This window comes from Brevundimonas sp. (assembly GCF_050729455.1).
GTDB lineage: Bacteria > Pseudomonadota > Alphaproteobacteria > Caulobacterales > Caulobacteraceae > Brevundimonas.
Map to the genome: position 1 here is coordinate 1 of NZ_JBOHLI010000020.1, position 46,612 is coordinate 46,612.

The following is a 46,612-nucleotide window of genomic DNA, read 5'->3' on the forward strand; positions in this document are numbered from 1 at the left end:
GGCCAACACCCTGGCCTCGCTGACGCTGCCGGCCGGCGACATCATCGTCACCCGCAACAACACCAACGCCGGGTCGATCATCGCCCTCCTGACGGAGATCGAGGAGATCGTGATCGCCGGCGGCGGCGGCGGCGACACCTTCGTCACCCACGGGGACTTCTCCCCCACCTCCCTGTCGACCAGCACGATCACCCTGGACGGCACGGCGGGCAATGACGTGGTCGACATCTCGGCCCTGCAGTCCTCGCACCGGATCGTCTTCCGCTCCAACGGCGGCAATGACACGATCATCGGCACCTTGCGTCCGCAGGACGTCCTGGAACTGCCCGAGGGCATGACGCTGCAGGACTGCGTGAGGGTCCGCAATCCGAACGGCAGCACCACCCTGTCGACCGAGGGTCAGAGCGTCACCTATTTCGGCACGCCCAGCCTGGGCGACGCCGAAGACGACCTGCCCGTGTCCACCGGCCCCTTCGACCTGCCGCTGGACGGCGAGGACATCCGCGATCTGCTGCAGATGGTGCGCGACGGCCTGTTCCGGGACGCTTCGGGCCTGGGCAACAATATCGCCAATCCGACCCTGGCCAACGCCGGCCAGCCCTTCATCCGCCTGACCGACCCCTATTATACGGACGGCGCGTCGGGCATCCGCCAGACCACCCTGACGCCGCGCCAGATTTCCGACCTGGTCTCCAACCAGGACAACAACGGCGACGGCATTGAGGAAAGCACCCCCAACGCCTTCGGCGGCACGGCCCTGCTGACCGCCTTCGGCCAGTATTTCGACCACGGCCTGGACTTCGTCAGCAAGGGCGCGCCGGGCAATGTGTCGATCGGGTCGTCGACCTTCCCGATCTCGGCCCCGCGCGCCAACATTGTTCCTGGCACAGGCGTGAATCCCGACGGCATTCCCAACAACGGCGACGAGATTCCCGCCCGGTACATCAACGACACCTCGCCCTTCGTCGATCAGAACCAGGCCTACGGCTCGCACAACGCCATCACCAACCTGTTGCGCGAGTGGGTGGTCGGCCCCGACGGTCAACCCCGGCAGACCGGCTACCTGCTGGAGGGGGCGCTGGACAGCACCGGCCGCGCCAACCTGCCGACGCTGAACGATATCCGCGCCAACTATCGGATCATGACCGGCGGCCAGGAGCTGACGGCGGCGGACATCTCCAACTACGACGGCACCGGCCAGCCCCTGCTGATCGACTTCATTCCGGTCTTCAAGCCGGACCCGGTCACGGGTCAGCCGGTCCTCGATCTGGACGCCATCGGCCACAACTATGTGGTCGGCGACGGACGCGGGAATGAAAATGTGATGCTGACCTCGATCCACACGATCTGGGCGCGCAATCACAATCACTGGGTCGACCGCCTGAAGGAATCGACCAACGGCGCCTGGACCGAGACCGAGTATTTCGAAGCCGCGCGGATCATGAACATCGCCGAGTATCAGCGCGTGGTGTTCACCGAGTTCGCCCGGGCGATGGGCGGCGGACTGGACGACGGCGAAGAGGACGAGTCCAACGAACACGGCTTCGAACAGTATGATCCCAACGTCGATGCCTCGATCTCGCTGGAGTTCTCGCAGGCGGCCTTCCGCTTCGGCCACTCCATGCTCAATGAGACCGTGAGCTATGTGGACGCCGACGGCGTGCTGCGGAGCATCTCGCTGGTGGAAGCCTTCCTGAGCCCGCAAACCCTGGCCAGCCTGGGCGTCGATTCCCTCCTGCTCGGCGCGGCCAGGACGCCGCACCAGGCCATCGACGTCGACGTGGTCAACGCCCTGCGCAATCAACTGGTCGGCCGGCCCCTGGATCTGGCGGCGCTCAACATCTTCCGCGGCCGCGACGTGGGCATCGCCCCGTTCAACACCGTGCGCGCCGAACTGTTCGAGAAGACCGGCCTCGCCAGCCTTCGCCCCTATACGGGCTGGGCCGACTTCCAGGCGCGCAACGACCTGTCCGCCGCGGCGCTGCTCCAGCTCCAGACCGCCTATCCCGACGGGTTCGAGACCATGGACCTGTGGGTCGGCGGCCTTTCCGAGAAGCCCCGGCACGGACAGCTCGGCTCAACCATGGGCTACATCTTCCTTGAGCAGCTTGATCGTCTGCAGCACGGCGACCGGCTCTACTATCTGGAGATCTTCGACGACTCGATCTTCCAGTTCAACGCCCTCACCTTCTCCGAGATCATCATGCGGAACACAGGGCTGACGGATCTGCCCGAGTTCATCTTCCAGCCGAACCCGCCGCCGCCGAACGATGATGACGACGACGACGACGATGATGATGATGATAACGGCGTCCCCCCGGATGACGACGACGATGATGACCCGGGTGATGACGACGATGACGACGACGACGATGATGACGACGATGACGACTCCGACTCCGACGACGACGATGTCGGCACGCCTCCCATCGGAACGCCGCCGGCGCCTTCGGCCGACCAGGTTCTGGCCGGCGGGTCGTCCGACGACACCCTCACCGGCGGCGGCGGCGACGACACGCTCAACGGCGGTTCCGGCGACGACACGCTGAACGGCGGCGCCGGCGACGACGCCCTGAACGGCGGTTCGGGCGACGACACGCTGAACGGCGGCGCCGGCGATGACGCCCTCAAGGGCGGTTCGGGCGACGACAGGCTGAACGGCGGCGCCGGCGACGACATCCTCAGCGGAGGCTCCGGCGACGACGTCTTCGTCTTCGGCGGCGACGACCAGATCACGGACTTCGTGGTCGGCGCGGACAAGATCGACCTTCGCGCCCTCGGCGTCACCGCCGCGAACTTCGCCTCGACGGTCGCGCTGTCTTCCACGGCCGCGGGCGCGTCGGTCACGGTCGGCGGCCAGACCATGCATCTGTCCGACATCTCCGGCGGCGGGCTGAGCGCCTCGTCCTTTATCTTCGCCGGATCCGCCGGAGCGGTGGTCAGCCTGCCCGGCGGCGAAACGGCCGTGAGCGTCCCGCTCATCGCCGCCGCTGACGACGACGCCTTCGTCGTGCCGTCAGGCATCCGGAGCGGCGGCGGCTTTGATCCCGGCGACAGCCTGGGTCTGACCGACCCTGGATTCGGGTTCGGCTTCGGCCCCGGTCGCGCCTTCGGCCCCTGGAGTTCGTTCGATCCCTACCGGACCTTCTTCTGGGAAGAGGACTCCACCAAGGCCGACGACGACCACAACGACGACTACTTCCTCAGCTGACAGCAGATAGGTCGGGCCGTCCGCCCGACGCGGCGCGCCCCCTGAGGGGGGCGCGCGATCAGGGAGCACAAGCCGTGAAAGTTCCACTGGGTGGATTGCCGAAACCGTTCGAGAACGCCCTGTCGGCGTGCCGCCAGTATTTTGGATTGGCCGCCTTCTTCAGCGCTCTGGTGAACATCCTCTACCTGGCGCCGACCATCTACATGATGCAGGTCTATGACCGTGTCGTGCCGACCAGCGGCGTCCTGACCCTCGTCTGGCTGACCGTCATCGTCGCCGTCGCCCTGGCGGCGCTGGCGGCGCTGGACGCCATGCGCAACCGGATCATGGTGCGGGCCTCGCTGCGGTTGAACCGTCTGCTTGCGGGCCCCATCCTGGAGCGGCTGATGATGCGCCGCCGGGTCGCGCCGAGCGAGCCGTCCACCGCCCAGGCGATGCGAGAGTTCGACGGCCTGCGCACCGCCCTGGCCGGTCCGGCCGCCATCGCCCTGATGGATATTCCCTGGACCCCGATCTATCTGATCGTCGCCTTCATGATTCACCCCTTGCTGGGTGGACTGATCGTGGCCGGCGGCGTGGTTCTGCTGCTGCTGGCCCTGGCCAATGAGCGCAACACGCGCAAGAGCGCGGCCGAAAGCCAGCGCGCCAACGCCAGCGCCTACGCCGCCCATGACGCCACCCTGACCATGTCGGACGTCGTCAGGGCTCTGGGGATGCGACGCGCCATGGTCGCTCGCCAACTGGAGGACCGGCACGCAGGCCTGGCGGGCGGCGCCCGTTCCCAGTTGAGCGGCAGCCGCTATACGGCCCTGGTCAAGTTCACGCGCATGGCGCTGCAATCGCTCTCGCTCGGCGTCGCCGCCTTCCTGGCCGTGCGCGGAGAGATTTCGGTCGGCGCCATCATCGCCGGCTCGGTCCTGCTCAGCCGCGCCCTGCAACCCATCGAACAGGTGGTCGGCGTCTGGCCCACCATTGGCCAGGCGCGCCAGGCCGTCGGCACGCTGAAGACCCTGTTCGCCGGCACCGACCCTCTGATCCGCGCCCCCATGGCCCTGCCTGCGCCGGACGGCCACATCGAGCTGAACGGCGTCGTGGTGCGCAATCCCGAGGGCAGCGCCTACCTGCTGCGCTCCGTGTCGCTGACGCTCGCCCCCGGCGAGATCCTCGGTCTGGTCGGGCCGTCCGGCGCGGGCAAGTCCACCCTGGCCAAGATCATCGCCGGCGCTCAGTCGCCGGACGCGGGCGACATCCGCATCGACGGGGCCAGCTATCTGGACTGGGACCCGGAGGAACTGGCTCGGCATATCGGCTACCTGCCCCAGGACAGCGCCCTGTTCGCCGGCACCATCGGCGAGAACATCTCCCGCTTCGCCGCCCATCGCGGCGCGCCGCAGGACGAGATCGAACGCGGCGTCGTCCATGCCGCGACCCAGGCCGGGGTTCACCAGATGATCCTGCACCTGCCGGGCGGCTACAACGCCCGCATCGGCGAGGGTGGCCGCGGTCTGTCCGGCGGCCAGGCCCAGCGGATCGCCCTGGCGCGCGCCCTCTACGGCGACCCCAAGGTTCTGATCCTGGACGAGCCCAGCTCGGCCCTCGACGCCGAGGGCGAACAGGCCCTGCAAAAGGCGATGAACACGGCCAAGGCGCGCGGCGCCGCCGTCATGATCGTGGCCCATCGCACGGCCATCCTGCGCAACGTCGATCGTCTGGCCGTGCTGGTGCAGGGCGTGATCGAGCAGCAAGGCCCTCAGGCCGAGGTGCGCGACGCCCTGGAAGCGGCCCGCGCCAACGCCAATGTCGTCACCATGAAGCAGAGGTAGGGACATGACCGGAACCTCCACCGATAATCCGCAGACCCAGCACGCGCCGGACGACGGCCTCGACGCGCCGCACTGGGAATCGCGGATCGGGATGATCGTGGCTGGCGCCTTCTTCGTCGGTCTTCTCGGCTGGGCCGCCTTCACCCCCCTCGACGCCGGCGCCATGGCCCAGGGCATGGTCGCCGTGTCGGGAAACCGTCAGGTCGTGCAGCACCGCGACGGCGGCGTCATCACCGACATCTACGTCCGCGAGGGCCAGACCGTGCGGATCGGCCAGCCGCTGCTGCGGATCGCCACGCCCGAACTGGTCGCCTCCGAACGGGGTCTGACCAGCGAGATGATCGCCCTTCTGGCGCGTCGCGCCCGCCTGATCGCCGAGCGTGACGGCCTGTCCACCCTGGCCGAGCCGGTCGAGTTCGCCGCCTATTCCGAGGCGGATCAGGTGCTGGCGCGCGAAGCCCTGCAAGGCCAGCAGCGCCTCCTGCAGGCCCGCCGCAACTCCATTCAGACGGAGCGCGCCGTCCTGACCCAGAGGATGCGGCAGCACGCCGAACAGATCGGCGGACTGGACCGCCAGATGACCTCGAACATCGAACAGCAGCGACTGTTGGGCGAAGAATTGGACGGCCTGCGCCAGCTCCTGCCCGACGGATTCGTGGCCCGGAACCGCATCCGCGCCATGGAACGGACCGCCGCCGAACTGGACGGCCAGCACGGCGCGCTGAGCGCCGATTCCGCCCGCGTCGCCGAAGCCATCGGCGAGACCCGGCTGCAGGTCGTTTCGCTGGACAAGGCCAAGCTGGAGGAGGTCGCGACCCACCTCAGCGAAGTCGAGGCCCGTCTGGACGAATTGAAGCCCAAGCTCGCCGCGACGCGCGAACAGGTGGCCCGGTCCATGGTGCGCGCACCCGCCAGCGGCAAGGTCGTCGGCCTCACCGCCTTCACCGTCGGCGGCGTCGCCGCCGCCGGCGCCACCATCATGGAGATCGTGCCGCAGGACCGGGCCCTGGTGGTCGAAGCCAAGGCCGCCCCCACGGACGCCGACGACCTCGAGATCGGCATGAAGACCCAGGTTCGCTTCACCGCCCTTCAGGACCGCAACCTGCCCATTCTTCAAGGCGCCATCTCGCGCGTCTCGGCCGACAGTTTCGAGGATCAGCGAACCGGCGCCCACTATTTCGAGATCGAAGTGACGGTTCCTCCCTCCGAACTGGCCAAGATCAGCCAGGCGCGCGGCGACCCGGGACTTCGCGCCGGCCTGCCCGCCGAGGTCATGGTACCGCTGCGCAAGCGCAGCGCCCTGACCTATCTGGTCGAACCCCTGACGCAGACCCTGTGGCGCGCCGGAAGGGAGCATTGATCAGGCGCGAACAGACGACTACCTAACAAAAGATCATCTCGAGAAACATTCGTTTCCATGGAACTGCAACCACAAAAGCACATCAACTATCGATTTCAACCACCACAACCGCAGACGGAAAGCTTAGCTGTCCTCAAATATTCAAATATGTCTGTTTTTGGCCTTCCCAAAATGCAAAGACCCGTCCATCGTTAACAGTTGGTGAAACACGCAAGGAGTGACGGGGGGCATCCTTCTGCTGGGATAGGCCGATAGATGGATACGATCATGGTGGCGGACGGCCACCCTTTATACCGTGCAGGGCTTGCGGCGACGCTGCAGAGCCAGCTGGCCGTCAGTGATATTTGTGAAGCGTCAGACTACTGCGGCGTGCTCAACGGCCTGTCCCGATCCGCCGGCATAGGGCTTCTGGCCGTGGATCTGGGCCTGCCCGGAATGAACCAGCTGGAGGGCTTGCGTCAGTTGCGAGTGCATACCCCGGCGGTGAAGGTGATCGTCATCGGCTGGCCCGAGGATCGCCGCTCGATCCTCGACGCCCTGGCCGCCGGCGCACACGGCTATCTTCCCAAACAGGTTTCCGCCACCGAGATCGCGGACGGATTCCGCACCGTCATCGACGGCCATATCTATGTGCCGCCCGCGGTCGCCGACCTGCGGCTGGGCGCGCGACGAGAGCTTCCCGACGACGATGATCGCCGATCGCTTCTGACCCGTCGCCAGCGCGAGGTCCTGACCCTGCTGACGACGGGAAAATCGAACAAGGAGATCGCGCGCGCCCTGGCGATCACGGAAAGCACGGTGAAGGTTCATGTCACCGCCGCGTTCCGCCTGCTCGGCGTCCATAGCCGCATGGCCGCCGCCGAGGCGCTGAGACAGCGCCCCGCACCTGACGCCCAACCTTTCCTGCCGGGCTGTCCGCCCTCGCCGACCTCATTCTCCGCCCATCCGACCTGATGGCTGGAGGCCGACCCGGCAAGGCCCGGCGGCTGAGCATTTCACCCGACTGGGCGCGACGCGCACGCCACGGCTTACCCGACCGATGAACGGCGGGCGTCGAACCGGACCGGGACGGTCAGGTCGAGATGCCGAGCGGCGAAGGCCAGACGGTCGGCCGCAGACTTGGCCGTCTTTGACCGGCTGTTTCCGGCGCCGTGCCCGGAATCCTTGTCGATCGTCAGCAGGACCGGCCGGGCCGGGTCCTGCGGGTCGCCGTACTCGCCGATCCACAACCGGCCATTGGTGGACTGAGGGAAACGCAGCATATCCAGCACGCCTACGGTCGGCATGGCGACGGCGTAGAGGTCAGGCCGCCGCGCCACGGCGCCGCCGACCAGCAAACCGCCGTTGCTGTAGCCGAAGGCGGCGAGGCGGTCCGGCCGGGTGAAGCCCGCGTCGATCAAGTACTGTGCGCAGTCATTGAAGGCGTCAGCCGCTCTCGCGGTCCAGCACGCGCCAGACCCGCCAGTCCGAGCCTGACGCCTGCTGCGCATAGGCGCCGCCTAGCGCCGCTGAACGATGACCAGGCATAGACGACACCGTTGCGCGCGCGGCTTGCGCCCTAGAGCGACGAGGACGCCTTCGCGGCCCCGCCGCCTTCTTGAGGCGCACGGCCCTCCTCCGCGATGAAGGCGACGATGCGCTCTTCCAGGGTCGGCAGGGGCACGGAGCCGAGGTCGAGGATGGCGTCGTGGAACCGGCGCAGATCGAACTTCGGACCCAGCGCGGCCTCGGCCTCGCCGCGCAGGCGCCGGATCGTCAACTCGCCCAGCTTGTAGGACAGGGCCTGGCCCGGCCAGCTGATGTAGCGGTCGACCTCCGTCTCGACCTCGCGCCGGGACAGGGCGGTGTGGTCGGCCAGATAGGCCTGGGCCTGCTCGCGGCTCCATCCCTTCTGGTGGATGCCGGCATCGATCACCAGGCGCGCGGCGCGCCACATCTCGTAGGAAAGGCGCCCGAAATTCTCGTAGGGCGTCCGGTAGATGCCCATCTCCACGCCCAGCCATTCCGTATAGAGGCCCCAGCCCTCGCCATAGCCGGAGAAGTAGGTGTGACGCCGGAAGTCGGGCACGCCTTCCCGCTCCTCGGCCAGGGCCGCCTGCAGGCTGTGGCCGGGCGCGCATTCATGCAGGGTCAGCGCCGGAATATTGTAGAGCGGGCGGCTGGGCAGGTCATAGGTGTTCATCTGACACGCCTGCAGCCCGCCGCGCCCCGCCGTATAGAAGGGCGCCAGCGCGTCCGGCACGGGGATGATGGCGAAACGCCGGCGCGGCAGCCGACCGAGAACTTCGCCCAGCTTGCCGTCCACCCGCTTGGCCGTCCAGGCCGACACCATCAGCAGTTCATCGGGCGTCCTGGCGTAGAACTGCGGGTCCGTGCGCAGGAAGTTCACGAACTCCGGCAAGGTCCCCTTGAACCCGGTTTCGCGCATGACGCCCTGCATCTCGGCCTCGATGCGCGCCACCTCCGACAGGCCGATCTCGTGGATCTGGTCCGCCGTCAGGTTCAGCGTCGTGTACTTGCGGATCTGGTCGGCGTAGAAGGCTTGGCCGTTCGGCAAGTCGCTGGCCGCCAGGCTGACGCGGGCGCGCGGCAGATAGTCCTGGGTGTAGAAGGCCAGCAGGCGGCGGTAGGCGGGCACGACCGCGTTCAGCACCACGTCGCGCGCCTCGGCGCGAAGACGCGCCTGCTCCTCGACCGGCATGGTCGCGGGCATCTGCACGAAGGCGCGGTAGAAGGCGTTGCTCTCGGCGTCGTCGGTGATGAAGGCCGAGATGGAGCTTTCACGGCCCTCGACCGTCACGCGCGGCGGCGTGAAGCCGCGATCCAGCCCGGCGCGCATATTGACGATCTGCTCGTCGAAGAAGCGCGGCATATCGCGCATCCGGCCCAGGTAGGCGCGATAGTCGTCGGCGCTCAGCAGACCGCCTGAACGATCCAGATAGGTCCAGAAATTGCTGTCGCTGTTGAAGGGCGCCTCCCACTCCCGGGCGCGACCGTCGATCAGAACGCTCTCGAGGTTGGTCTTCAGCACCGCGGCGTTGACCCTGTCCTCGTCCGACAGGCGCGCCAGGGGCAGAGCCTCCAGCGCGGCGAGCGTCTTCACGGCGTGCTCGACGCGGGCTTGCTGGCTGGCGGCGTCGACCCGGGGCAGACGAGACGCCTCGCGCCATCCCCCCTCGCCGTCCGGGTCGCTGCCGTCCTCGCCCCTCAGAAAGGCCCAGTCCGCTTCATAGAGGGCCTTGAACCTGGCCGCGACTTCTGCGGCGTCCGCATCGGCTGCGACCTCCGGCGCCGTCGCGCCTGACGACGGCGAAGCCGCCATGGCCGGAACGCCCGAGGCCGTGAGGGCGACGAGCGAGACCGAAGACAGCGTCAGAAGCAGGCGGCGAATCGTCATGCGGAATCTCATCCATGGATAGGCGGCGCACGAATGTGAGGGAGGCGACATCGGCTATCGCCGACGCCGCCCCAAGGACGTCACGCGTGAGGGGCCCCACGATGACGATCCTTTATCTGAAGTCGGATCAGCGGGTCAGCCGGATTCCGACATAGAAGGTCCGGCCCAGAACATCATAGGTGCCGGCCTGATAGCCGTATTCGAAGTTGGCGCCGCCGGCTTCTGCGCCCGGCAGACGCGGCGGAGCCTTGTCAAAAGCGTTGCGCAGGCCGCCGAACACCGAGACGCGGTCGTTGAGCTGATAGCCGGCGTACAGGTCGCTGTAGAAGACGTGATCCGTCTCCGAGACGTCATAGAGGTCCGACGTCACGTGCGAGCCCGGGCGCATCGGCGAGATGTGACGCAGGGTCCAGCTGGCGGTCCAGGGGCCGCTGTTCCACGATGTGCGGATCGCGCCCTTCCATTCCGGCGAACCGAACAGGCCGACCGTCTCATCAATGGTGTTGGGATCCGTCGGATCGAGGATGAAGGTCCGCTCCAGCAGCTTGGTGTAGACCGCGTTCACCGCGACCGTGCCTGCGACTGCCCCCGTGCCGATGTCGTGCACGTCGAAACGGTAGTCCATCTCGAAGTCGAGGCCGCGGGTGGTGAACTGAGCCAGGTTCAGCTGCGTCACTTCGACCGAGACCAGGTTCTTGGTCACCGGATCGCGGTTCACATAGTCGCAGAAGATATTGTTCAGCGTCGGCGCATCGACGCACTTCTCCATGATCAGTTGGGCGCCGAAGGAATCGATGGCGTCTTCCAGATCGATGTCGAAATAGTCGACCGTCAGCGACAGGTTCGGGACGAAGCGCGGACGCAGCACCACGCCGGCGGTGAAGGTGTTGGCCGTCTCGACCTTCAGGTCCTCGTTCCCGGTATTGAGAACGTCCAGCCACTGCCAATAGGTGTTGACGTTCTGCGGCGCGAGCGTCTGGCAGTTGGCCTTGGTGTACTGGCTTCGGCTGATGCGGTTGTCGACGTCGTAGTAGTTGCACGGGTCCGCCAGCCATGCGCCGCCGACGCGCGTCGTGGTGAACAGTTCGCTGATGTTGGGGGCGCGAACGGCCTGACCATAGGTGGTGCGGAAACGAATGTCGCGGATCGGCGCCCAGTCCAGAGCCAGCTTGTAGGCCGTGGTTTCACCGGCGGTGCTGTAGTCCGAATAGCGCACGGCGCCCTCGAACGTCAGCTCTTCGGCGCCCGGCAGATTGGCCAGCAAGGGAAGGCGCAGTTCGCCGAACACCTCGGCCACATCATACTCGCCGACCAGCGAGGTCTCGGTCACGCCCAGGGTCGGATCGAACTTGTCGCTCGCCTCGTCGTATTCCGGCGCGGCGCCGATATCGTTGCTTTCCTTCCGATACTCCGCGCCGAGCACAGCCTTGACCGCCCCGGCCGGCAGGTCGAACAGCTCGCCGGTAGCGTAGGCCGAAAAGACCTGCTGCTTCAGCGTCTGGACCGCATCGCTGGTGTCGTACTGCAGATAGTCGATGACGCCCTGCGTCAGCGTGAAGGCGTTCATGTCATGGAAGCGCGCCACCGGATCCTCGATCGTCCAGAAGGCGTGGCCGACCAGGCTGGCCAGTAAGGTGAAGACGCCGAGCGCCCCCGCCCCCAGCCAGGCGAAGCGGTCGAGAATGACCGCCAACGCCTCGCCGATCTGGATCAGGATGACCAGGACGGCGAAAGGCGCCGCCGGCTCAAGACCAAAATGCGCCGCCTCGCCGACCGCCGAGGAAAAGTCGGCGAGCTTCAGCAGACCGCTGATCCAGAAGGGCGAGGTCAGGGCGATCCGCCCCATAAGCGCAACGCCCGGAACCGTCAGCACCCCCGTGATCGCCCGTGGCGAATTATGACTGTTCATGTTCTCACACCGCCCAGCAGGCGCATCCGAGCGCGCCCCAGAAGGACCCGGCGTCGGACGTCGGGGCCTGCAGCCGGGCTGTAGCGGCATGATCGTGACCATGGACGCCGCAGGCCGTCGAGCAACCGCAGGAGGCGGCGATCTTGGCGAAGAAGCCCGTGCGCTCCTGAGCCTTGGTCGTGTAATAGCCGCCGAAGGTCCGGACAGGAGACCAGTCGGGCGCGGGGGGCGGGATGGGCGGCGCCTCGCGGCTGAAGTCGCCCGCGCCCCAGACCACCTTGCCGCCAAGCAGAGTCAGATCGCTTTCAATATGAACGATCTCATCCTCGGCGACCGAGAAGTAGTCACGATCCAGGGCGACCAGATCGGCCAGCTGACCGACAGCGATCTGGCCCTTCTTGCCTTGCTCGTTCGAAAACCAGGTGTTGGCCTCCGTCCAAAAGCGTAGCGCCGTTTCGCGATCCTGGCGCTGGGCGGCCGGATACATGCGCAAACCGCCCAGGCTCTTGCCGGTGACGAGCCAGCTCAACGACACCCAGGGATTGTAGGAGGCCACGCGGGTCGCATCGGTGCCGGCGCCGACCGGCACGCCGGCGGCCAGCATGCGTGAAACCGGCGGCGTGTTCGCCATGGCCTCGACGCCGTAGCGCTCGGCGAAGTCCTCGGCCTGATACATCATGCGGTGTTGGACCGCGATGCCGCCGCCAAGCGCGGCGATCCGGTCAATGTTGCGCTCACTGATCGTCTCTGCGTGGTCGAAGAACCAGTGCAGCCCATCGAACGGTTGGTCCTGGTTCACCTTCTCGAAGACATCCAGCGCCCGGTCGATCGTCTCATTATAGGTGGCGTGCAGACGCCAGGGCCAGCGCTGCTCCACCAACTGACGGACCACCGGCTCCAGGTCGCCTTCCATATTGGCGGGCATTTCAGGACGCGGCTGGCGGAAGTCCTCGAAGTCGGCGGCGGAGTAGACCAGCATCTCGCCCGCGCCGTTATGGCGATAATAGTCGTCGCCCTGGCCCGGCCGGACCTGGCTTCCCCAGGTCTTGAAGTCAGCCAGTTCTTCTTTGGGCTTCTGAGTGAAGAGATTGTAGGCGAGACGAACGGTCAGTTGACCGTCCTCGTGCAGCTTCTCGATGATCTGATAGTCGTCCGGGTAGTTCTGGAAGCCGCCGCCGGCGTCGATGACGCTGGTCACGCCCAGCCGGTTCAAATCACGCATGAAGTGACGCGTTGAGTTGAGCTGGTATTCCTCCGGTAGTTTCGGCCCCTTGGCGAGCGTGGAATAGAGGATGAGTGCGTTCGGCTGGGCGATCAGCATGCCGGTCGGCTCGCCTGACGCGTCGCGCTGAATCTCGCCGCCGGGCGGATTGGGCGTATCCTTGGTATAGCCGACGGCGCGCAGGGCGGCGCGGTTCAAAAGGGCCCGATCGTAGAGGTGCAGGATAAAGACCGGCGTCTCAGGCGCTGCGGCGTTGATCTCGTCCAGGGTCGGCAGGCGCTTCTCGGCGAACTGATGACGAGTAAAGCCGCCCACGACACGCACCCACTGGGGCGGCGGGGTGTTCTCCGCCTGGGTTTTCAACATGGCCATGGCGTCGGCCAAGCTCGGCACGCCGTCCCAACGCAATTCCATGTTGTAGTTCAGCCCGCCGCGGATGACGTGGGTGTGGCTGTCGATCAGACCGGGCACGACGCGACGGCCGGCCAGGTCTATGATCTTCGTCCGCGAACCCGAGGTGGGGATGATCTCGCGGGCCGAGCCCACGGCGGTGAAGACGCCGTTCTTGACCGCCACAGCGTCAGCGTTCGGATTGGACCGGTCCAGGGTCGTGAACCGACCACCGTGCAGGATCAGGTCGGGAGCGTCATCGGTCACAGCATTTCTCCAGGATGAGGCTGCAGCGGAGGGAGCGATTCCGAGCGCTCCAAGAGCAGCTACGGCGGCGCGACGGGAAGGGTTCATGACTACTGATCCTTCTCTGTGCTCACGACCGCCTGACTTGTGGCGGGGCCCAGGCGATGCTTGACGACCTGGACGGCCTGTTCGCCCAGCAGCATGCCAAGAAGACCGAGCAAGGCGATATAGGGCGGGGCTGGAGAGCGGACGTTCAGCAGGCCATAGATGACGCCGACAAGGGCGCCCGCCGCCAGTGAAATCAAATAGGTCTTCATTTTAGAGCCTCTCGAAACCAATCGAGGGGGCGGCCTCTCGACCGCCCCCTCGAGGGATCAGCCTTCGCGGGCGTGTTCGCCCAGCATGGCCTTGGCGTACTGCAGACCGATGCCGTAGGAACCGGCGTTGGCCGCAGCGATGCCGGTGGTCAGATCATAGGTTTCACCGCGCGCCCAATCACGCTGCAGTTCGAGCAGGTACTGGACGGAGGTCAGCGGACGGGCGCCGGCCTGGATCGCTTCGGTCGAGACGTCACCCGAAGCGTCGGTGATGACATAGACTTCAAAGCCCTGTTCGAGCGCCGAAAGAGCCGGGCCGACGACGCAGACCGAGGTCCACAGGCCGGCGATGACGACGCGCCCATGGCCGGCGGCGTTGACGGCGTCGGTGACGTTCTTGTCTTCCCAGGCATTCATCGTGGTCCGGTCGATAGCGGCCTGGCCGGGGAAGGCGTCCTGGATCTCCTTGAACAGGGGCCCGGAGAAGCTCTTCTCGGCGACGGTGGTGAGGACGGTCGGGACATTGAAGCCCTTGGCGGCCTTGGAGATCAGAGCCGTGTTGCTGCGCAACGTCACGCCGTCGATCGACTGGGTGGCGAAGGCCATCTGCGACTGGTGATCGACCAGGATCAGGGTGTGGTCGGCGGGCGTGAGAAGCGACTTGGCGGGAACAGGGGAGGCAGTGACAGTCATGGGATTTCTCCGAGGGGGCGGTTCAACAACCGCTGACGGACACAATCTGCATTATGCCCGTGACGCCAAAAACAGAAACGATTGAAACTCAGAATTTCCATTTCTAGCCCTACACAAACACGCGAGCGTGCCCCCCTGGATCCAGAGGGCTGCGACGCTGCTGAAAAGAGTGAACCTCAAGGACCGCGATCTCGAGCAGCGGCAGCGCCGACCGCCGGCCTATCGACAGCGGCGTTTTTCGTGCGGATCGGAGGGAGGTCTTCGAAGACCGGAAGCGCCGCACACATAGGCCCGCGGGCGATGCGGAGAGAGCGCAAGCCGCACGGCTCACAGAGCGTTCGCCGTGGGTGACCGCCGGGAGATCGCCGCGAGGCTCACGACCTTGAGCCTCGCAGCCGCAGCCCAGCCGCCAGTGTCCGCTCTCGGCCTCCGGCGACGATCAGACCTCGCTTGCCGCACAGGGACTGAAAGACGCCGCCAGTCGCCGTTCGGCGCCGACAGTCATGCTGACCAAACTCAGACCGGTTCAGAAGCGGAAGGTCAGGAAGGTCCCGAGATAGGACTGGTCCTTAGCCGTCCCGGTTTCTTTCAGGAAGTCGCCGGCCTTGGTGTAGTTGGCCACGCCCATCAGCGAGATATGAGGCGTCAGAGCGTAGCGGGCGAAGACGCCGGTGCGCCAGCCGACGTAGGAGGACTGCCCCTCGTTGGCGCCGCGCAGCACCATGCTGGACAGAGCGTAGAGGCCGTCGTCCTTGCTCTGGCGCCACAGGCCGGCGGTGTTGGCGCCCAGCGTCAGCTTGGGCGCCGTCGCCCCCTGCCCCAGCGTCTTGGCCGCCGTGGCGCCGTACAGGCGATAGTCGAAATCCGTTGCATCGTCCCAGGAGGCCTTGCCTTCGCGCAGGGCGTAACCGGCGAAGGCGTCGCCACTCCAGCCAGTCGGACTATCGTAAAGGACCCGGACCAGATCGAGAGCGCGGCGCGCATTGGCCCCTTCGCGAACATCGACCAGGCGATAGGGCGCGATGCCCATTTCCTGGCGTCCGGCCCGCACGCGCAAGCGACCTCCGGCCAATTCGGTCCTGGCTTCAATAAAGGCCTGGTGTAGGTCCGTGCGGCTTTCTTCGCTTGCCGGCTCGCCGCTATCCAGGCCCGAGGTGCGGGCGTCCTGCACGTCGACGAAGGCCCGCAGGGACGTCCCCAGGTTCAACTCCGCCCACAGGCGGACGCGCGTCTGGAAGTCGCCGCCGTGGTCCTGCAGCCCGCGCCCGAACCGTTCATTGTCCTTGCGCTCGGCCCGAAGCCTCAGTTCGCCTCCAAAGCTGGCCCAAACGGGGCCGTCCTCGCCGCCGACGGGCGCATACTTCAACTTCGACCAGGTCGAGGTCCGCGCGACCGGGTCGGCCAGGTAGGCGTAGCTCTCGTCGTGGTTGATAGGCTGGAAAGAGGGCGCCGCCACAACCGACGGCGGCGAACAGGGTTCCGCGGCCCCCGCCGCCTGAGCCTGACCTAAGGCCGGTGCTCCTCCCATGAGAATCAGCGCGGAGACCAACCCACTCATGACGCCATCCATCTGCTCCTCAAACACCCCAAAGGGCTAGGCTGCGTCCACCAGGACGATTTCCGCGTCCGACAGCGCCTTGATCTGGAGTTTTTCCTCTTGGGCGATCGCCGCCCCGTCTCGAGCGCTGACAAGGATCCCGTTCACTTCGATCTCGCCTTTCGCCGGCACCAGATAGGCGCGACGCGAGGCCCCCAGCGGATACTCAACCACTTCGCCGGTCTTGATCGTGGCGCCCACAACCCTCGCATCCGTACGGATCGGGAGCGCCTCCTCGTCCTCCTTGAAGCCGGACGCGAGCACGACAAACTGGCCCGCACGTTCGCCCTTCGGGAAGGGTTTCGCTCCCCAACTGGCTTTCTCGCCGTGCCGGGTCGGCTCGATCCAGATCTGGAAAATCCGAGTGGTTTCTTCCTCTAGATTGTACTCGGAATGGCGCACGCCCGTCCCGGCGCTCATCACCTGAACGTCGCCGGCTTCCGTTCGCCCGCGATTGCCGAGATTGTCTTCATGGGAGATGGCGCCGTCTCGGACGTAGGTGATGATCTCCATGTCCGAATGGGGGTGCGGCGGGAAGCCCGTACCGGGCGCGATCTCGTCGTCGTTCCAAACACGCAAGGACCCCCACCCCATGCGCTTGGGATCATAGTAGTTGGCGAAGGAAAAGTGGTGCTTGGCGTTCAGCCAGCCGTGATCCTCTCCACCCAGGTCGCCGAAAGGCCGCCGCTCGATCATTCCACCGTCCTCAAAATCGGGTTCCGCTCCGGCGCGACCAGAGCTTGCACGGCGACAAGATAGAGCCCAATCTCGCATTGAATATGGAAACTATAGAAACTCATCGTTTCGAATTTTAAATGTCCAAACTGCCTGATCTCGAAGCTCTCGCCATTTTCGCCAAGGTTGCGGAGGTTCAGTCATTCTCCGGGGCGGCGGAAGCGCTCATGCTGTCCAAGGCGACCGTTTCCAAGGCGGTTTCGCGCCTGGAGCAAAGGCTCGGCGCCACCCTGTTGCACCGGACGTCCCGGCGTTTTTCCCTCACCGACGCCGGCCGTGCGCTCGCGGCCCGCGGCGCCCAGATGGTCATGGAAGCGGAGATTGCCGAAGGCGAAGCCATGGATCAGGCCATCGCGCCGCGCGGCTTGGTCCGACTGGCCGCGCCGATGTCGTTCGGCATGGGCTATGTGGCTCCCGCCCTGCCGGAGTTCCTGGCGCAGCACCCCGACGTCTCGGTCGAGCTTCACCTGTCTGACGCCGTCGTGGATCTCATCGGCGACGGTTTCGACTGCGCCCTTCGTATCGCCGCCCTTCCCGATTCCTCTCTAACGGCCCGTCGACTTCGGTCCGTAAGGCGCGTCCTGGTGGCCTCTCCCGACTACCTGAACCAAAGAGGCAGACCCGCCCATCCCTCGGACCTCGTTCGCCACGCCTGTCTGGGCTACACCTACCTCGCCTCACCTCCGGAAACCTGGCGCATGATCCATTCGAGCGGGGAGGAAATCGCTTTCCGCCCCGTCGGCCCCCTTCGCGCGAACAACGCTGACGCCCTGACCGCCTCCTTGTGCGCCGGCCTCGGGATCGCCCCGCAGCCAGACTTCATCTACTGGCGCGACGTCGCCGAGGGGCGCCTCGAGACCGTGATGACCGACTGGACGTTGCCGCCCATTTCGCTCCATCTGGTGGCGCCGGGCGGCGGCCCCCGCCCTGCGCGGGTCATGGCTCTCATGGACTACCTCTCGAAACGCTTCTCCGGCCCCCTGTGGCCCGGCGACGAACGTGGCTGATTTTCCGTCGCCCTCGCATGAGGCCACCATCATGAGCGAACGGACAGCAAAAAGCCCCGCGGCTTTGGGCTGCGGGGCTTTTCGCGTGTTTGGGTGCGGGAGCAGGATTGGGGCGATACCTCACACCCGCTATCCACTTCATGACATAGATCGCAAAGCACTATTGCCAGTATGCGCTCCCCCGTAAACTGAAGGCGACCAACCGTCGCCAGCGGCGCAGCATCACCGCACGCAGACCCCGTGTATGTCGCGAACCCCGTCCAGAATGAAGTCCAGCGTCGGCTGGTGAGCCAGCCGGCCGTCCACGACCTTCTCGGCGACCATCCCGATCACGATCTGGCGGCGGATCACCAGCCGGGAACAGGTGGCGATGAAGGTCTCGTTGAGCTGCTGCTGGGCGCGCACGCCGCCCAGCGCCGACGGCGAGGCGGTCAGCGTCAACACCGGCTTGTCGCGCAGGCAGCTGTTGATGCCGGGCCGCGACAGCCAGTCCAGCGCGTTCTTCATCACCCCGCTCATGCCGTGATTATATTCCGGCGATATGACCACCAGCCCATCCGCCGCGGCGACGTCGCGACGCAGGGCGGCGACCGTTGCCGGCGCGTCCTCGCCGTCGAGATCGTCATTGAAGAGCGGGACGTCTTCCAGCGACCTCACGTCCAGCTGCATGTCGTCCGGCAGGGCGTCCCGCAGCGAATGCAGGACGGCGGTGCTGTAGGCGTGGCGACGCAGGCTTCCCGACAGACCAATCAGGGACAGAGTCATGTCAGTCGGCCGTCGCTGCGCGCGCCATGTCCAGGGCCACGTCCATGATCATGTCCTCCTGCCCGCCGACCATCTTGCGACGGCCCAGCTCGACAAGAATGGCCCGCGTATCGAGGCCGTGCTCGGCGGCAGCCTTTTCGGCATGGCGCAGGAAGCTGGAATAGACCCCGGCGTAGCCGAGCGTAAGCGTCTCGCGATCGACGCGGACGGGGCGGTCCTGCAGCGGCCGGACCAGGTCCTCGGCGGCGTCCATCAGGGCGTAGAGATCGCAGCCGTGATTCCAGCCCTGCACCTCGGCTGCGGCGATGAAGACCTCGAGCGGGGCGTTGCCGGCGCCGGCGCCCATGCCGGCCAGGGAGGCGTCGACCCGGATCGCGCCGCCCTGGACCGCCACGAGGCTGTTGGCCACGCCGAGCGACAGATTGTGGTGGGCATGGACCCCGCGCTGGGTCTCGGGCTTCAGCACCCGGTCATAGGCCGCCAGACGCGCGGCGTACTGATCCATCGTCATCGCGCCCCCGCTGTCGGTGACATAGACGCAGTGCGCGCCATAGGTCTCCATCAGCTTGGCCTGCCGCGCCAGGGCGTCGGGTTCGGACATGTGGCTCATCATCAGGAAGCCGGACACGTCCATGCCCAGGGCGCGGGCGGCCTCGATATGCTGTTTGGCGACATCGGCCTCGGTGCAATGGGTGGCGATACGCACCGAGCGCACGCCCAGATCATAGGCGCGCTTCAGGTCATGCACGGTGCCGATGCCGGGCAGCAACAGGGTAGTGAGCACGCTGTGCTCCAGCACCTCGGCCACCGCCCCGATCCAGTCCCAGTCGGTGTGGGCGCCGAAGCCGTAGTTGAAGCTGGAGCCGTTCAGGCCGTCACCGTGCGCCACCTCGATGGCGTCGACCTTCGCGCGATCCAGCGCCCGCGCAATGGCCTGAACATGGTCAAGACCATACTGATGACGGATGGCGTGCATCCCGTCCCGCAGCGTCACGTCCTGAATATAGAGCTTCGTCGTCTTGGGATCGAAGGTCATGCGGCGATCCTTTCGGCGATCTTCTCGGCGGTCTTGAGCGCCGCCGAGGTCATGATGTCGAGATTGCCCGCATAGGCCGGCAGGTAGTGGGCAGCCCCCTCGACTTCGAGGAAGACGCTGACCTTCAGCCCGATGAAGTCGCCGCCCATTTCCGGAATATGCAGGGGTTCATTGTCGCCGATGGCCTCGAACTGCACCGCCTGCTTGAGGCGATAGCCGGGCACATAGGTCTGGACCTCGGCCACCATGGCCTCGACCGAGCGACGGATCGCCTCGCGGTCGCCGTCGTCGCAAAGGCAGTAGACGGTGTCGCGCATGATCAGCGGCGGTTCGGCCGGGTTGAGGACGATGATCGCCTTGCCGCGCGTCGCCCCGCCCACCTCGGCGATGGCCTGGCTGGTCGTCTCGGTGAACTCGTCGATATTGGCGCGCGTGCCGGGACCGGCGCTTTTCGAGGCGATGGAGGCGACGATCTCGCCATAGTGCACCTTGGCGATCCGGTTGACCGCCGCGACGATCGGGATCGTCGCCTGCCCGCCGCACGTCACCATGTTGACGTTGGGCGCGTCCAGATGCGCCTCGCCGTTGACCGGCGGGATCACATAGGGGCCGATCGCCGCCGGGGTCAGGTCGATCACCCGCTTGCCGTGGGCCGTCAGCACCTCGCTGTGACGCTTATGCGCGCCCGCCGAGGTCGCGTCGAAGACAATGGCGATGTCGGCGAAGCCCGGCAGCGCGATCAGGCCGTCCAGCCCCTCGGCGGTGACCGGAACGCCCAGGCGTTGGGCGCGCTTCAAACCGTCGGATTCCGGATCGATGCCGACGAAAGCCGCCACCTCCAGCCTGTCGGACAGGCGCATGATCTTGATCATCAGATCCGTGCCGATATTGCCCGAGCCGATGATGGCGACCTTGGTCTTGTTCTTGGGGGTCATCGTCTCAGCCCTCGCCATAGGTGAAGCTGACGTCACCGAGGCCGTCGATGGTGGCGACCACGTGGTCGCCGCGGCTCAGGGCGATCATCGGACCCAGGGCCCCGGCCAACAGGACATCGCCCGCCTTCAGCGGTTCGCCGCGCTCGGCCAGGGTTCGCGCCAGCCAGGCCGCCGCATTGAGCGGATTGCCCAGCGCCGCCGCGCCGACGCCGGTCGAAACCACCGCGCGGTTGACGCTCATCGCCATCGCCGCTCCTTCGAGATCGAGGCCCGCCAGCCCCCTGCCCGCATCGGACAGGACGAAGAAGGCCGAGGAGCCGTTGTCGGCGACGGTGTCGGCGAAGGTGATCTTCCAGTCGGCGATCCGGCTGTCGACGATCTCGATGGCGGCGTGGACGCTGGCGACCGCCGCCGCGACCTGCGCCGTCGTCGTTTCAGGATCGGGCAGGTCGGCGCCGAGGACAAAGGCGATCTCGGCCTCGGCCTTGGGCTGGATGGTCCGCGCGGGATCAAGGCGACCGCCGTCAGCAATGCGCATGTCGTCGAACAGGACGCCGAAGTCCGGCTGATCGACCCCGAGCTGGATCTGCACCGCCCTGGCCGTCAGCCCCGCCTTGCGGCCGACGATCCGTCGTCCCTGCCCTTCCCAGAAGCGGGTGTTGATCGTCTGCACGGCATAGGCGCCGACCGCGTCGGTCGGGTCCAGCACCTCGCGCAAGGGCGCGACCACGTTCCCCTCATAGGCGTCGCGCAACCGGCGCGCGGCGGCTTCATAGGCCGCCGACATCAGGCCGGGACCGCATGCTTGCCGGGATGGACCGTTCCGCACTGGCCGCAGGTGCGCAGGTCTTCGCTGGCGTAGAAGGCCGCGAACAGGGGCGGCAGGTCGCGGACGATGCTCTTCAGCTGCACCTCGACGCGGTGGACGATCGACCCGCAGTCGTCACAGTACCATTGGAAGGCGTCGGTCACGCCCTCGGGCCGCTTGCGCTCGATCACCAGACCGACGCTGCCCTCGACGGGACGCTGCGGCGAGTGCGGGACGTTCGGCGGCAAGAGGAAGATGTCGCCCTCGCGGATCGTCATGTCCCGCGGGCCATCCTCGGTCCACAGGCGCAGGTTCATGTCCCCTTCCAGTTGGTAGAAGAACTCCTCCAGCGGATCGACGTGATAGTCGGTGCGCTGATTGGGGCCGCCGACCACGGTGACGATGAAGTCGGCGTCCTCCCAGATCTGGGCGTTGCCGACGGGCGGCTTCAGCTGCTCGCGATGATCGGCGATCCACTGACGGAAGTTGAAGGGCGGTCCATAGGTCAGCATGGGCGTTATCCTGGGATCAGCGACGGTCGGCGCGCGGGATGAAGGCGGTCGCCTTGATCTCGATCAGCAGATGCGGATGGGGAAGCTGGTGGACGGCGACGGTCGTGCGCGCCGGCCCGGCTTCGTTGAAATACTCGGCGTAGACGGCGTTGTAGCCGCCGAAATCATTCATGTTCACGAGGAAGCTGGTGACGTCGACGACGTCGGCGAGCGAGCCCCCGGCATCGGCCAGGATCGCCCCGATGTTGTCGATCACCGCGCGGGTCTGTTCGGCGATATCGAGGCTGACGACGCCGAATTCATCGGCCGAGGCGCCGGCGAAGCTGTTGTCCAGGCGACGCGAACTGGTCCCCGAGACAAAGACGAAATCGCCGGCGCGACGGTAGTGGGGAAAGCGGCCGCGCGGGCGCGCCTTGCCGGGGATGACGCGTCCTTCTCCGTTCATGTCGCGCCGCCTGCGATGGTGAAGCCGACCTGGCCAAGATGCCCGGCGTCCAGCAAGACCGTCCGCGCCGAACCCATCGCCGCCGCCGCCGTCGCTCCGCCCAGCATCACGGTCCAGCCGGGCTGCAGCGTCAGCCCCGCCGCCCCGGCCAGCCGCGCCGCCGCGACCAGCGACCGGATCGGGTCGCCCAGGATGGCGGCGCTGGTCCCCGTCTCGGCGACCGCGCCGTCGACGCTCATCACCATCGGCACGTCGGCGACGTCCGCCTCGGCAGGCAGCCAGGCCCCCACGACAAAGGCCGAGGAGGAGGCGTTGTCGGCCACCACGTCGCCCAGGGCGAAGCGGAAGTTCTCATAACGGCTGTCGATGATCTCCAGCGCCGGCGCGACGGCGTCGATCGCGGCGAAGGCCTCATCACGTGTGACCTCGCCCGACAGCGGCGCCTTCAGCCGCACCGCCACCTCGGGCTCAACGCGCGGGTGGATGAAGCGAGCGCGGTCGACCACACCGCCGTTGGCCACGACCATGTCGGAGGTCAGCCGCCCCCAGATCTGATCCTTCAGGCCCATCTGGATCATCTTGGCTTCGCTGGTGAAGCCCATCTTCACCCCTACCAGGGCCGCGCCGCGCGCCAGCCGATGGTCGATCACGGCGCGCTGGATGTCATAGGCGTCGGCTAGGGCCAGCTCGCCTTCCTGCCCGGTGATCTGCGGGATCGCCCGGGCGTCGCGCGCGGCGGCGTCCAGTCTTGCGGCGATTGTCGCGATGTCGGTCATGTCGTCCCCTCCCCCTAGATTTTGACGCAGATATTGGTGGGTTCCGAGTAGAAGCTCAGCGAATGCTCGCCGCCCTCGCGGCCGATGCCCGACAGCTTCATCCCGCCGAACGGCGTGCGCAGGTCGCGCAGGAACCATTCATTGACCCAGACGATGCCGGTTTCCATCTGCCCCGCCACGCGGTGGGCCCGGCCCACGTCGCGCGTCCAGATCGCCGCCGCCAGGCCATAGTCGCTGTCGTTGGTCAGCTCGATCGCTTCGGCCTCGCTGTCGAAGGGCGCGATGTGGCAGACGGGGCCGAAGATCTCTTCACGCACGCAACGGGCCTCGGGCCCCAGGCCAGTCAGGATCGTGGGCTGAACAAAGGCGCCCTGGTCCAGCGCACCGCCGAGCGACGGCACGCCGCCGCCGGTGACCACCGTCGCCCCCTCCTCCTTCGCCAGGGCGTAGTAGCCCAGCACCTTGTCGCGATGGCCGTGTGAGATCAGCGGCCCCATGTCGGCGCCGGACCAGGGATCGCCGATGGTCAGGGCCTCGGCGCGCTCGGCCAGAGCCTTGACGAAGCGCTCGAAGATCGGCCGCTCGACATAGATGCGCTCGGTGCACAGGCAGACCTGGCCGCAGTTGGAAAAGACTGATCGCACCGTGCCCGCGATGGCTTCGTCGAAGTCGCAGTCGGCGAAGACCAGAGCCGCGTTCTTGCCGCCCAGTTCGAACGAGACCGGCTTCACCCCCGCCGCCGCGACCCGCATGATGGCGCCGCCCGTGGAAGACTCTCCGGTGAAGGTGATGGCGTCGATGTCAGGATTGGCGGTCAGCCATTCGCCGGTCGATGCCGCGCCGAAGCCGTGGACGAGATTGAACACGCCCGGCGGCACGCCCGCCGCGTCCATCACCTCGGCCAGCAGGGTCGCGGTCGACGGGGTTTCCTCGCTCGGCTTGACCACCACCACATTGCCGCAGGCCAGCGCTGGCGCCACCTTCCACGTCATCAGCAGCAGCGGCAGGTTCCACGGCGAGATGATCGCCACCACCCCCAGAGGGCGCGCGACGGCGTAGTTGATGGCGCTGCGGCCATCGGCCAGATCGGTGCGGAAACTGGGCATGGCCCGCGCCTCGGCCAGCGCGGCGAAGGCGCGGAAGTTGGCGGCCCCGCGCGGAATGTCGATGGTCCGCGCCTGATGCAGCGACTTGCCGGTGTCGGCGATCTCGGCCGCCGCGAAGTCGTCGAAGCGCGCTTCGATCCCTTCGGCGACGCGGACCAGAACCTTGCAACGCTCGGCCTGGGACATCTTCCCCCACGGCCCCTTGAGCGCGCGGCGTCCCGCCGCCACCGCCCGGTCGACCATGGCCTGATCGGCCTGAGACACCCGCGCCGCGACCGTCCCGGTCACCGGGTTCACATTGTCGAAGGAGGCGTCGCCCGCGACGAAGGCGCCGTCGACATAGTTGAGGATGTCGCGTTGCGCGAAGGGATAGGCGGCGTCCGTCATGCCTGACCTCCGACCCGCACATAGCCGGCGGTGTTGCTGTGCGCCGCGCCGCCCTTGCCGACATGGCCGGCCATCTGCAGCAGCGACAGAATGGTGTCGTTGAACTGAACCGGCGCCTCGAGGAAGGCCGAGTGGCCCACGTCATTGACCTCGACCAGGAAGGACCCTGCCACCTCCTCCTGCACCAGCCGCACCGCCTCGATCGGGAAGATCACGTCCTCGGTCCCGCACAGGAACAGAATGGGATAGCCCTTGCCGGCCAGATCCGCCGCCGGGCGGGCTGCAAACTGCCCCGTCAGGTTGTGGCGATCCACGGCGTTGAAGCTGGCGATCTGGCGATAGAGCATGGCCAGATCGCGCGGCGCGTCGGCGCCCAGCACGCGGTCGATCTGGTCCATCGTGGCTGTCTTGGACCGGGCCGCGTCCATGATCGCCTTCACCGCCGGGCTTTCGACGACGCCGTGCAGGCTGTCGCAGATCGCCAGGGCCGCGACGCGGTCCGGCGCCTGATGCGCGAAACCGATGCAGGTTCCCGCCCCCATCGACTGACCGACCAGCGCCACCTTGGCCTCGCCCAGATGATCCAACAGGGCGGTCAGATCCTCGACAAAGGCGTCGCGCCCCCGCCCGTCCAGATCGCGCGACAGGCCAAAGCCGCGGTGATCGAACAGGATGACCCGGTTCGACCGCGCCAGGGCGTCGATCTGGCCGTACCAGAGGGCGTGGTTGCCGCCGATGCCGTGGGCCAGCACCACCGCCGGCCCCGCGCCATGCGTCTGGTAATAGATTTCAGCGCCGGCGGTCTTCAAAATCCCACTGTCCATCACGCTACTCCCATCAATTTGCTGAGCCGGACGACGTAGTCGCCGAAGGCCGGATCTTCGCGCGTGACACTGGGGTCGCGCGGGCGCGGCAGGTCGATGCGAACATCCTCGATGATCGTCCCCGGCCGCTCCGACATCACCAGCACCCGGTCGGACAGCAGCACGGCCTCGGAAATGCTGTGGGTGACCAGAACCACCGTCTTGCGGTCGCGCTGCCACAGACGCAGCAGCTCCATGTTGAGCCGGTCGCGCGTCAGCGCGTCCAGGGCCCCAAAAGGCTCGTCCATCAGCAGGACCTGCGGATTGCGCGCCAGCGCCTGTCCGATGGCCACGCGGTGCCGCATCCCGCCCGACAGCTGGTGCGGATGGCTGGCCTCGAAGCCCGTCAGGCCCAGGGTCTCGACCAGTTCAGCGATGGCGGCCTCATCGGGCCGCTGCGCCGCCGGATCGAGATCGACGCCCAGCATCAGATTGTCGCGAACCGTCAGCCAGGGCAGCAGGTTCGAGGTCTGGAAGACAAAGCCCATGTCCGGCGTCGGCGTCGTCACATCCGTCCCGTTGAATAGGATACGTCCGTCCTCAAAGGGCGTCAGACCGGCGATCAGCCGCAGCAAGGTGCTCTTGCCGCAGCCCGAGGGGCCGAGCACCGAGACGAACTCGGCCGCGCCGATGTCGGCGCTGACATTCTCCAGCACCCGGCGGCCCTCGAACGCCTTGCCGGCGCCCTTGATGGAAATCACCGCGTTCATGCCGCCCGCCACCAGATGAAGCGCTCCCAATAGGCGACGCCGTAGAAGAGCAGCAGCGACAGGACCGTCACCGCGAACAGGGCCGCAAAGGTCAGAGTCGTGTGGCCCGAACCCGACGCCGTCAGGATCAGGTTGCCCAGCCCGTCGTTCGAGCCGACGAACTCGCCGACCACCGCGCCGATGACGGCCAGCGGCATGGCCACCTTGCAGCCGTCGAGGAAGCTGGGCAGGGCCGCCGGCAGACGCAGCCGCCAGAAGGTCTGCAGCGGCGTGGCGCGCAGGGCGCGGAAATGCTCCTCAAGATGGGCCGGGGTGCTGGCCAGCCCGCCCAGCGTCGAGATGATGATCGGGAAGAAGGCGAACAGGAAGGCCATGATCAGCTTCGAGGTCAGGCCATAGCCGAACCAGACGACGATCAGGGGCGCCAGACCGATCTTGGGAATGCTCTGCAGGGCGACGAACAGGGGATAGACGGTGCGCTTGGCCGTGCGCGAATAATAGATCAGGGCCGCGATCGGCACGCCCAGCACCACGGCGATGATGAAGCCCCAGAAGACCTCGGTCAGCGTCACCAGGCTTTGCGTCAGGATCGGCCCGCGCGACTGCCATAGCTCCGAAAGGATCGCGCTCGGCGGCGGCAGCAGATAGGCCTGCACCCCCGACCAGCGGACGCCGTATTCCCAGGCCAGCCCCAGCAGCAGGAAAAACGCCGCGCTGATCGCCGTGTCGCGGTTGAACACCGAGCGGGTCACGCCTCGCCCTCCTTGTCCAACAGGGCCTGGATGCGCGCCGGGGGCGGCACCAGAAAGCGTTCAAGGTTCCAGCGGTCGAAGGTCGCCATCTGCTTTCCGTCCCACACCGACGGGGCGTAGGGGTGGTCAGCGTCGATCTGGGTCATGTCGGTATAGAATTCGACATTGTTGCCGTCGGGATCGCGGAACACGAGGAAGCTGTTGGCGCCCGGCCCGTGCTTGCCGATGCCGCGATCAATGGGCACGCCGCGCGCCGTCAGCATGGCCGCGACCTTCTCCATCTCCTCGAGGGTTTCGAGCCGGTAGGAGAAGTGCTCGACCGCCGGATAATGGCCCTCGGGCGCGGCCGAATGGCCGGGCGGCAGTTGCAGCAGGGCCAGATCATGATGGTCCTGGCCCGCGCGCAGGAAGACCATCTGATGGTCGATCCAGTCCGACACCTCCAGACCCATGACCTCGGTGTAGAAGGCCAGCGAACGGTCGATGTCGCGCACCTTCAGCACCAGGTGGCCCAGCCGCGTCGGACGCGGGCGATAGGATGCCGGATCGGTCATGGCTGTTTCCCCGTCGGAACGAAGGCGTTGGTGAAGAGGGCCTCGGTCGCGTCGAACCCCTGAAGCTGACCGCTGGCCTGCAGGGTGGTGACGGTGCGCTGAATCTTCTCGGGCTGCAGACGGTGGGACCCGCCCTCGGCGGCCATCAGCGCGGCGGTCTCGCGGATCTGCCGTTCGGTCACGGCCTCGTCGAGCAGCGGATAATGCTTGCGAATGATCGCCAGCGCCCCTTCGGGATCGCGCGCCGCCTCGGCGTAGCCGCGATAGGCGGCGTGGGTGAAGGCGCGCACCATCTCGGGGTCGCTGTCGATCAGGGCGTCGCGCGTGGCCAGGCCGCTGCCGTAGACGTCCAGCCCGAAGTCGGCATAGGCGATCCGGCCGATGCTGACGCCCTTGGCCTTGGCCGCCTTGTCGAACAGGGCCATCGAATTGCCCATCCAGCATTCGGCGGCGTCGATGCGTCCCTCGACCAGCGAGGAGACGACGATGGCCGGGTCGAGCTGGATCTGCTCGACCTGCGCTGGATCGACGCCGTTGCCCTGAAGCCAGGCCGGCATCAGGGCCTGGATGGCCGAAGACTGACCCGCGCCGAACCGCAGTCCGGCCAGGTCGGCGGGCCTCTCGATAGTGTGGCGTTCCTTGACGAAGCAGGCGCCGGCCGGCAGCTTCATATTGATGCCGCCGATCATCCGCGTACTGCCGCCCTTCGAGCGATTCAGCGCGACCGACAGGGGGTCGACATAGGCGAACTCGAACATGCCCTGGTCGAGTTCATTGGCGGTCCGAACGCCGCCGAAGCCGCGCACCGGCTCGACGTTCAGACCGGCCTCGGCGAAGTAGCCCTTGTCCATGGCGACAAAGACCCCCGCCATGCTGCCCTGGGGCAACCAGGCCATGTTGAAGCGGACGGTGCGGACGTCTTCGCGCGGCGTCGCCTTCGGGGCCTTGTCGGCGAAGCCGCTCCACAGCGTCAGACCCGCGATCGCCGCCACGATCACCACTGGCGCCACCAGGGCGCGTCGACCCAGCGCGGCCATCAGGCGTCTCCTCGCGGCAGATGCGGTGCCGAGACCGGATTGACCAGTTCGCCGACCCCCTCGACCCAGGCGCGCATGACGTCGCCGTCCTTCAGGAAGACGCCCCGTCCCATGCCGACCCCGGCCGGGGTGCCGGTCGCGATCAGATCGCCGGCACGCAGCTCCAGGATCGTCGAGAGGTAGGCGATCTGCTCATGGATGTTGAAGATCATCTCGGACGTATTGCCGTCCTGCATCGAGACCTCGTTGACGTCGAGGCCCAGGCGGATGTCGTGCGGGTCGCCCAGACAATCGCGCGGCACGAAGACCGGGCCGATCGGGGTGAAGGTGTCGAAGCTCTTGCCTCGGAACCAGTCGTGCGAGAACGGAAAGTCGGTGCGCCGGGTGCGGTCGCGCGCCGAGACGTCGTTGACGATGGTGTAGCCCGCGATCAGGTCGTGCGCCTGGCCCACGGCGACGTTCTTGCCCGACCGGCCCAGCACCACGCCCAGCTCGACCTCCCAGTCGGGGCGCGACACCTGCGACGGCACGACGACGGTTTCATTGGGACCGACGACGCTCTCGACCGTCTTGAGGAAGATGTAGGGCTCGCTGTCGGCCTTGGCCGCCAGCTTGGTCTGCATCTCCGCGGCGTGCTCGATGAAGTTGGACGCCGCGCCAAAGACGCGACGCGGCTCGAACGGCGTCAGCAGCTGCGGCGCCGGTAGCGCCGAGCCCGAGGCCCCCGCCAGCGCACGGGCCAGACCGAACAGCCCCTCGCGTCGCGCCTCCCAGTCACGGGTGATCGCGGTGACGTCGCCCGCGACCGCCGAGTACCCATGGGCGGCGGCGGCGTCGTGCAGATCGTGGAAGGCGTCGCCCACCTTGATGGTCGGGCGCGGGCCGTCAGGGCCGGCGCGGGTGGCCAGGGCAAACCAGGTCATGGATAGATCAACCTTTTGAAAGGAGAAGGCCTGCGCCGGCGCGATTGCGCCAAGGGCGACGCCAGCGCCGATCCGCGAGATCGCGGCGCGACGGTCCAGCAGGGGCGGGCTGCGGACATCGGGCATGGCATCAGCCAAAGGCCCGGATCAGCATCCGCGCCGACACCACGGCGAGGAACAGGCCGAACAGGATGCTGAGATGCCGCTTCGATAGCGCATGGGCGAGACGCGCGCCCCACGGGGCGGCGAAGAAGGACACCGGCGCGATGATCGCCAGGCCGATCAGGTTGACGTAGCCCAGGCTGCCCGGCGGCAGGTCCGGCACGTTCCAGCCGGTGATGACGAAGGCGATGGTGGCCGGGACGCTGATCAACAGGCCGAACAGCGCCGCCGTGCCGACCGCGCGATGGATCGGAAAATTGAACAGGGTCATGGTGGGGACGCTCAGCGTGCCGCCGCCGATGCCCATCATGCTGGAGAAGCCGCCGATGGCGAACGGCAGCACCTGACCGCCCGGCCCGCCGGGAATGGCCTCGGCGATATGCTTGCCCTCCAGCGGCAGCAGCATCTTGATCGCCACCAGCAGGGCGATGACGCCGAACACCGCGGACAGGACATCCCCCGTCACCCGCGAGGCGATCAGCACCCCGGCGATGGCCCCCAGGAAGATGGCGACGCTCCAGCGCTTCAGCTGGGCCATGTCGACCGCGCCCTTGGCGTGATGGGCGCGGGACGAGGAAATGGCGGTCGGGATGATCGTCGCCAGCGAGGTCGCCACCGCCACATGCATCCGCACCGAGGAATCAATGCCCATCGACGCCAGCACCAGGTCGAGCACCGGGACGATGACGATGCCGCCGCCGACGCCGAGCAAGCCGGCCAGCACGCCGCCGACCGCGCCGGTCAGCGCCATCATCGCCGTCAGCGTCAGCAGATCCTGGTTGATGAATTCGTGCATCGCTCTCCCCGCGCGTCAGTCATGACTTGTGCGGGGTCGCAGATATGCGGTCAAAGATAGAAACTCGACCCATATATATTCAAAAATATATATCTGACAGGCAGGCGCGAGCTATCCCTCTTTCAGGATATCAAGTCGGCCAAAGGGTATAATCCTATATAGCAACCACGCCTTAGCCTGACCGGCATGATCAAGGTAGGCATAGCCGGGTTCGGCACCATCGGCCGCGTTGTCGCGCGCCATATCGAAGCCAGCGAACTGCCGCTGACGCTCACGGCGGTGTCCGCCGGCGACCGCACGCGCGCCGAGGCCGCGATGGCGCAGCTGCAAGCGCCCGTCCCGATCCTCGACACCGCCGCGCTGGTCGCCAGCTGCGACGTCATCGTCGACAGCGCCCCGACCGCGGCCTTCCGCGACATCGCCGAGACGACACTCCGCGCCGGCAAAACCCTGGTGACCGTCAGTGGCGCGGCCTTGATGCAATGGCCCCAGGCGGTCGATCTGGCGCGAGCGCACAACGGACGCATCGTCCTGGCCACCGGCGCCCTGCTGGGGCTGGACGCGGTGCGCGCCGCCGCCATCGGGACCATCCATTCGGTGACCATGGTGACACGCAAGCCGGTCAAGTCCCTGGTCAAGGCCGAGCACGTGGTTCGCAACAGCATCGACCTGTCCGGCCTCACCGCCCCGCTCAAGATCTTCGAGGGCACGGCGCGCGAGGGCGCCATCGCCTTCCCGGCCAATGTGAATGTCGCGGCTGCGCTGGGCATGGCGGGCGTCGGTCCTGACCGGACCCAGCTCGAAATCTGGGCTGACCCCATGCTGGAGCGCAATACGCACCGGATCGTGGTCGACGCCGACAGCGCGCGGCTGGAGCTCGCCATCGAGAACGTGCCGAGCGACGAGAACCCCGGCACCGGCCGCATCACTGCGCTCAGCATCGTCGCCGCACTGCGCGACCTGGTCAGCCCCATCCGCATCGGCACCTGATTTCTGCAACCGGCCGCCGTGCGTCGGCGGCCATTCTGCTCATGCCCCAGAAAGGCCCGCTCCATGACGACCCGCCTGCGCCACGTGGCGATCGCTTCCGCTGACCCGGACACCTCGGTCGGCTTCTTCACCGACGTCCTCGGCTGGACCCTGGCCGGCAAGATCGATAGCCGCAACGCGCGCGGCTATTACGTGACCGACGGCCACATCAACATCGCCCTGCTCTGCTTCAAGAACCGCCCCGCCGCCGGGATGGAATTCCCGGACGGCTATACCGGCCTGCATCACATCGGCTTCCAGTGCGACGACATCAACGCCATCGTCGAGCGCTTCGAAAACTCGGGCTTTGCGCCGCGCCACGACGTCAACCTGGCCCAGGGTCTCGGCAAGAATCCAGCCAAGGACAACGCCGAGTACAAGATGACCGGGCCTGAAAACGTCATGGTCGACGTGTCCGAGCGCGGCTGGGCCGGCACCGAAAGCTACAAGGGCAGCCCCGCCCCGGCGTGACCGGCGCATCATCGCGGATCGCAAAAGCCCCGCCGGAGCAGCGCTCCGGCGGGTTTCTGATGCTTGCGGGACTGCGGAACCTAGAGGTTCAGGAAGGCCCTGGCGTTGCCGCTGAGGATCTTGGCCTTCTGCCCGCCTGACAGGCCGTCGTGGCCGCGCACCAGCGAGCCGATGTCCTGTTCGCCCAGCGGGAAGGGGTGATCGGAACCCAGCAGGACGCGATCCTCGCCCATCACGTCAATCAGCAGGCTAAGCGCGCGCGGGTCGAATACCGCCGAATCGACGAAGAAGCGGTCGACATAGGTCGAGGGCGGATTGGGGCAGTCGACGCGAACGATATCGCGATACTTCCAGGCGTTCTCCACCCGGCCCAGCAGGAAGGCGAAGCTGCCGCCGCCGTGGCCGAAGCAGATGCGCAAGGATCTCGGCAGGCGCTCGAAGGCCCCCGACAGGATCAGCGACAGGATCGACAGCTGCGTCTCGGCCGGCATCGCCACCAGCCAGGGCAGCATGTATTTGGGCATACGCTCGCGCGCCATCATGTCCCAGGGGTGGATCAGCACCGCCGCGCCGATGTCGGCGCAATGGGTGAGGAAGGTCAGCAGACCTTCGTCATCGAGGTTGCGCATCCCCATGTGGTTGCCGATCTGGACGCCCAGATGGCCCGTCGCCATCGCCCGGCTGACCTCGGCGCAGGCCATGTCGATGTCCTGCAACGGGACCTGGGCCAGGGCCTTCATCCGACGCGGCGCGTGGCCGCAAAAGGCGATCGCCTCATCGTTGAAACGCTGGGCCATGTCGCGCGCCTCGGCCGCCGGACGGCTGTAGCCGAACATGATCGGGGTGGCGCACAGGACCTGCAGGTCGATGCCCTGGGCGTCCAGCGCCTCGACGCGCCGCGCCGGGTCCCACAGGACGTCCTCGACCGGGCGGAACTCGGTCCCGCCCTGCATGATGAACCCCTTGCCGCCGCCCGTCTCGCGCAGCCAGGGCAGACCTTCGGCCTCTGCCCGCGTGCGATAGGCCGCATCCATCGCGGGGAAGAAATGGCTGTGCATGTCGATGACAGCCATGTCTTTTGAAGCCTCGGTTGTCATGATTGTCGCCGCGCCTGTCCATCCGTCGTCCCCGCAGCCGCGTCTGGCGCAGGGGGTCATGAGGTTGAGTAGCGGGGGACGGCTATCAACAATAATCCAGAGGCTTGCCCCAGCTATTACAAAACAGCTATAACGCGTTCAAAGCGGCGCAGGATGCATCATGCCCAAATTCCACGAGAACTTCCTGCTAGGTCGGCTGAAGCTGCGCCAGCTGCGGCTGCTGACGGCGATCGCCGACGAGGGCACGGTGCTCAAGGGGTCGCAGGCCCTGAACATCGCACAGCCCGCCGCGACCAAGAGCATCAAGGAGCTGGAAGACGCCCTGGGCGTCCAGTTGTTCGATCGCTCCTCACGGGGCGTGACCCCGACCGATTTCGGCAAGGTGATGATCAAGCACGCCAAGCTGATCCTGACCCAGCTGCGCCACGCGGGCGAAGAGCTGCAATCGCTCGAGGAAGGGCTTTCGGGCCGGGTCCATGTCGGCACCCTGCTGGCCGCCTCGACCTCGCTGCTGCCGCGCGCCCTGGCGCGGCTACGCGAACAGCGGCCGGGGATCGCGGTCACGGTGACCGAAGGCACCATCGACCGCCTGATGCCGGCCCTGCGCACCGGCGACCTCGACGTCGTGCTGGGCCGCCTGCCCGAGTATCGCGAGCGCGAGGGCCTGAAGCAGGACGTCCTCTATCTCGACACCGTGGCCATCATGGTGCGCGCCGACCATCCGTTGACCCAACGGGCGTCGCTGACCCTCGCCGATCTGGTCGATCAGGCCTGGGTCATGCCGCCGCCGCAGACCTCGCTGCGCCGCCAGATCGACGCCGCCTTCCGCCACGAAGGGCTCGAGCCCCCGCACGACGTGATCGAATCCGTGTCGATCCTGACCAACCACGGCCTGCTGATGAACACCGACATGATCGCCGCCATGCCGCATCAGGTCGGCGACGGTCAGGCTGGGCTGACGATCCTGCCCATCGTTCTGGAAGGCGCGATTTCACGCATCGGCGCGACCACCCACGCCCACGTCGAGCTGTCCGCCGCCGCCCGCTACTTCATGGACATCATCCACGAGGTAGCGGGCGAGATCCGCGACGAGCTGGGGCAGGTCAAGGCGTAGGCGCCGACTTCCGCGACAGGCGCTGCCAGATGAAATAGGCCGAAGCGACGACGATCAGCCACGGCACGCCGGCGACCAAGGCCACCTGCCAATCGGCGTGGAGCGCCATCGTCACCGTGATTGCGGCCAGCAGAACCAGCCCCAGGATCTGGGCATAGGGGAAGAAGGGCATCCGCACCGCCAGGTCGACGCCTTTGTGGCGGTGCCGGAAGCGCAGGTGGCTGGCCAGAATGGTGCTCCACACCAGCAGGCCGCCGAACAGAACGATCCCGAACAGATAGTTGTAGGCCATCGGGGTCAGGGCCGAGATCGAGGCTGCGGCCAGGATGCCGACGCCGGTGACCAGCGTCGCGCGCATCGGCGCCTTCTGCGCATTCAGTTCGCCCAGGGCGCGCGGCGCATAGCCTCCGCGCGCCAGCGAAAACAGCATGCGCGAGCCCAGGTAGATGCTGGTGTTCATCGCGGACAGGGCCGCCGAGGCGACGACGAAGTTCATGATGCCCGCCGCATAGGGAATGCCCGCGCTGGCGAACATTTTCACGAACGGACTTTCGGTCACCACCTTGGCCCCGGACTCGGTCCACGGAATAAAGGCGACGATGATGAACAGGGCCAGGATGTAGAAGAGGAACAGACGCCCCGCCATCGTGCGCAGCGCCGCCGGGATCGCCTTCTTCGGATCCTTGGCCTCGCTGGCGGTGCCGACGACGAACTCCAGCCCCATGAAGGAAAACAGGGCCATCAGCACGGCCAGCCAGACGCCGGAGAAGCCGTTGGGCAGGAAGCCGCCCGCCAGCCCCGTGACATTGTGCAGGCCGATGGGATCGCCGACCACGCCGAAGATGCGGCTGAGGCCGACCAGGATGAAGCCGACGATGGCCGACACCTTGATGACGGTGAGCCAGTATTCGACCGAGCCGAAATTATGCACCGCCCGCGTGTTCACCCAGACCACGACGCCGGCGCTTCCGAGCGCCCACATCCAGACCGGCGTGCCGGGGAACCACCAGCGCATATAGATGCCGACGGCGATCGCCTCGCTGCCGATCAGCAGCACCTGCTGGATCCAGTAGGTGTAGCGAACGATGAAGCCCATCAGCGGGCCGAGGTAGATTTCGGCATAGGTGCCGAACGATCCCGCGGTCGGGTGGACGACGGCCATTTCGGACAGGCTGAACACCATGATCACCGCGATCAGCGCGGCGATGACATAGCTGACGAGCACGCCGGGGCCGGCGTAGCCGATGGCGATGCCCGACCCCATGAACAGCCCGGTGCCGATCGCCCCGCCCAGGCCGATCATGACGATCTGCGCCTTGCTCAGCCCGCGCTCCAGCCCCGCCTCGCGGTCGATGTAGGTCTGTTCGTCCATCGCACTTCCCCCTCGTGCCTTGCTCATGTGACGGCTTCGCGGGCCTGATGTTCGGGCGCGTTCCAGACCCCGCCATCCATGATCGCCGCCAGTCGCTCCACCGCGTCCCAGACATCGGCATAGCCGACATAGAGCGGCGTGAAGCCAAAGCGCACCGTATCCGGCGCGCGGAAATCGCCGATGACGCCGGCCGCGATCAGGGCGCGCATGATCGGATAGCCGTCGGCATGGGCGAACGACACCTGGCTGCCGCGCGCGGCGGCGTCACGCGGCGACGCCAGGGTGAAGCCGTGACCGGCGCAGCGCTGCTCGACCAGGCGGATGAACAGGTCGGTCAGGGCCATCGACTTGGTGCGGATCGCCGCCATGTCCGCGGAAAGGTGGATATCCAGCCCGGTTTCGACCAGCGCCATCGACAGGATCGGCTGGGTGCCGATCAGGAACTGGCGCAGGCCCGTCTGCGGGCGATAGCCGGGTTCAAAGGCGAAGGGCGCGGCATGGCCCCACCAGCCGGTCACCGGTTGATGTGCCTGACCCTGATGCCGTTTGGCGACGAACAGGAAGGCGGGCGAACCCGGCCCGCCGTTCAGATACTTGTAGGTGCAGCCGACGGCGAAGTCCGCCTGACAGCCGTTCAGGTCGACCGGCATGGCGCCCGCGCTGTGGCACAGGTCCCAGACAGCCAGCGCCCCGGCGGCTTGAGCCCGCGCGGTGATCGCCGCCATGTCGTGGACATGGCCGGTCTTGTAATGAACATGGGTGATGGCGACGGCGATGGTGTTCGCGTCGATCGCGTCGGCGATCTCGTCCTTTTCACACAGGCGAACCGACACCCGGCCGCCGGTCGCGGCGGCGACACCCTCGGCGATGTAGTTGTTGGTCGGGAAGTTGCTGCCTTCCAGGATCAGGACATTGCGGTCGGGGCGCATGGCCACCGCCGCCGACAGCACCTTGTACAGGTTCTGGCTGGTGGAATCGCAGAGGATGACCTCGCCCGCCCCCGCGCCGATCAGGGGCGCCAACTTGTCGCCCAGCCGCACCGGCAGGTCGAACCAGCCGGCGCTGCTCCAGCTCTTGATCAGGTCCGTGCCCCACTCGCGGGTCACCACATCCAGCGCCCGGGCGCTGGCGCCCTTGGGCATGGCCCCCAGCGAATTGCCGTCGAGGTAGATCATCCCCTCGGGCAGGTCGAAACGGTCCCGCAGCGGCGCCAGCAGATCGGCGCGATCCATCGCCTCGCACCAGGCGCGGTCAGGCGTCTCGGGGATTTCTATTCGGGTCACGTCAAGCGTCATGGAAACACACTACCTTCGTCTGGGACATCTCACGCACCGCAAAACGCACGCCTTCCCGCCCCATATTGCCCCGCCCGGCGCCGCCGAACGGCATGGCGTCGAGGCGGTAATCGGTCGAATCATTAATCATCACACCGGCCGCCCGCAGACGGCGAGCCGCATGACGCGCGTGGCGTAGGGATTCTGTGAATATCGCGGCATGGATCGCGTAGTCGGCGCGATTGGCGGCCGCGATGGCCTCGTCCAGATCGCTGAAGCGGAACAGGCTGACCACCGGGCCGAAGGCTTCCTGGCAGGACACCCGCGCCTCCTCCGGCACGTCCGCCAGCAAGGTCGGGCGGACCAGGGCGCCGACGCGTTCGCCGCCGGTCAGCAGGGTCGCGCCCTGCGCCACCGCCTCCTGCGTCCAGGCCAGGATGCGCTCGGCCTGCTGCAGGCCGATCATCGGGCCGATCTCGGTCGCGGGGTTCATCGGATCGCCGACGCTCAAGGCCTCGGTCGCCGCCACCATGGCGTCGCGAAAGGCGTCGTGGACAGCCACATGGACATAGATGCGCTGCACCCCGATGCAGTTCTGCCCCGCCGCGCCGAAGGCCCCCGAGGCGCAGGCCTGGGCCGCCCGGTCGATGTCGGCGTCGTCCATCACGATGACCGGGCCGTTGCCGCCCAGCTCCATCGCCACGCGCTTCATCCCGGCCGAACGGCAGATCGCCTGGCCGACGCCGGCCCCGCCGGTGAAGCTGACCATGGCCACGTCGTCATGGCTGGTCAGGGCGTCGCCGAAATCGCACCCGCGTCCCGTCAGCAGGTTGAGCGCGCCGTCGGGCAGTCCCGCCGCGAGCAGCAGCCGCGCCAGCATGACGGCGACCAGCGGCGCCTGCTCGGCGGGCTTCAGCACCACCGCATTGCCCGCCGCCAGGGCCGGGCCGACCTTGTGGCAGATCAGGTTCAGCGGATCGTTGAAGGGGGTGATGGCGACGATCACGCCCAGGGGTTCATGCAGGTAATGACCCGAGCGCGTTTCGCCGCCGGGGAAGCTGTCGAAGGCGATGGTCTCGCCCGCCAGCCGCGTGGCTTCTTCCGCCGACAGGCGCAGGGTGTTGACCGCGCGCGCGACCTCGCGCGTGGCAGACCGCACCGGTTTGCCGGTCTCGGCTGTGATCGCGACGGCGAAACGGGCGGCGTCGCCCTCCAGCGCCGTCGCCGCGCTATGCAGGATGCGGGCCCGTGCCCCGGTCGACAGGTCGCGCATCGCCTCGGCCCCGACCACCGCGCTGGCCACCGCCCGCTCGACGTGCGTGACGTCGGCGCAGGCCGCCTCGCCCAGCACGTCGCCGGAAAAGGGGTTGCGCACGGTCATGGTTTCAGCCGCCGTTTCCCAGCCGCCGCCGATCAGCAACGACCGGCCGGTTTCGGGCAGTACGCGCCTCACAGCCAGGCTCACGGCTTGTCCTTGCGCAGCACCAGCTCATCATACTCGCGGCTGTCCAGCAGGGCTTCGACGATCACCGGGCCATCGGCGGCGAAGCCGGCCTCCAGCGCCGCGCGGAACTCGGCCGGGTCACGCGCCACTGTCACCGGCACGCCGAACAGCGACGGCCCGCCGATGGTCCCTTCGGCGCGCACCGGCGTGCCATAGATGGGGTTCGACTTCTTCTCCTGCTTGATGCGGATCAGCGCCAGGTCGTTGTCGGTGAAGATGACGATCACCAGCGGCAGCTTCTCGCGCACCGCCGTGGCCAGCTCGCCCGCCGTCATCAGGAAGCCGCCGTCGCCCAGGACGCAGCAGACCGGCGTGTCCGGGCGGCACAGCTTGGCCGCGATCGCGGCGGGCAGGCCGAAGCCCATCGCCGACCAGCCGTTGGTCATGATCTGAGTCCCCGGCGCAGGGGTGCGCCAGTGCTGGCCGATCAGGTGGGTGTGGGCGCCGACATCGCAGGTCATGATGCCGTCGGCGGGCAGGACGTCGCGCAGCACGTCCAGCGCGGCGCGGGGGCCGAAGGGCCCTTCGCCTCCGGCCAGACGCGCGAACATCTCTTCCCGGCGCGACGCCAAGGCGGCCAGGTCCCAGTCCTTGGCGGTCGCCGGGAGCGCCAGCAGGGCGTCGAGGGCGGGCGCGACGGCGCCGACGACATCGGCGACGACCGGATGAACCGCCCGATAGATATCGGCGGGGACGATGTCGATGCTGGCCAGCGCCAGCCCGTCGCGCATCCAGCTTTCATAGTTGAATTCGATGGGGTCATAGCCGACCGCGACCACCAGATCGGCCTCGGCGTGGGTCTGGCCGACTAGGTCGGACAGGGCGTGAAACAGGACGCCGGCGTAATTGGGGTGGGCCTCCGTCACCATGCCCTTGGCCATCGGCGTCAGCAGCACCGGCAGGCCGAAACGCTCGGCCAGCGCAAGGATGCGATCCTGCACGCCCGCATGAACGGCGCCGAGGCCGATGGCCAGCACGGGCTTCGCGGCGGCGGCGAAGGCCGCGATCAGGGCCTCGACAGCGGCCGCATCGGGCGCGGGGACCGGGTCAGCGGCGGGCGGCGCGATGCGCGCCTCCTCGACCGCGACGGCGCTCATCCCCTGGGGCAGGCCGACATGGACCGCGCCGGGACGGCCCGACAGGGCGATCCGCGCGGCCTCGGCCAGGGTGTCGACGGCGGTGTCGGCCTCGATCCGCATCGTCGCCTTGGTCAGGGGCGCGAACAGGGCCTGATGGTCGATCCCCATCTGCACCGTGCGGCTGCGCCAGGCGGCGGGCATTTCATCGGTCAGGGCGATCATCGGCGAACGGTCCAGCGTCGCCCCGCCCACCCCGGTCGCCAGGTTGGTGGCGCCGGGCCCGAAGGTGCCGAAGCAGACGCCCGGAACCCCGGTCAGCCGCCCGCAGACATCGGCCATGAAGCCCGCCCCGCCCTCATGACTGGTCAGGACGAAGTCGATGCCGTCCGTGGTGCGGATCGCCTCCATGTAATCAACCCAGCCGCCGCTCGGGACGCCGAAGACATGACGCACCCCCATGTCGCGAAGAGCCGCAACCACGTTGCGGGCCACATTGGTCGATTTCATGCGCGATCCTTGAACAAGAGCCATCAGCCGTCTCCGGCCTAAGCCCGCGCGCCATAAACAAATAATACCGAATGGCCGCGACGATATGTCTATTATGTTATGATTGAGACGGTCAGACGAAGCGGTTGGCGATCGTCCCGACACCCTCGACGCCGCCTTCGACGACATCCCCGGCCTTGATGCGCCCGACGCCCGCAGGCGTCCCGGTATAGATCAGGTCGCCGGGCTTCAGTTCCACATAGGTCGACAGCGCGGCGATGATGTCGGCGACCGGCCAGATCATGTCGGCGATGTCGCCGTCCTGCCGCATCCCCCCATTCACCGCCAGCCAGATGCGCGCGTTCGATGGGTGGCCGATCTCGGCGGCCGGGCGGATCGGCGACAGCACCGCGCTGTGATCAAAGCCCTTGGCCATGTCCCAGGGCCTACCGCCCGCCTTGGCCTCGGCCTGAAGATCGCGGCGGGTCAGGTCATTGCCGACCGCATAGCCGAACACCACTCCCAGGGCGTCTTCGGGCGCGATATTGGCCCCCCCCTGCCCCAGCGCCACCACCAGCTCGATCTCGTGATGCAGGTTGGCGGTGCGCGACGGCATGGCGATCTCGGCCGTTCCCGCCACCACCGCATCTGCAGGCTTGGAGAAGAAGAAGGGCGGCTCGCGCGTGGGGTCGCCCCCCATTTCGCGCGCGTGGTCAGCGTAGTTCTTGCCCACGCAGAAGATGCGGCGGATCGGAAAGCGCCGGGCGTCGCCCGCGATTTCGGCGCTCGGCGGCGCGACGGTGAAAAGGGGGTCCATGGTCGGCGGCCTCATGTCTCAGGCGGGGGGATAGAGGGCCGCGCGGCACGGGCCGAGGTCGGCGTCGGTCAGGTTCGCTTCCCTGACGGCGTTCCACGGGCTGCCCATCCTGTCTTCGGGGCGATACCAGAAGCCGTAGAGCTTGCCGTTGGCCGCCACCAACGTCGCCGAGCCGATGCTGCCTTCTTCCTTGGAGAACCAGGCCAACCGCATGATGCGCCCAAAGGCCGTGCCGTGCAGCGTGCCCAGGCCGTTGTTGTAACAGCCCCGGATGTCCTGCCCGCTCTGTCGCAGGGCGATCGGGCCGTACTCATGGGCATAGACCCCGCTGACGTCAGCCTCGCCCGCCGCCCCGCGCTGGTCCAGTTCACCATAGACCGCCAGGTCGGACAGACGCGTGGCGCCGCTGCCCTTCCAGTTGCTGTCGATGCGCAGGCGCAGCCAGCGCGCGGAGGCTTCCTTGGGCAGTTCGATCAGCGTCTGCGCGTCGGCCTTGGCCTCGCCCGTGACCAGGGTCTCGAACGGCCCGTCGGGTCCGACGGTCGAGCCCAGCAGGGCGAAGCGTCGGACGGGCGAGCCCTCGGCGGTCTGCGACATCGAGCCGTCTTCGCGCACCACCGGCGCGAAACGGTTGTCTAGCGCGACCGCGCGCACCTTGCCGGTCCCCGCCAGCTCGAAGCTCAGCGTGTGCGGGAAGGCTGCGTCCTTCTCGGACAGCCAACCGTACTCAGGCCCGCCATCGACCAGATTGATCGTCCAGGTCGACCAGTGGCGTTTGGCCTCGCCCTGATCGGCTTCGGCGATCCCGCCCCAGGTGATGTGCAGGATGTTGTCGCCCAGAGCTTCCGCCGACACCGGGTCAGCGGGCTTGTCGACAGACGCGTTCGAGCATCCGGCGAGGAACAGGGCCCCCGCCGTCGCGGCTTTCCAGTGGCGCATGGTTTGATCCCTATTGGGCCTGGCGGCGTTCGGGCCAGGGCTTGTCCGGGGCGGTGAATTTCGGTTCGCCCAACAGGGGCGTCGACAGGGCGTAGACCGCGTTCACCGAGAAGGCCCAGATGATGTTCCGGTCGTATTCGGTGAAGACCGCGAAGGTGGAGTTGCCGAAGGTGTATTCGGGGACTTCCGTCTCGTTGGCGAAGCGGGGCACGAAATAGCCGGCGATGGTCGGCTGGGCCGGATCGCTGACGTCGAAGATCTGGATGCCCGCGTTGTAGAAGGCATAGGGGACGACGCCCTGGCGGCCATGCTCGGGCTGTCCCAGACCGCCCGAACGCTTCGGCCCGAAGCTGCCGCGTCGTTGGCAGAAGTCGGTGAATTCGGCGCCGGGCGGCGGCGTCGGACGCGGGAATTTCGCGGCGACGCGCAGGTTGGCGGGATCGCGGGCGTCGATCGAGAAGATGTCCTTGTAGGGCTCGTAGCAGTTCTCGTTCATCGGATAGCCGTTCGAGAAGACGAAGCCCGTCCGGTCATACTGGCTGACATCGACATTATCGAACTCGGTCCCGGCGAAGCTGGGCGGCACGCTGATGTGGCCCAGGGTCTGGGGGTTGGCCGGATCGCTGAGATCGAAGCTGTAGAAACCCAGTCCGCCCATGCCGCCGAAGCCGATCTTGCCGCCCTCCTCGACCGGCCTGGACAGGACGATCGGCGTGCGCGATCCCATCCAACTGGTGCGGTTGCCGGCGCGCGGATTGGCGCGATAGGCGGCCTCGCTTTCCGGGTCGCCCAGGACCTGACCCGGCACGGTGACCTGGGTGATGAATTTCGGGTCCGCCGGGTCCGACATGTCCCAGACCTGATAGCCCGGCGAGTAGAGATAGTCGGGATACTCGGTCAGCGAATAGCGGTCGTCGGGGGCGGCGGACAGCAGCATGTACTTGCCGCCCCACCAGGTCGCGCCGTCCAGCGCGCCCGATCCCTGCTGCTCGCCGATCGGGGCGTCGGGATGCTGATAGTCGGTCGTCCGCGTGGCGATCAGCTCCCACTGGTCCGGCGTCGGGCCGTTCATCGCGAAGACCTTGAAGCCCTTCAGCGAGTTGTAGTGACGCTGCGCCTCGACCTTGTCCGGCTCGCGGGTCTTGTCCTCCAGCAGACCGAACCGGCCGATCTCATAGGAGGCGACCAGCACATTGCGCTGAAGCTTTTCGCTCCAGGCGATGGTGACCCCGCCGAAGTAGTCGGTGACGGCCGAGGCGTCGAAGTCCTCGCTGGACCCCTGTGCATTCCAGACGCCGCCCTGCGACCAGACGATCCTGGCCGCGCGCGGATCGGTGACGTCCATGATCCGCAGGTAGTCGCGGTCATGGGTGTAGAGGTACCGCTTGCCGTCGAAATCAACGACGCTGGCCCAGGCGTGCCAGGGCGAGGTCACCGCCGGATAGAAGGCGACCACATCGACATTCTTGGCGTAGCTGTTCTGATCCCAATGCTCGAGTTGGCCGGGGAAGGACGGCGCGCTGGTGGTCAGCGGCGTGGCGACGGGATGGCGAAAGGCCCCGGTTTCGGGATCCATCCCATAGTCCACGCCTGGCGTCGGCGGGGCCGGCGGATGACCGGGGGCCACCGCCTGCCACGCCTTGAGCCAGGGATCGACGACGTTGATCGGACCGGGTTCGTGGCCGTTCCCGTCCCCGGCGCTCGCCGGGGTCAGGAACGCTGCATTGATCAACAAAGCCATGACGGCTGCCTTGATCCCGAAACTCCGCGTCATTGGCGATCCCCTCAATATCAACTGTACCGGTCCCTAGAAGCTGAACCGGGCGGTCACGCCATAGGTGCGCGGCGGGATGTAGGTGCCGTAGATGGTCCCGAAGAGATTGAGCTTGCTGGTGTAGTTGAGCTCATCCGTCAGATTCTTGACCCAGGCCGTCAGTTCCCACCTCCGGTCCGCGTTGCGGATGCCGATCCGGGCGTTGGCCAGGGTTTCGTCGTCGAACTTCAGCAACTCGGTGTTCGGGTTGTCGAAGAAGGTCGCGCCCGTGAACTGGAAGTCGCCGCCGGCGGTGAAGACCAGGTCGTTGCCGATCGGTCGGTCATAGTTGGCCGAAACCCCGAAGGCGTGCTCGGGCGTCCGTCGGCAAGTCTTGCCGTCCAGGTCGGTCCCGTCGTCATCGATGATCAGTTCGCCTGTGAAGTTGCACCGCGAATAGGCGTAGTTGCCGGACACGGTGAGCTCATCGGTCAGGCGGGCGTGGACATCCAGTTCCAGACCATAGGCCCGTGTGCCGTTCTCAGCGTTGAAGACGAAGTTGTCGGGCGGCATCCCCGGCCCCGGCGAGACGAACTGGTTGGTCTGCAGATTGTCGTACAGCGTGTAATAGGCCGCCGCGTTGAGGAAGACGCGTCGCTCGGCGAACGCCAGCTTGGCGCCGAGCTCGAAGCTGTCGGCGGTTTCAGGGTCGAACGACACCAGGGCCTCTGCCGGCGTGTTCGCGTCTTCACCGGTCCAGCCGCCCGGCTTGTAGCCTCGGGCGTAGCGGCCATAGAGCGACACGTCGTCGTTCGGCTCATAGCGCAGCGTGACGCTGGGCAGCCAGGCGTCCCACGACCGCTTCTCCCCGACGGTGAAGTTGACCGGTGCGCCTTCGAACGACTCGCCCGAGCGGTTGTTCGAATAGTCCTTGCGATCATAGGCGTAGCGCAGCCCCGCATCGAACGTCAGTTGCCCGGACAGGCTGTAGCTCACCTCGCCAAAGACGCCGATGTTGTCGTTCTTGGACGTCGTCACCGTGTGGTTGGAGCCGGGGAAAGGCGAAGCGGGCGTGCCGCCAAAGGCCATGGCGAAGGCGAACTCGGTGATCGCCTGGAAATCGGCGAACAGGAAGTTCACATCCTCGGCGCGGCGGATTTCCTCATGCAGATAATAGGCCCCGCCTTCCAGCCGCAGGGCGCCGCCCTTGTCCCAGCGCAGACGCGCTTCCTGCGAGAACTGCTTCACATCCTCCGCCTTGCCGCTGTCGAAATAGCTGTCGGGCACGGTCGCGAGATAGGTGTTCAGCCCCGCCAGCATGGCCGAGGTCACGTCGGGGGCGTTGGTGGCCGGATCTATCGGGAAGTCAAAGAACATGCCCGACCCGTCTTCACGGGCGGCCAGCTCGGAGTCGCGATAGGCGGTCTGCAGCGCGACGCTGAGGCTGTCGCTGGCCTCCCAGTCGACCGTGGCGCTGATCCCGTACATGTCGGAATTCTGATAGCCGGTGAAATTATGCGCGCCTTCGCGGCGCTTGTCGCTGCGGAACGGCGCATTGCGGTCCGGCAGAACAAAGCCCGGCAGGCTGGCGATCGGCGGCGCGAAGAAGCCGTTGTAGGTGACCTCGTGGCTGTCGCCGGGGACCACGATATCCACCCAGCGCGCGCCGTCGCGGTGGCGCGTATAATCGGCCGCCAGATTGATATCGAGCCGGTCGCTGGGCCGCCAGCGCAGCTGAGCCCGCCCCGACTGCGCGTTCTGATCCTCTTCGTCTCCGCCGCGCGTATTGATCGCATAGCCGTCGTGCGTGCGCGAACTGACGGCCAGACCGAAGCCCAGCGTATCCGACAAGGGACCGCTGACCGAGGTCGCCACGTCGAACTTGGCGTAGTTGCCCACCGTGACCTCGGCGCGACCCTCGAATTCATCGCCAGGCTTCTTGGTCACATAGTTGATCAGGCCGCCGACCACGCTCTTGCCGAACCGCAGCGCCTGCGGCCCCTTGAGCACCTCGACCCGCTCCAGATCATAGAGGTCGAGCTGGGCGCCCGTGCCGCGCGACATGTAGACGCCGTCGACAAAGATGCCGACCGCCCCGTCCGCCCCGGCCCCCTGGATGTCCGAGCCGATGCCGCGAATGAAGAGCTCGGTGTCCACCGCACGCTCGGCGCTGAGCTTCAGCCCCGGCACGCGATAGGCGATTTCCGAAAAGTCCTTGATACCGGCCTGCTCCAGCGCGGCGGCGCCGAACACCTGGACCGAGATCGGCACGTCCTGCAGACGCTCTTCACGCTTGCGCGCCGTGACCACGATGTCGTCAACCGAGGTCGTGGAGACGGCGGCGCCGTCCGTCGTCGATTGCGCCCACGCCGCGCCCGGCGCGACGCAGGCCGCCACAGTCGCCAGCAAGGCCCAGCGCAAATTCCGCTTCGATCTCATCACCCACCCCTCCCGATGACTGGACGCGCCTTGATCCTTGTACGGAGGAGCCCGTGCCAGTCTGATTTAATTCCCAAGAGGACGTTACTGGCGTTCTTATATCTATATAATAGATTGTACGATCTCAGATATTCACAAATGGCTATAGCGGCCACTGAGAGAAGCAGTGGAAATGAAGCCGCGGCCGGTCGTAGCGAAGCGATCCGGTAAACCAATGAGATTTCCCATCGACCTGCTGGTCGAACGGGCGCCGCAGGAACGCGAACTCGCCGAGATCGACGGAGCGATCGAGACGGCGGAGCTGAAGACGATCAGCGCGCCGCTTAAAGCGCACCGGATGGAGATCCAGGACCGCCTAGCATCCTATAGCGCGCCCTCAGTGATCCAGTTGCACCCCGGCGCGGCCGAGGCCTATCGCCGGTTGGCGACCGATCTACATCAGGCGATCGAAGGCGACGACGGCGAAGAAGTGCGCGTCGAACTACGCAAACTGATCGACCGCGTCGACTTCATCTCCGCGGAGGGCTTGGGCAAGTTCCAGTTGGAGGTGCACGGCAGCCTCGCCGCCCTGCTCGCCATGGGCGGGGCGCGGACAGCAAAAAGCCCCGCGGCTTTGGGCTGCGGGGCTTTTCGAGTGCTTGGGTGCGGGAGCAGGATTTGAACCTGCGACCTTCAGGTTATGAGCCTGACGAGCTACCGGGCTGCTCCATCCCGCGGCAAGGCGGTGTGTGAAGGAAGAATGTGGTTCGAGACCTGTCCTCAAG

The 46,612-nt window shown here is 66.9% G+C and carries 41 protein-coding genes and 1 tRNA gene; 9 read left to right on the plus strand and 33 right to left on the minus strand.

Going from position 1 to position 46,612, the window contains the following annotated elements:
- From ACREEF_RS06995 to ACREEF_RS07010, 4 genes are all read left to right on the plus strand, one after another.
- A partial coding sequence (locus tag ACREEF_RS06995; RefSeq protein WP_431564875.1) for a peroxidase family protein occupies positions 1–3,211 on the plus strand: 3,211 nt, incomplete at its 5' end.
- A gap of 74 nt (positions 3,212–3,285) precedes the next feature.
- Positions 3,286–5,034 (plus strand): type I secretion system permease/ATPase, encoded by a 1,749-nt coding sequence (locus ACREEF_RS07000; RefSeq protein WP_431564876.1) that lies wholly within the window; start codon positions 3,286–3,288, stop codon positions 5,032–5,034.
- Positions 5,035–5,038: 4 nt separating this feature from the next.
- Positions 5,039–6,394 carry an HlyD family type I secretion periplasmic adaptor subunit gene (locus ACREEF_RS07005; protein WP_431564877.1) on the plus strand — a complete coding sequence of 452 codons (1,356 nt, stop codon included), beginning with the start codon at positions 5,039–5,041 and terminating at the stop codon, positions 6,392–6,394.
- 267 nt (positions 6,395–6,661) lie between these two features.
- Entirely contained in the window at positions 6,662–7,348 is a 687-nt protein-coding gene (locus ACREEF_RS07010; RefSeq protein ID WP_431564878.1) for a LuxR C-terminal-related transcriptional regulator, read from the plus strand.
- Positions 7,349–7,422: 74 nt separating this feature from the next.
- On the opposite strand, the gene ACREEF_RS07015 is transcribed toward ACREEF_RS07010, so the two are convergent.
- From ACREEF_RS07015 to ACREEF_RS07050, 8 genes are all read right to left on the minus strand, one after another.
- Positions 7,423–7,794, minus strand: a complete 372-nt coding sequence (locus ACREEF_RS07015; RefSeq protein WP_431564879.1) for a prolyl oligopeptidase family serine peptidase — start codon at positions 7,792–7,794, stop codon at positions 7,423–7,425.
- Between the two features lie 158 nt (positions 7,795–7,952).
- The gene (locus ACREEF_RS07020) at positions 7,953–9,791 is read right to left on the minus strand and encodes a DUF885 domain-containing protein (RefSeq protein WP_431564880.1); all 1,839 of its coding nucleotides are present in this window, start codon (positions 9,789–9,791) and stop codon (positions 7,953–7,955) included.
- Positions 9,792–9,918: 127 nt separating this feature from the next.
- Positions 9,919–11,700 carry a TonB-dependent receptor domain-containing protein gene (locus tag ACREEF_RS07025; RefSeq protein ID WP_431564881.1) on the minus strand — a complete coding sequence of 594 codons (1,782 nt, stop codon included), beginning with the start codon at positions 11,698–11,700 and terminating at the stop codon, positions 9,919–9,921.
- Positions 11,701–11,704: 4 nt separating this feature from the next.
- A complete protein-coding gene (locus ACREEF_RS07030) occupies positions 11,705–13,579 on the minus strand; it encodes an amidohydrolase (protein ID WP_431564882.1) in 1,875 nt (624 codons plus the stop codon).
- Between the two features lie 89 nt (positions 13,580–13,668).
- Positions 13,669–13,875, minus strand: coding sequence for a DUF1427 family protein (locus ACREEF_RS07035; RefSeq protein WP_431564883.1), 207 nt, complete (start codon positions 13,873–13,875; stop codon positions 13,669–13,671).
- A 57-nt stretch (positions 13,876–13,932) separates the two neighbouring features.
- Positions 13,933–14,568 (minus strand): hydrolase, encoded by a 636-nt coding sequence (locus ACREEF_RS07040; RefSeq protein ID WP_431564884.1) that lies wholly within the window; start codon positions 14,566–14,568, stop codon positions 13,933–13,935.
- Positions 14,569–15,094: 526 nt separating this feature from the next.
- Entirely contained in the window at positions 15,095–16,024 is a 930-nt protein-coding gene (locus tag ACREEF_RS07045; RefSeq protein WP_431564885.1) for an alginate export family protein, read from the minus strand.
- A gap of 138 nt (positions 16,025–16,162) precedes the next feature.
- Positions 16,163–16,861, minus strand: a complete 699-nt coding sequence (locus ACREEF_RS07050; RefSeq protein WP_431564886.1) for a pirin family protein — start codon at positions 16,859–16,861, stop codon at positions 16,163–16,165.
- Between the two features lie 119 nt (positions 16,862–16,980).
- On the opposite strand from ACREEF_RS07050, the gene ACREEF_RS07055 reads away from it, so the two are divergent.
- Positions 16,981–17,907 (plus strand): LysR family transcriptional regulator, encoded by a 927-nt coding sequence (locus ACREEF_RS07055; protein WP_431564887.1) that lies wholly within the window; start codon positions 16,981–16,983, stop codon positions 17,905–17,907.
- A 222-nt stretch (positions 17,908–18,129) separates the two neighbouring features.
- Here ACREEF_RS07055 and ACREEF_RS07060 read toward each other — a convergent pair whose 3' ends face one another.
- The 15 genes from ACREEF_RS07060 to ACREEF_RS07130 all read right to left on the minus strand — a co-directional run bounded on the left by ACREEF_RS07060 (position 18,130) and on the right by ACREEF_RS07130 (position 30,474).
- Entirely contained in the window at positions 18,130–18,672 is a 543-nt protein-coding gene (locus ACREEF_RS07060) for an NADPH-dependent FMN reductase (RefSeq protein WP_431564888.1), read from the minus strand.
- Between the two features lies 1 nt (position 18,673).
- Positions 18,674–19,708: a 4-hydroxy-2-oxovalerate aldolase gene (dmpG, locus tag ACREEF_RS07065; RefSeq protein ID WP_431564889.1), complete on the minus strand. Its 1,035-nt coding sequence runs from the start codon at positions 19,706–19,708 to the stop codon at positions 18,674–18,676.
- Entirely contained in the window at positions 19,705–20,643 is a 939-nt protein-coding gene (locus ACREEF_RS07070) for an acetaldehyde dehydrogenase (acetylating) (RefSeq protein ID WP_431564890.1), read from the minus strand. Before ACREEF_RS07070 ends, dmpG begins: the two co-directional genes overlap by 4 nt.
- A 4-nt stretch (positions 20,644–20,647) precedes the next feature.
- Complete coding sequence (locus tag ACREEF_RS07075; RefSeq protein WP_431564891.1) at positions 20,648–21,430, minus strand: 2-keto-4-pentenoate hydratase; 783 nt, start codon at positions 21,428–21,430, stop codon at positions 20,648–20,650.
- On the minus strand, positions 21,430–21,963 hold the full coding sequence (locus tag ACREEF_RS07080) for a 3-hydroxyanthranilate 3,4-dioxygenase (protein ID WP_431564892.1): 534 nt from the start codon (positions 21,961–21,963) through the stop codon (positions 21,430–21,432). Before ACREEF_RS07080 ends, ACREEF_RS07075 begins: the two co-directional genes overlap by 1 nt.
- A gap of 16 nt (positions 21,964–21,979) precedes the next feature.
- Complete coding sequence (locus ACREEF_RS07085) at positions 21,980–22,408, minus strand: RidA family protein (protein WP_431564893.1); 429 nt, start codon at positions 22,406–22,408, stop codon at positions 21,980–21,982.
- Entirely contained in the window at positions 22,405–23,184 is a 780-nt protein-coding gene (locus tag ACREEF_RS07090) for a 2-keto-4-pentenoate hydratase (protein WP_431564894.1), read from the minus strand. Before ACREEF_RS07090 ends, ACREEF_RS07085 begins: the two co-directional genes overlap by 4 nt.
- Before the next feature lie 14 nt (positions 23,185–23,198).
- Positions 23,199–24,677 carry a 2-hydroxymuconic semialdehyde dehydrogenase gene (locus tag ACREEF_RS07095; RefSeq protein ID WP_431564895.1) on the minus strand — a complete coding sequence of 493 codons (1,479 nt, stop codon included), beginning with the start codon at positions 24,675–24,677 and terminating at the stop codon, positions 23,199–23,201.
- On the minus strand, positions 24,674–25,501 hold the full coding sequence (locus ACREEF_RS07100; protein WP_431564896.1) for an alpha/beta fold hydrolase: 828 nt from the start codon (positions 25,499–25,501) through the stop codon (positions 24,674–24,676). The genes ACREEF_RS07095 and ACREEF_RS07100 overlap by 4 nt, the downstream gene beginning before the upstream one ends.
- The gene (locus ACREEF_RS07105; RefSeq protein ID WP_431564897.1) at positions 25,501–26,250 is read right to left on the minus strand and encodes an ABC transporter ATP-binding protein; all 750 of its coding nucleotides are present in this window, start codon (positions 26,248–26,250) and stop codon (positions 25,501–25,503) included. The genes ACREEF_RS07100 and ACREEF_RS07105 overlap by 1 nt, the downstream gene beginning before the upstream one ends.
- Complete coding sequence (locus ACREEF_RS07110; RefSeq protein ID WP_431564898.1) at positions 26,247–27,002, minus strand: ABC transporter permease; 756 nt, start codon at positions 27,000–27,002, stop codon at positions 26,247–26,249. Before ACREEF_RS07110 ends, ACREEF_RS07105 begins: the two co-directional genes overlap by 4 nt.
- Entirely contained in the window at positions 26,999–27,556 is a 558-nt protein-coding gene (locus ACREEF_RS07115; protein WP_431564899.1) for a VOC family protein, read from the minus strand. Before ACREEF_RS07115 ends, ACREEF_RS07110 begins: the two co-directional genes overlap by 4 nt.
- A complete protein-coding gene (locus ACREEF_RS07120; protein WP_431564900.1) occupies positions 27,553–28,593 on the minus strand; it encodes an ABC transporter substrate-binding protein in 1,041 nt (346 codons plus the stop codon). The genes ACREEF_RS07115 and ACREEF_RS07120 overlap by 4 nt, the downstream gene beginning before the upstream one ends.
- Complete coding sequence (locus ACREEF_RS07125; protein ID WP_431564901.1) at positions 28,593–29,516, minus strand: fumarylacetoacetate hydrolase family protein; 924 nt, start codon at positions 29,514–29,516, stop codon at positions 28,593–28,595. The genes ACREEF_RS07120 and ACREEF_RS07125 overlap by 1 nt, the downstream gene beginning before the upstream one ends.
- 130 nt (positions 29,517–29,646) lie before the next feature.
- Positions 29,647–30,474 (minus strand): sulfite exporter TauE/SafE family protein, encoded by an 828-nt coding sequence (locus ACREEF_RS07130; protein ID WP_431564902.1) that lies wholly within the window; start codon positions 30,472–30,474, stop codon positions 29,647–29,649.
- A gap of 186 nt (positions 30,475–30,660) precedes the next feature.
- On the opposite strand from ACREEF_RS07130, the gene ACREEF_RS07135 reads away from it, so the two are divergent.
- Positions 30,661–31,464, plus strand: coding sequence for an aspartate dehydrogenase (locus ACREEF_RS07135; protein WP_431564903.1), 804 nt, complete (start codon positions 30,661–30,663; stop codon positions 31,462–31,464).
- Between the two features lie 63 nt (positions 31,465–31,527).
- A complete protein-coding gene (locus tag ACREEF_RS07140; RefSeq protein ID WP_431564904.1) occupies positions 31,528–31,974 on the plus strand; it encodes a VOC family protein in 447 nt (148 codons plus the stop codon).
- Between the two features lie 80 nt (positions 31,975–32,054).
- On the opposite strand, the gene ACREEF_RS07145 is transcribed toward ACREEF_RS07140, so the two are convergent.
- On the minus strand, positions 32,055–33,047 hold the full coding sequence (locus ACREEF_RS07145) for an amidohydrolase family protein (RefSeq protein ID WP_431564905.1): 993 nt from the start codon (positions 33,045–33,047) through the stop codon (positions 32,055–32,057).
- A 184-nt stretch (positions 33,048–33,231) separates the two neighbouring features.
- Between ACREEF_RS07145 and ACREEF_RS07150 the strand changes: the two genes are divergently transcribed.
- Positions 33,232–34,185, plus strand: a complete 954-nt coding sequence (locus tag ACREEF_RS07150) for a LysR family transcriptional regulator (RefSeq protein ID WP_431564906.1) — start codon at positions 33,232–33,234, stop codon at positions 34,183–34,185.
- On the opposite strand, the gene ACREEF_RS07155 is transcribed toward ACREEF_RS07150, so the two are convergent.
- From ACREEF_RS07155 to ACREEF_RS07190, 8 genes are all read right to left on the minus strand, one after another.
- Positions 34,175–35,557 (minus strand): amino acid permease, encoded by a 1,383-nt coding sequence (locus ACREEF_RS07155; protein ID WP_431564907.1) that lies wholly within the window; start codon positions 35,555–35,557, stop codon positions 34,175–34,177. The two genes, ACREEF_RS07150 and ACREEF_RS07155, sit on opposite strands and share 11 nt — an antisense overlap.
- A gap of 23 nt (positions 35,558–35,580) precedes the next feature.
- The gene (gene kynU / locus ACREEF_RS07160; RefSeq protein ID WP_431564908.1) at positions 35,581–36,840 is read right to left on the minus strand and encodes a kynureninase; all 1,260 of its coding nucleotides are present in this window, start codon (positions 36,838–36,840) and stop codon (positions 35,581–35,583) included.
- 1 nt (position 36,841) lies between these two features.
- Complete coding sequence (locus ACREEF_RS07165; RefSeq protein WP_431564909.1) at positions 36,842–38,296, minus strand: aldehyde dehydrogenase family protein; 1,455 nt, start codon at positions 38,294–38,296, stop codon at positions 36,842–36,844.
- Positions 38,293–39,921, minus strand: a complete 1,629-nt coding sequence (locus ACREEF_RS07170; protein ID WP_431564910.1) for a thiamine pyrophosphate-binding protein — start codon at positions 39,919–39,921, stop codon at positions 38,293–38,295. Before ACREEF_RS07170 ends, ACREEF_RS07165 begins: the two co-directional genes overlap by 4 nt.
- A 112-nt stretch (positions 39,922–40,033) precedes the next feature.
- Positions 40,034–40,717, minus strand: coding sequence for a fumarylacetoacetate hydrolase family protein (locus tag ACREEF_RS07175; RefSeq protein WP_431564911.1), 684 nt, complete (start codon positions 40,715–40,717; stop codon positions 40,034–40,036).
- 18 nt (positions 40,718–40,735) lie between these two features.
- Complete coding sequence (locus ACREEF_RS07180) at positions 40,736–41,656, minus strand: hypothetical protein (protein WP_431564912.1); 921 nt, start codon at positions 41,654–41,656, stop codon at positions 40,736–40,738.
- 10 nt (positions 41,657–41,666) lie between these two features.
- Positions 41,667–43,397 carry a hypothetical protein gene (locus ACREEF_RS07185; RefSeq protein WP_431564913.1) on the minus strand — a complete coding sequence of 577 codons (1,731 nt, stop codon included), beginning with the start codon at positions 43,395–43,397 and terminating at the stop codon, positions 41,667–41,669.
- 66 nt (positions 43,398–43,463) lie between these two features.
- Positions 43,464–45,848 (minus strand): TonB-dependent receptor, encoded by a 2,385-nt coding sequence (locus ACREEF_RS07190; protein WP_431564915.1) that lies wholly within the window; start codon positions 45,846–45,848, stop codon positions 43,464–43,466.
- 214 nt (positions 45,849–46,062) lie between these two features.
- Between ACREEF_RS07190 and ACREEF_RS07195 the strand changes: the two genes are divergently transcribed.
- On the plus strand, positions 46,063–46,509 hold the full coding sequence (locus ACREEF_RS07195; protein WP_431564914.1) for a hypothetical protein: 447 nt from the start codon (positions 46,063–46,065) through the stop codon (positions 46,507–46,509).
- Here the strand turns inward: ACREEF_RS07195 and ACREEF_RS07200 are convergent.
- A tRNA-Met gene (locus ACREEF_RS07200) sits at positions 46,488–46,564 on the minus strand. The genes ACREEF_RS07195 and ACREEF_RS07200 overlap by 22 nt on opposite strands.
- Positions 46,565–46,612 lie beyond the last annotated feature (48 nt).

Coding starts and splice junctions, on each gene's coding strand:
- ACREEF_RS07005 (WP_431564877.1), top strand. CDS start 5,039: ATGACCGGAACCTCCACCGATAATCCGCAGACCCAGCACGCGCCGGAC.
- ACREEF_RS07010 (WP_431564878.1), top strand. CDS start 6,662: ATGGTGGCGGACGGCCACCCTTTATACCGTGCAGGGCTTGCGGCGACG.
- ACREEF_RS07020 (WP_431564880.1), bottom strand. CDS start 9,791: ATGACGATTCGCCGCCTGCTTCTGACGCTGTCTTCGGTCTCGCTCGTC.
- ACREEF_RS07025 (WP_431564881.1), bottom strand. CDS start 11,700: ATGAACAGTCATAATTCGCCACGGGCGATCACGGGGGTGCTGACGGTT.
- ACREEF_RS07035 (WP_431564883.1), bottom strand. CDS start 13,875: ATGAAGACCTATTTGATTTCACTGGCGGCGGGCGCCCTTGTCGGCGTC.
- ACREEF_RS07040 (WP_431564884.1), bottom strand. CDS start 14,568: ATGACTGTCACTGCCTCCCCTGTTCCCGCCAAGTCGCTTCTCACGCCC.
- ACREEF_RS07050 (WP_431564886.1), bottom strand. CDS start 16,861: ATGATCGAGCGGCGGCCTTTCGGCGACCTGGGTGGAGAGGATCACGGC.
- ACREEF_RS07055 (WP_431564887.1), top strand. CDS start 16,981: ATGTCCAAACTGCCTGATCTCGAAGCTCTCGCCATTTTCGCCAAGGTT.
- ACREEF_RS07060 (WP_431564888.1), bottom strand. CDS start 18,672: ATGACTCTGTCCCTGATTGGTCTGTCGGGAAGCCTGCGTCGCCACGCC.
- dmpG (WP_431564889.1), bottom strand. CDS start 19,708: ATGACCTTCGATCCCAAGACGACGAAGCTCTATATTCAGGACGTGACG.
- ACREEF_RS07070 (WP_431564890.1), bottom strand. CDS start 20,643: ATGACCCCCAAGAACAAGACCAAGGTCGCCATCATCGGCTCGGGCAAT.
- ACREEF_RS07075 (WP_431564891.1), bottom strand. CDS start 21,430: ATGTCGGCGGCCTATGAAGCCGCCGCGCGCCGGTTGCGCGACGCCTAT.
- ACREEF_RS07080 (WP_431564892.1), bottom strand. CDS start 21,963: ATGCTGACCTATGGACCGCCCTTCAACTTCCGTCAGTGGATCGCCGAT.
- ACREEF_RS07085 (WP_431564893.1), bottom strand. CDS start 22,408: ATGAACGGAGAAGGACGCGTCATCCCCGGCAAGGCGCGCCCGCGCGGC.
- ACREEF_RS07090 (WP_431564894.1), bottom strand. CDS start 23,184: ATGACCGACATCGCGACAATCGCCGCAAGACTGGACGCCGCCGCGCGC.
- ACREEF_RS07095 (WP_431564895.1), bottom strand. CDS start 24,677: ATGACGGACGCCGCCTATCCCTTCGCGCAACGCGACATCCTCAACTAT.
- ACREEF_RS07100 (WP_431564896.1), bottom strand. CDS start 25,501: ATGGACAGTGGGATTTTGAAGACCGCCGGCGCTGAAATCTATTACCAG.
- ACREEF_RS07105 (WP_431564897.1), bottom strand. CDS start 26,250: ATGAACGCGGTGATTTCCATCAAGGGCGCCGGCAAGGCGTTCGAGGGC.
- ACREEF_RS07115 (WP_431564899.1), bottom strand. CDS start 27,556: ATGACCGATCCGGCATCCTATCGCCCGCGTCCGACGCGGCTGGGCCAC.
- ACREEF_RS07120 (WP_431564900.1), bottom strand. CDS start 28,593: ATGGCCGCGCTGGGTCGACGCGCCCTGGTGGCGCCAGTGGTGATCGTG.
- ACREEF_RS07125 (WP_431564901.1), bottom strand. CDS start 29,516: ATGACCTGGTTTGCCCTGGCCACCCGCGCCGGCCCTGACGGCCCGCGC.
- ACREEF_RS07130 (WP_431564902.1), bottom strand. CDS start 30,474: ATGCACGAATTCATCAACCAGGATCTGCTGACGCTGACGGCGATGATG.
- ACREEF_RS07135 (WP_431564903.1), top strand. CDS start 30,661: ATGATCAAGGTAGGCATAGCCGGGTTCGGCACCATCGGCCGCGTTGTC.
- ACREEF_RS07140 (WP_431564904.1), top strand. CDS start 31,528: ATGACGACCCGCCTGCGCCACGTGGCGATCGCTTCCGCTGACCCGGAC.
- ACREEF_RS07145 (WP_431564905.1), bottom strand. CDS start 33,047: ATGGCTGTCATCGACATGCACAGCCATTTCTTCCCCGCGATGGATGCG.
- ACREEF_RS07150 (WP_431564906.1), top strand. CDS start 33,232: ATGCCCAAATTCCACGAGAACTTCCTGCTAGGTCGGCTGAAGCTGCGC.
- ACREEF_RS07155 (WP_431564907.1), bottom strand. CDS start 35,557: ATGGACGAACAGACCTACATCGACCGCGAGGCGGGGCTGGAGCGCGGG.
- ACREEF_RS07170 (WP_431564910.1), bottom strand. CDS start 39,921: ATGAAATCGACCAATGTGGCCCGCAACGTGGTTGCGGCTCTTCGCGAC.
- ACREEF_RS07175 (WP_431564911.1), bottom strand. CDS start 40,717: ATGGACCCCCTTTTCACCGTCGCGCCGCCGAGCGCCGAAATCGCGGGC.
- ACREEF_RS07180 (WP_431564912.1), bottom strand. CDS start 41,656: ATGCGCCACTGGAAAGCCGCGACGGCGGGGGCCCTGTTCCTCGCCGGA.
- ACREEF_RS07185 (WP_431564913.1), bottom strand. CDS start 43,397: ATGGCTTTGTTGATCAATGCAGCGTTCCTGACCCCGGCGAGCGCCGGG.
- ACREEF_RS07190 (WP_431564915.1), bottom strand. CDS start 45,848: ATGAGATCGAAGCGGAATTTGCGCTGGGCCTTGCTGGCGACTGTGGCG.
- ACREEF_RS07195 (WP_431564914.1), top strand. CDS start 46,063: ATGAGATTTCCCATCGACCTGCTGGTCGAACGGGCGCCGCAGGAACGC.